The sequence below is a fragment of the Escherichia sp. MOD1-EC6300 genome (genome assembly GCF_002965045.1).
Taxonomy (GTDB): domain Bacteria; phylum Pseudomonadota; class Gammaproteobacteria; order Enterobacterales; family Enterobacteriaceae; genus Escherichia; species Escherichia coli_F.
The window spans coordinates 1-57,671 of the sequence record NZ_PTRH01000006.1; the positions used below are offsets into that span (position 1 = coordinate 1).

General features: G+C 50.0%; 56 protein-coding genes and 2 pseudogenes (1 of these 58 running past the window's edge). 25 read left to right on the plus strand and 33 right to left on the minus strand.

The genetic code is table 11. The features are described from left to right. On the plus strand, window positions 1-117 hold a 117-nt coding region (locus BGE37_RS25975; RefSeq protein ID WP_123057327.1), incomplete at its 5' end, for an autotransporter outer membrane beta-barrel domain-containing protein. Window positions 118-482: 365 nt separating this feature from the next. Here the strand turns inward: BGE37_RS25975 and minE are convergent. From minE to minC, 3 genes are read right to left on the minus strand one after another with little or no spacing between them, the layout of a single operon-like run. Then, a complete protein-coding gene (gene minE / locus BGE37_RS10910; protein WP_001185665.1) occupies window positions 483-749 on the minus strand; it encodes a cell division topological specificity factor MinE in 267 nt (88 codons plus the stop codon). 3 nt (window positions 750-752) lie between these two features. Next, window positions 753-1,565 (minus strand): septum site-determining protein MinD, encoded by an 813-nt coding sequence (minD, locus tag BGE37_RS10915; protein ID WP_000101055.1) that lies wholly within the window; start codon window positions 1,563-1,565, stop codon window positions 753-755. Window positions 1,566-1,588: 23 nt separating this feature from the next. Beyond that, on the minus strand, window positions 1,589-2,284 hold the full coding sequence (gene minC, locus BGE37_RS10920) for a septum site-determining protein MinC (RefSeq protein WP_000072536.1): 696 nt from the start codon (window positions 2,282-2,284) through the stop codon (window positions 1,589-1,591). Window positions 2,285-2,803: 519 nt separating this feature from the next. On the opposite strand from minC, the gene BGE37_RS10930 reads away from it, so the two are divergent. Further along, on the plus strand, window positions 2,804-3,172 hold the full coding sequence (locus tag BGE37_RS10930; protein ID WP_105288023.1) for a YcgJ family protein: 369 nt from the start codon (window positions 2,804-2,806) through the stop codon (window positions 3,170-3,172). Between the two features lie 119 nt (window positions 3,173-3,291). Here BGE37_RS10930 and pliG read toward each other — a convergent pair whose 3' ends face one another. Beyond that, the gene (gene pliG, locus BGE37_RS10935; RefSeq protein WP_105288024.1) at window positions 3,292-3,693 is read right to left on the minus strand and encodes a g-type lysoyme inhibitor PliG; all 402 of its coding nucleotides are present in this window, start codon (window positions 3,691-3,693) and stop codon (window positions 3,292-3,294) included. A gap of 239 nt (window positions 3,694-3,932) precedes the next feature. On the opposite strand from pliG, the gene BGE37_RS10945 reads away from it, so the two are divergent. From BGE37_RS10945 to BGE37_RS10955, 3 genes are all read left to right on the plus strand, one after another. After that, window positions 3,933-4,226 (plus strand): YcgL domain-containing protein, encoded by a 294-nt coding sequence (locus tag BGE37_RS10945; protein WP_001295992.1) that lies wholly within the window; start codon window positions 3,933-3,935, stop codon window positions 4,224-4,226. A 71-nt stretch (window positions 4,227-4,297) separates the two neighbouring features. Next, window positions 4,298-4,957, plus strand: coding sequence for a fumarylacetoacetate hydrolase family protein (locus BGE37_RS10950; protein ID WP_105288025.1), 660 nt, complete (start codon window positions 4,298-4,300; stop codon window positions 4,955-4,957). A gap of 91 nt (window positions 4,958-5,048) precedes the next feature. Then, window positions 5,049-5,495, plus strand: coding sequence for a YcgN family cysteine cluster protein (locus BGE37_RS10955; protein WP_024218650.1), 447 nt, complete (start codon window positions 5,049-5,051; stop codon window positions 5,493-5,495). A gap of 206 nt (window positions 5,496-5,701) precedes the next feature. Here BGE37_RS10955 and hlyE read toward each other — a convergent pair whose 3' ends face one another. Then, entirely contained in the window at window positions 5,702-6,613 is a 912-nt protein-coding gene (gene hlyE / locus BGE37_RS10960) for a hemolysin HlyE (RefSeq protein WP_001306826.1), read from the minus strand. Between the two features lie 371 nt (window positions 6,614-6,984). Here hlyE and BGE37_RS10965 point away from each other — a divergent pair, with 371 nt between their 5' ends. Beyond that, on the plus strand, window positions 6,985-7,404 hold the full coding sequence (locus BGE37_RS10965; RefSeq protein WP_000897378.1) for a translesion error-prone DNA polymerase V autoproteolytic subunit: 420 nt from the start codon (window positions 6,985-6,987) through the stop codon (window positions 7,402-7,404). Continuing rightward, entirely contained in the window at window positions 7,404-8,672 is a 1,269-nt protein-coding gene (gene umuC, locus BGE37_RS10970; protein ID WP_105288026.1) for a DNA polymerase V catalytic protein, read from the plus strand. Before BGE37_RS10965 ends, umuC begins: the two co-directional genes overlap by 1 nt. Before the next feature lie 44 nt (window positions 8,673-8,716). Here umuC and dsbB read toward each other — a convergent pair whose 3' ends face one another. Beyond that, a complete protein-coding gene (gene dsbB / locus BGE37_RS10975; protein WP_000943444.1) occupies window positions 8,717-9,247 on the minus strand; it encodes a disulfide bond formation protein DsbB in 531 nt (176 codons plus the stop codon). A gap of 145 nt (window positions 9,248-9,392) precedes the next feature. After that, complete coding sequence (nhaB, locus tag BGE37_RS10980; protein ID WP_000406391.1) at window positions 9,393-10,934, minus strand: Na(+)/H(+) antiporter NhaB; 1,542 nt, start codon at window positions 10,932-10,934, stop codon at window positions 9,393-9,395. A gap of 221 nt (window positions 10,935-11,155) precedes the next feature. Between nhaB and fadR the strand changes: the two genes are divergently transcribed. Beyond that, window positions 11,156-11,875, plus strand: a complete 720-nt coding sequence (gene fadR, locus BGE37_RS10985) for a fatty acid metabolism transcriptional regulator FadR (RefSeq protein ID WP_000234823.1) — start codon at window positions 11,156-11,158, stop codon at window positions 11,873-11,875. Between the two features lie 51 nt (window positions 11,876-11,926). Here fadR and BGE37_RS10990 read toward each other — a convergent pair whose 3' ends face one another. Beyond that, window positions 11,927-13,459 (minus strand): SpoVR family protein, encoded by a 1,533-nt coding sequence (locus BGE37_RS10990; RefSeq protein ID WP_000190853.1) that lies wholly within the window; start codon window positions 13,457-13,459, stop codon window positions 11,927-11,929. A gap of 329 nt (window positions 13,460-13,788) precedes the next feature. Here BGE37_RS10990 and dadA point away from each other — a divergent pair, with 329 nt between their 5' ends. Further along, window positions 13,789-15,087: a D-amino acid dehydrogenase gene (gene dadA, locus BGE37_RS10995; RefSeq protein WP_001266908.1), complete on the plus strand. Its 1,299-nt coding sequence runs from the start codon at window positions 13,789-13,791 to the stop codon at window positions 15,085-15,087. A 9-nt stretch (window positions 15,088-15,096) separates the two neighbouring features. Then, the gene (gene dadX, locus BGE37_RS11000) at window positions 15,097-16,167 is read left to right on the plus strand and encodes a catabolic alanine racemase DadX (protein WP_000197857.1); all 1,071 of its coding nucleotides are present in this window, start codon (window positions 15,097-15,099) and stop codon (window positions 16,165-16,167) included. A 167-nt stretch (window positions 16,168-16,334) separates the two neighbouring features. On the opposite strand, the gene BGE37_RS11005 is transcribed toward dadX, so the two are convergent. After that, the gene (locus BGE37_RS11005; RefSeq protein ID WP_103253918.1) at window positions 16,335-17,735 is read right to left on the minus strand and encodes a hypothetical protein; all 1,401 of its coding nucleotides are present in this window, start codon (window positions 17,733-17,735) and stop codon (window positions 16,335-16,337) included. 152 nt (window positions 17,736-17,887) lie between these two features. On the opposite strand from BGE37_RS11005, the gene BGE37_RS11010 reads away from it, so the two are divergent. Together BGE37_RS11010 and BGE37_RS25980 are read left to right on the plus strand one after the other, a co-directional pair. Further along, window positions 17,888-18,265, plus strand: a complete 378-nt coding sequence (locus BGE37_RS11010; RefSeq protein ID WP_165289471.1) for a hypothetical protein — start codon at window positions 17,888-17,890, stop codon at window positions 18,263-18,265. A gap of 138 nt (window positions 18,266-18,403) precedes the next feature. Beyond that, a complete protein-coding gene (locus tag BGE37_RS25980) occupies window positions 18,404-18,562 on the plus strand; it encodes a hypothetical protein (protein ID WP_419470900.1) in 159 nt (52 codons plus the stop codon). Here BGE37_RS25980 and BGE37_RS11015 read toward each other — a convergent pair. Both BGE37_RS11015 and ldcA read right to left on the minus strand, forming a co-directional pair. Beyond that, a pseudogene (locus BGE37_RS11015) lies at window positions 18,500-20,170 on the minus strand (potassium/proton antiporter); the annotation flags it as partial. The gene BGE37_RS25980 and the pseudogene BGE37_RS11015 overlap by 63 nt on opposite strands. A 94-nt stretch (window positions 20,171-20,264) precedes the next feature. Continuing rightward, window positions 20,265-21,179, minus strand: coding sequence for a muramoyltetrapeptide carboxypeptidase (ldcA, locus tag BGE37_RS11020; RefSeq protein WP_088542322.1), 915 nt, complete (start codon window positions 21,177-21,179; stop codon window positions 20,265-20,267). Window positions 21,180-21,278: 99 nt separating this feature from the next. Between ldcA and emtA the strand changes: the two genes are divergently transcribed. Further along, on the plus strand, window positions 21,279-21,890 hold the full coding sequence (emtA, locus tag BGE37_RS11030) for a membrane-bound lytic murein transglycosylase EmtA (RefSeq protein WP_001295616.1): 612 nt from the start codon (window positions 21,279-21,281) through the stop codon (window positions 21,888-21,890). A 1-nt stretch (window position 21,891) separates the two neighbouring features. Here emtA and ycgR read toward each other — a convergent pair whose 3' ends face one another. Next, window positions 21,892-22,626, minus strand: a complete 735-nt coding sequence (ycgR, locus tag BGE37_RS11035; protein ID WP_105288027.1) for a flagellar brake protein YcgR — start codon at window positions 22,624-22,626, stop codon at window positions 21,892-21,894. Between the two features lie 200 nt (window positions 22,627-22,826). Here ycgR and BGE37_RS11040 point away from each other — a divergent pair, with 200 nt between their 5' ends. Then, window positions 22,827-23,081 carry a GlsB/YeaQ/YmgE family stress response membrane protein gene (locus BGE37_RS11040; protein ID WP_001353273.1) on the plus strand — a complete coding sequence of 85 codons (255 nt, stop codon included), beginning with the start codon at window positions 22,827-22,829 and terminating at the stop codon, window positions 23,079-23,081. 49 nt (window positions 23,082-23,130) lie between these two features. Here BGE37_RS11040 and BGE37_RS11045 read toward each other — a convergent pair. The 10 genes and pseudogenes from BGE37_RS11045 to dhaK form a co-directional block, all read right to left on the minus strand. After that, window positions 23,131-24,104 (minus strand): annotated as a pseudogene (locus BGE37_RS11045) (TonB-dependent receptor domain-containing protein). A gap of 25 nt (window positions 24,105-24,129) precedes the next feature. Further along, window positions 24,130-24,984 (minus strand): ModD protein, encoded by an 855-nt coding sequence (modD, locus tag BGE37_RS11050; RefSeq protein ID WP_105288028.1) that lies wholly within the window; start codon window positions 24,982-24,984, stop codon window positions 24,130-24,132. Beyond that, window positions 24,981-25,793 (minus strand): class I SAM-dependent methyltransferase, encoded by an 813-nt coding sequence (locus BGE37_RS11055; RefSeq protein ID WP_105288029.1) that lies wholly within the window; start codon window positions 25,791-25,793, stop codon window positions 24,981-24,983. The genes modD and BGE37_RS11055 overlap by 4 nt, the downstream gene beginning before the upstream one ends. Window positions 25,794-25,802: 9 nt before the next feature. After that, a complete protein-coding gene (locus BGE37_RS11060; RefSeq protein WP_000173311.1) occupies window positions 25,803-26,561 on the minus strand; it encodes an ABC transporter ATP-binding protein in 759 nt (252 codons plus the stop codon). Next, a complete protein-coding gene (locus tag BGE37_RS11065) occupies window positions 26,558-27,538 on the minus strand; it encodes a FecCD family ABC transporter permease (RefSeq protein ID WP_001261252.1) in 981 nt (326 codons plus the stop codon). Before BGE37_RS11065 ends, BGE37_RS11060 begins: the two co-directional genes overlap by 4 nt. After that, window positions 27,538-28,560: an iron ABC transporter substrate-binding protein gene (locus BGE37_RS11070; protein WP_000060136.1), complete on the minus strand. Its 1,023-nt coding sequence runs from the start codon at window positions 28,558-28,560 to the stop codon at window positions 27,538-27,540. The genes BGE37_RS11065 and BGE37_RS11070 overlap by 1 nt, the downstream gene beginning before the upstream one ends. A gap of 329 nt (window positions 28,561-28,889) precedes the next feature. Continuing rightward, the gene (gene treA, locus BGE37_RS11080) at window positions 28,890-30,587 is read right to left on the minus strand and encodes an alpha,alpha-trehalase (protein WP_105288030.1); all 1,698 of its coding nucleotides are present in this window, start codon (window positions 30,585-30,587) and stop codon (window positions 28,890-28,892) included. Between the two features lie 320 nt (window positions 30,588-30,907). After that, window positions 30,908-32,326 (minus strand): dihydroxyacetone kinase phosphoryl donor subunit DhaM, encoded by a 1,419-nt coding sequence (gene dhaM, locus BGE37_RS11085; protein WP_105288031.1) that lies wholly within the window; start codon window positions 32,324-32,326, stop codon window positions 30,908-30,910. Between the two features lie 10 nt (window positions 32,327-32,336). After that, window positions 32,337-32,969, minus strand: coding sequence for a dihydroxyacetone kinase subunit DhaL (dhaL, locus tag BGE37_RS11090; RefSeq protein WP_105288032.1), 633 nt, complete (start codon window positions 32,967-32,969; stop codon window positions 32,337-32,339). Between the two features lie 10 nt (window positions 32,970-32,979). Further along, entirely contained in the window at window positions 32,980-34,050 is a 1,071-nt protein-coding gene (dhaK, locus tag BGE37_RS11095; protein ID WP_105288033.1) for a dihydroxyacetone kinase subunit DhaK, read from the minus strand. 227 nt (window positions 34,051-34,277) lie between these two features. Between dhaK and dhaR the strand changes: the two genes are divergently transcribed. Next, the gene (dhaR, locus tag BGE37_RS11100) at window positions 34,278-36,197 is read left to right on the plus strand and encodes a dihydroxyacetone kinase operon transcriptional regulator DhaR (RefSeq protein WP_105288034.1); all 1,920 of its coding nucleotides are present in this window, start codon (window positions 34,278-34,280) and stop codon (window positions 36,195-36,197) included. A 99-nt stretch (window positions 36,198-36,296) separates the two neighbouring features. Here dhaR and BGE37_RS11105 read toward each other — a convergent pair whose 3' ends face one another. The 3 genes from BGE37_RS11105 to pth all read right to left on the minus strand — a co-directional run bounded on the left by BGE37_RS11105 (window position 36,297) and on the right by pth (window position 41,801). Beyond that, the gene (locus BGE37_RS11105) at window positions 36,297-39,164 is read right to left on the minus strand and encodes an autotransporter outer membrane beta-barrel domain-containing protein (RefSeq protein WP_105288035.1); all 2,868 of its coding nucleotides are present in this window, start codon (window positions 39,162-39,164) and stop codon (window positions 36,297-36,299) included. Between the two features lie 844 nt (window positions 39,165-40,008). Next, on the minus strand, window positions 40,009-41,100 hold the full coding sequence (gene ychF / locus BGE37_RS11120; RefSeq protein ID WP_000505866.1) for a redox-regulated ATPase YchF: 1,092 nt from the start codon (window positions 41,098-41,100) through the stop codon (window positions 40,009-40,011). A 116-nt stretch (window positions 41,101-41,216) separates the two neighbouring features. After that, window positions 41,217-41,801, minus strand: a complete 585-nt coding sequence (gene pth, locus BGE37_RS11125) for an aminoacyl-tRNA hydrolase (RefSeq protein WP_001563148.1) — start codon at window positions 41,799-41,801, stop codon at window positions 41,217-41,219. A gap of 277 nt (window positions 41,802-42,078) precedes the next feature. On the opposite strand from pth, the gene ychH reads away from it, so the two are divergent. Then, complete coding sequence (gene ychH, locus BGE37_RS11130) at window positions 42,079-42,357, plus strand: stress-induced protein YchH (protein WP_000823885.1); 279 nt, start codon at window positions 42,079-42,081, stop codon at window positions 42,355-42,357. Between the two features lie 54 nt (window positions 42,358-42,411). On the opposite strand, the gene dauA is transcribed toward ychH, so the two are convergent. The 4 genes from dauA to lolB form a co-directional block, all read right to left on the minus strand. Continuing rightward, window positions 42,412-44,091 (minus strand): C4-dicarboxylic acid transporter DauA, encoded by a 1,680-nt coding sequence (dauA, locus tag BGE37_RS11135; protein WP_072039634.1) that lies wholly within the window; start codon window positions 44,089-44,091, stop codon window positions 42,412-42,414. A 124-nt stretch (window positions 44,092-44,215) separates the two neighbouring features. Next, window positions 44,216-45,163 carry a ribose-phosphate diphosphokinase gene (prs, locus tag BGE37_RS11145; RefSeq protein WP_001298109.1) on the minus strand — a complete coding sequence of 316 codons (948 nt, stop codon included), beginning with the start codon at window positions 45,161-45,163 and terminating at the stop codon, window positions 44,216-44,218. A gap of 150 nt (window positions 45,164-45,313) precedes the next feature. Continuing rightward, a complete protein-coding gene (gene ispE / locus BGE37_RS11155) occupies window positions 45,314-46,165 on the minus strand; it encodes a 4-(cytidine 5'-diphospho)-2-C-methyl-D-erythritol kinase (RefSeq protein WP_032302911.1) in 852 nt (283 codons plus the stop codon). Next, on the minus strand, window positions 46,165-46,788 hold the full coding sequence (lolB, locus tag BGE37_RS11160; RefSeq protein WP_105277384.1) for a lipoprotein insertase outer membrane protein LolB: 624 nt from the start codon (window positions 46,786-46,788) through the stop codon (window positions 46,165-46,167). The genes ispE and lolB overlap by 1 nt, the downstream gene beginning before the upstream one ends. A gap of 213 nt (window positions 46,789-47,001) precedes the next feature. Here lolB and hemA point away from each other — a divergent pair, with 213 nt between their 5' ends. The 6 genes from hemA to kdsA are packed head-to-tail and all read left to right on the plus strand — an operon-like array spanning window position 47,002 to window position 52,306. Further along, window positions 47,002-48,258, plus strand: coding sequence for a glutamyl-tRNA reductase (hemA, locus tag BGE37_RS11165; protein ID WP_001299679.1), 1,257 nt, complete (start codon window positions 47,002-47,004; stop codon window positions 48,256-48,258). 40 nt (window positions 48,259-48,298) lie between these two features. Then, window positions 48,299-49,381 carry a peptide chain release factor 1 gene (gene prfA / locus BGE37_RS11170; protein WP_000804726.1) on the plus strand — a complete coding sequence of 361 codons (1,083 nt, stop codon included), beginning with the start codon at window positions 48,299-48,301 and terminating at the stop codon, window positions 49,379-49,381. Continuing rightward, window positions 49,381-50,214: a peptide chain release factor N(5)-glutamine methyltransferase gene (gene prmC, locus BGE37_RS11175; protein ID WP_000456456.1), complete on the plus strand. Its 834-nt coding sequence runs from the start codon at window positions 49,381-49,383 to the stop codon at window positions 50,212-50,214. Before prfA ends, prmC begins: the two co-directional genes overlap by 1 nt. Continuing rightward, window positions 50,211-50,603, plus strand: coding sequence for an invasion regulator SirB2 (sirB2, locus tag BGE37_RS11180; protein WP_000200378.1), 393 nt, complete (start codon window positions 50,211-50,213; stop codon window positions 50,601-50,603). The genes prmC and sirB2 overlap by 4 nt, the downstream gene beginning before the upstream one ends. 3 nt (window positions 50,604-50,606) lie before the next feature. Beyond that, window positions 50,607-51,416 carry an invasion regulator SirB1 gene (sirB1, locus tag BGE37_RS11185; protein ID WP_001257058.1) on the plus strand — a complete coding sequence of 270 codons (810 nt, stop codon included), beginning with the start codon at window positions 50,607-50,609 and terminating at the stop codon, window positions 51,414-51,416. 35 nt (window positions 51,417-51,451) lie between these two features. Continuing rightward, window positions 51,452-52,306 (plus strand): 3-deoxy-8-phosphooctulonate synthase, encoded by an 855-nt coding sequence (gene kdsA, locus BGE37_RS11190; protein ID WP_000811058.1) that lies wholly within the window; start codon window positions 51,452-51,454, stop codon window positions 52,304-52,306. A 147-nt stretch (window positions 52,307-52,453) separates the two neighbouring features. On the opposite strand, the gene BGE37_RS11195 is transcribed toward kdsA, so the two are convergent. From BGE37_RS11195 to chaA, 3 genes are all read right to left on the minus strand, one after another. Further along, window positions 52,454-52,561, minus strand: coding sequence for a type I toxin-antitoxin system toxin Ldr family protein (locus tag BGE37_RS11195; protein WP_000170965.1), 108 nt, complete (start codon window positions 52,559-52,561; stop codon window positions 52,454-52,456). A gap of 427 nt (window positions 52,562-52,988) precedes the next feature. Beyond that, complete coding sequence (locus BGE37_RS11200) at window positions 52,989-53,096, minus strand: type I toxin-antitoxin system toxin Ldr family protein (RefSeq protein WP_123057329.1); 108 nt, start codon at window positions 53,094-53,096, stop codon at window positions 52,989-52,991. 405 nt (window positions 53,097-53,501) lie between these two features. Then, entirely contained in the window at window positions 53,502-54,602 is a 1,101-nt protein-coding gene (gene chaA, locus BGE37_RS11210) for a sodium-potassium/proton antiporter ChaA (protein WP_001306585.1), read from the minus strand. 269 nt (window positions 54,603-54,871) lie between these two features. Between chaA and chaB the strand changes: the two genes are divergently transcribed. Together chaB and chaC are read left to right on the plus strand one after the other, a co-directional pair. Next, on the plus strand, window positions 54,872-55,102 hold the full coding sequence (gene chaB, locus BGE37_RS11215; protein WP_001146444.1) for a putative cation transport regulator ChaB: 231 nt from the start codon (window positions 54,872-54,874) through the stop codon (window positions 55,100-55,102). A gap of 156 nt (window positions 55,103-55,258) precedes the next feature. Next, the gene (chaC, locus tag BGE37_RS11220; protein ID WP_001295621.1) at window positions 55,259-55,954 is read left to right on the plus strand and encodes a glutathione-specific gamma-glutamylcyclotransferase; all 696 of its coding nucleotides are present in this window, start codon (window positions 55,259-55,261) and stop codon (window positions 55,952-55,954) included. A 43-nt stretch (window positions 55,955-55,997) separates the two neighbouring features. On the opposite strand, the gene ychN is transcribed toward chaC, so the two are convergent. Beyond that, window positions 55,998-56,351, minus strand: a complete 354-nt coding sequence (ychN, locus tag BGE37_RS11225; RefSeq protein WP_001169659.1) for a DsrE/F sulfur relay family protein YchN — start codon at window positions 56,349-56,351, stop codon at window positions 55,998-56,000. 185 nt (window positions 56,352-56,536) lie between these two features. Between ychN and ychO the strand changes: the two genes are divergently transcribed. Continuing rightward, on the plus strand, window positions 56,537-57,671 hold the 5' portion of the coding sequence (ychO, locus tag BGE37_RS11230) for an inverse autotransporter invasin YchO (protein WP_105277415.1). 260 nt of this gene lie beyond the right edge of the window; 1,135 of the gene's 1,395 nt are visible here — the first part of the coding sequence; it begins with the start codon at window positions 56,537-56,539; its stop codon lies off the right edge, out of view.

Here is a 57,671-nt window from a genome sequence, read left to right on the forward strand (position 1 = left end):
GGTATTAAAGCCTCATTCAGCAGTTCGTTAAGCGGGCATCTCGGGGTGGGGTATAGCCATGGTGCCGGTGTGGAATCGCCATGGAACGCGGTGGCTGGTGCGAACTGGTCGTTCTGACCATCAACGCTTAAACTGCGCTTCGGCGCAGTTTCCGTTTACAGGATGTTAAAAGGGAAAATTCTGCGGCAAAAAAAGCCCGCCAGTTACGGCGGGAAACCTCATCCTATGGGAGAACAATGAATAATGAAATTGCGGGGTTATCATCTCCCAGCATACCAATACTAACAATAAGGTTATTTACTCAGCCAGGTATAAACAATTTGTTCTGTGTGGGGGGAACGGCATTAAGGTGTAAAGGGGGGGAAGCAATGCGTCGCATCAGCAAGAATGCTCGCCGCGCTTACTAAACGTGGATGAGAGGAATGAAAAACTCAAGGCAGAGATGACTCTGCCTTAAAGATAAATGCGCTTTTACAGCGGGCTTATTTCAGCTCTTCTGCTTCCGGTAAGGTCACGTTCAGCTCAAGAATAGAAATATCGCCATCTTTTTGCTCAAGCTGTACGGTTACCATCTCAGGATCAATTTGTACGTATTTACAAATGACCTCAAGAATATCTTTACGCAACTGCGGCAGATAATGCGGTTCTGCATCGCTGCGACGGCGTTCAGCAACAATAATCTGCAGCCGTTCTTTTGCAATGTTGGCCGTGTTTTTCTTCCGCGAGAGAAAGAAATCGAGTAATGCCATAACTTATCCTCCGAACAAGCGTTTGAGGAAGCCTTTCTTCTCTTCTTCAATGAAGCGGAAAGGACGTTCTTCTCCCAACAGACGTTCTACGGTATCTGCGTAGGCTTTACCCGCATCGGCGTTAATGTCGAGAATGACCGGTTCACCCTGGTTAGAGGCGCGCAATACTGATTGATCCTCAGGAATCACGCCGACGAGTTTGATGCGCAGGATCTCCAGCACATCTTCCATGCTCAACATGTCACCTCTGCTCACGCGGCCTGGGTTATAACGCGTTAACAGCAGATGCTCTTTAATAGGCTCTTCGCCATTTTCTGCGCGGCGTGATTTCGACGCCAGAATGCCTAAAATACGGTCAGAGTCGCGTACTGAGGAGACTTCCGGGTTGGTGGTAATAATGGCTTCGTCTGCAAAATAGAGTGCCATTAACGCACCGGTTTCAATCCCTGCCGGGGAGTCACAAACGATAAATTCAAAGTCCATCGCTTTCAGATCATCAAGAACTTTGGCGACCCCTTCACGGGTAAGGGCATCTTTATCGCGTGTTTGCGATGCCGGAAGAATATAGAGATTTTCAGTACGCTTATCTTTAATTAACGCCTGATTTAGCGTTGCATCGCCCTGAATGACGTTGACGAAATCGTAAACGACCCGGCGTTCACAACCCATAATCAGGTCGAGATTACGCAGGCCGATATCAAAATCTATCACGACAGTTTTCTTTCCCTTCTGGGCCAAACCAGTGGCGATGGCCGCGCTGGAGGTTGTCTTACCAACACCCCCTTTGCCCGAAGTAACAACAATAATGCGTGCCATAGAAATTCCTTGTTAAAAAGGGATCAATTTAACGGTTGAACGGTCAAAGCGTTTTCGACTAACTGTAGTCGCGCTGCTTTGCCATAAAATTCTGCTGGGATTTGATCACTCAGCCAGTATTCACCTGCGATGGACACCAGTTCCGCCATCAGGTTCGTACAAAATATTTGCGTTTCCCGGTCACCACTTGCCCCTGCCAGCGCACGACCGCGCATCATGCCATAAACATGAATGTTACCATCGGCAATCAATTCGGCCCCAGCGCTAACGTGGCTTGTAACAATCAGATCACATTGTGGAGCATAAATACGCTGACCGGAACGCACCGGGGTATCTATTAAACGCGTTTTTGTGACCGGCGTTGTATTTTGCGCTGGAGCCTGCGGTGCGGGAGCTGGACGCGGCGCTTTTTCCTTTCCTTCCGTCAGGATAGGCAGCCCCATCTTTTCAATTTCGGCTTTAAGTTGCGCATCTTTGCAGCCACTTACGCCAATAACCCGCAAACCGGTTGCCGAAACAGCCTTATGCATCGCTGACCAGTTTACCGGGTCTTCAAGTGCACTGACGTTGAGTACAACAGGGGCATGTTTTAAAAATGCGGGGGCCTGAGCGATTTTGTCTTCCAGCGCCTGATGAATAACCTTAGGTTCTGCCTCATGCAGATGAACCACAGATAAAGTGAAGCTACTGCCTTTAAGCTCGATTGGCGTGTTTGACATCCTGGCCTTACTCAATTAGCTATTAATCATCGCCAGCGCGCGATGATGTTCCGAAGACTATAAGGCATGTTATAGTCTGGATTATATTGAGGCAAGTCACCCTCCCATTTATTCAGAGTAAAAGTCTATTCTGTGATAAATGACGCTGATTCATAGCTTAAAAAATATCCTTGTCAATCAACCTATTGCCGTCGTACTTTTGATTGTTCTTATTTACGCTTCCTTTTTCCGCACCCTAATCGTGACAGCATCTCCAGACCTGTTTAAATATCCAGTATTGAGGAAAGTGTATTTTTTCACCACGCCAGGCTTTCTTAACTTTCCATTTTTTGCGGCATCATTAAAGAACAGATACCCGTTATCTTAATATCCGCCACAGAATTGCTCTATCATAGAAACCGCAGAAGACGTCTGATACTTCTGTCAGGTCATCGTAACTCGTCCAGGTCAGCGGTTTTGATTACGGATTGATGATGAAATGAGCATAAGTGTTGTACGGTTGGATTATCAGGATGTGCTATGAATATGATGCGTATTTTTTATATCGGATTGTCAGGTGTGGGGATGATGTTCTCATCAATGGCGTCTGGAAATGACGCTGGCGGACTTCAATCTCCGGCGTGCGGCGTTGTTTGCGACCCGTATATTTGTGTGAACTCAGATGGCATTTCCCCAGAGTTAACAAGGAAATATCTCGGCGAAAAAGCCGCTGAAAACTTACAATCATTACAAGGCTACGATCCCAGCGAATTTACATTCGCTAACGGTGTATTTTGCGATGTTAAAGAAAAATTATGTCGTGATGATCGTTATTTTGGTGTGGATGGTAAGCGGGGTGGAAAAATCAATCAAACCACCACAAAGATGTTATTTATGTGTCGTGAGTGATGCCTTGTTTACATTATGTTCTATTCGGCATTGTCTGCTATTCGTCATTAACCTCTTGAGCGACAGAGAGGAGTGGGGCGTTAACGTTTATGACGGGGAGAGTCCCCGTCGGTTGACATTTACTTAATTTGAATATTGACGTTATATTTTTTAGTTTTGTTTTTACGGGCGTCGTTTCGGGTTTGCAGCACTCGCAGCTCATATTTGCCAGAAGCAGGGAGTGAGTATTGTCCGTGACTATCGAGTTCTGGGGAATATCTGGATAAATCAACAGAATCATCGATTCCTGGCCCGAAGAGGTAAGTATCAGCGCCTTCATTAGAGATACTCACATGCACTTTCTGACCTTTTTTGGCATAGAAGATATATGTATCGTAATCGTATCCCTTTATTTCGCCGGAGTACTGAGCGCTGCTATGGCCTTTTCTGAACTCAACATTGACATTCTTACCCGCAGCAAAGCTCGTGGAGGTTAGCAGTGCAAGCAATAATACAGCCTTACTGATGCCCTTGATTTTCATAGGTAGTCTCCTGTTCAGAATGAGTACGATGAACTGTTATAATATAACAATTCATCACAGGAGAATTCCAGTGGCTTTCCTGCGTTCGGTTAAATCCCGGCGCGGCATTTTTGCCGGGGATCACTTATTAAGGGCGCATGGACTGAACAAACCGCAGAAATCTACAGCTGGCTGGCTTGTGGCGCGGGTTTCATTGATGTTAGCTTATGCCAAAACCTGGCATCTTAAAGAGTAAAAGTATGTTTTGTGTGATTTATCGAAGCAGCAAGCGTGACCAGACTTATTTATATGTCGAAAAAAAAGACGATTTTTCGCGTGTACCTGAGGAACTGATGAAAGGTTTTGGTCAGCCTCAGTTAGCGATGATTCTGCCGCTGGATGGGCGGAAGAAACTGGTCAATGCCGATATTGAAAAGGTTAAACAGGCATTAACCGAGCAAGGTTACTATTTGCAGTTACCGCCACCACCCGAAGATTTGCTGAAGCAACATCTTTCCGTCATGGGGCAGAAAACAGACGACACGAACAAATAACCGATATCCGGCGGTGGCATTATCTTTGTCGGCGCGGGTTTTCATATCCACGATAAGGTGAGGGGAACGTTATGTATCAACATCACAACTGGCAAGGTGCGCTGCTGGATTATCCGGTGAGTAAAGTAGTCTGTGTTGGTAGTAACTATGCCAAACATATTAAAGAGATGGGCAGCGCAGTGCCCGAAGAGCCAGTGCTGTTTATTAAACCAGAAACGGCACTGTGCGATCTGCGGCAGCCATTGGCGATCCCATCCGATTTCGGTTCAGTTCATCATGAAGTCGAACTGGCGGTATTGATTGGCGCGACGCTGCGTCAGGCTACGGAAGAGCATGTCTGCAAAGCCATTGCCGGTTACGGCGTGGCGCTCGATCTGACATTGCGTGATGTTCAGGGAAAAATGAAGAAAGCCGGGCAGCCGTGGGAAAAGGCCAAAGCGTTTGATAACTCTTGTCCGCTTTCCGGGTTTATTCCCGCGGCGGAATTCACCGGCGATCCGCAAAATACAACGCTGGGCCTGAGCGTAAATGGCGAACAACGCCAGCAAGGTACGACTGCGGACATGATCCATAAAATCGTTCCGCTGATCGCTTATATGAGCAAGTTTTTTACCCTCAAGGCCGGTGACGTTGTGCTGACAGGCACGCCTGATGGCGTCGGCCCGTTGCAAAGCGGTGATGAGCTGACAGTCACTTTCGATGGGCATTCTTTGACAACTCGCGTTTTGTAATACTTTTTGCCGCCTGAAAGCGGCGGCAAAACTTGCATCGCTGTGCCAGACTGGTTATAAGGTGCGTTTTAACGTAATGGCGGAACACCTGATGAGCGATGTACCTTTCTGGCAAAGTAAAACCCTGGACGAAATGAGCGATGCGGAATGGGAGTCGTTGTGTGATGGTTGCGGTCAGTGTTGCCTGCATAAACTGATGGATGAAGACACCGACGAAATCTACTTCACTAACGTCGCCTGTCGCCAGCTCAATATTAAAACCTGTCAATGTCGGAACTACGAACGTCGTTTCGAGTTTGAACCCGACTGCATTAAACTAACCCGTGAAAATCTGCCAACATTCGAATGGTTGCCAATAACCTGCGCTTATCGCTTGCTGGCGGAAGGTAAAGATTTACCTGCGTGGCATCCGCTGCTTACTGGTTCGAAAGCGGCAATGCATGGCGAACGTATCTCTGTGCGTCATATCGCAGTGAAAGAATCAGAAGTGATTGACTGGCAGGATCATATCTTAAATAAACCTGACTGGGCGCAGTGATAAATTTAATAGATGTTGATGGGGGCTTTCTTAATATACGTCTGAATGCTCGCCATTTCGTAGCCCTGTTTTTGAAAGCGCTCTGTCATAATGAGAGTTACCCGATACCTTATTATCAGCAGGTAACTCTCAATCTTTAAAAAACGGCTGTATTTTTAAATGTGATAAACTTTATACCTTGAGTACATGGAGAGAATAATCGCTTATCAGACTTCAGGTACCTCAAAGAGTGTCTTCTTACCGTGTCTTTTCTGATACTCATTACAGGTGTTAATCATTTTTTTTGCCGCTTCTTTTAGCAAAGAAAGCATTAAATCATCATAATCAACGTAGAATCTGGTTGTTTCAGTTTCCGTTTTTATCTCCCCGATGGCGGCTATTTCGGTGGTTAATTTCAATTTGGCAGCATCGATATCTTTATTCGCTTGTTTAACCGTGTTAGACAGGGTGGTAAAGAAACTCTGCACAGATTTTAACTTGTTCTTCAATTCTGGAATCAGTTTCCCTTCAACTACGCCCGCAGCAATAGAATAGGAAATGATTAATCCAAATGGACCGGCGACGACACCGGCTGCGGCACCGGCATACGCTTCCTTCCTGATTTTATCTACCTGTGACTGGAAATAGCTGCTTTTTTCTGAAAAATCATTGGTTAACTGGCTATCTAACGCCAGCAGTTTTCCAGAAGCGTTGTTGAAACTTTGTGAGCTTACCAGCAGAGATTTTTGCGCTTCATTCAGCTTCGTGATGCCGTCATCCAGTACCTTAATGAGAATGTCTTTCTGGGCGGATGCTTTCTTCTCATTGTACTCATCAAATAGCAAAATATATGCTGCGAGCAATTGCGTCGCAACACCACACCATTCATACACCGTTTGGGTTGCTTCAAAATACTTATCCTGGCTATCCATAAGTAAGGTTTTAATATCGCCAACTAAAACGGAGGCTGCCTGTGAATACTCCTGTTTAAAGCGACTTAGCTCTTTTATGGTTTCATCGAAGGTCTGCCAGGGGATGACCTGATCGAGATATTTATTATAAAGGTCTAATGCTCCATCTGCGGTTTCGATTGCGTTTTTAACTACCTCTACCGTTTTATCTGCAACGATTTCAGTCATAATCATTCGCCTCTTTAAATATATAAATTGTAATGAAACCCCTGTTTTACAACGATTAATGAATTTTACTTCATCTAATTCATAGTTAGGCGGGTGAGATGCGTCAATGTCTTTATTTCTATTAATATGATAAATATCAAACAATGTTTAATGTCATTATGGCGAATGCTTCTATTCTATTTTTAGCCGGGTGATATTTTTCATTTCTGCTGGATGAGCGTCGTCGCCAGAAGGCCGCGTGAGCACAGGATAAGAGAACGAAAAATCAGCAGTCTATGCAGCGACAAATATTGATAGCCTGAATCAGTATTGATCTGCTGGCAAGAACAGACTACTGTATATAAAAACAGTATAACTTCAGGCAGATTATTATGTTGTTTATCAAGCCTGCGGATCTCCGCGAAATTGTGACTTTTCCGCTATTTAGCGATCTTGTTCAGTGTGGCTTTCCTTCACCGGCCGCAGATTACGTTGAACAGCGCATCGATCTGAATCAACTGTTGATCCAGCATCCCAGCGCGACTTACTTCGTCAAAGCAAGTGGTGATTCTATGATTGACGGTGGGATTAGTGACGGTGATTTACTGATTGTCGATAGCGCTATTACCGCCAGCCATGGTGATATTGTCATCGCTGCTGTTGACGGCGAGTTTACGGTGAAAAAATTGCAACTACGCCCGACAGTGCAGCTTATTCCCATGAACAGTGCATATTCACCCATTACCATCAGTAGCGAAGATACGCTGGATGTCTTTGGTGTGGTGATCCACGTCGTTAAGGCGATGCGCTGATGTTTGCCCTCTGTGATGTAAACGCGTTTTATGCCAGTTGTGAGACGGTGTTTCGCCCTGATTTATGGGGTAAACCGGTGGTTGTTTTATCTAATAACGACGGTTGTGTTATTGCCCGCAACGCCGAGGCAAAAGCGCTGGGCGTTAAAATGGGCGATCCCTGGTTCAAACAAAAAGATCTGTTTCGCCGCTGTGGCGTGGTTTGCTTTAGCAGTAACTATGAGCTTTACGCCGATATGAGCAATCGGGTGATGTCGACGCTGGAAGAGCTATCGCCCCGCGTCGAGATTTACAGTATTGATGAGGCATTCTGCGATCTGACCGGTGTGCGTAATTGTCGCGATCTGACTGATTTTGGCAGAGAAATTCGCGCAAAGGTGCTACAACGTACCCATCTTACTGTTGGTGTGGGGATCGCCCAGACCAAAACGCTGGCTAAGCTTGCCAATCATGCGGCAAAAAAATGGCAGCGGCAGACGGGTGGGGTGGTGGATTTATCAAATCTGGAACGCCAGCGTAAATTAATGTCTGCTCTCCCCGTGGATGAAGTCTGGGGGATTGGACGGCGGATCAGCAAAAAACTGGACGCGATGGGGATCAAAACCGTTCTCGATTTGGCGGATACAGATATCCGGTTTATCCGTAAACATTTTAATGTCGTGCTCGAAAGAACGGTGCGTGAACTGCGCGGCGAACCCTGTTTGCAGCTGGAAGAGTTTGCACCGACGAAGCAGGAAATTATCTGTTCCCGCTCGTTTGGTGAACGCATCACGGATTATACGTCGATGCGGCAGGCCATTTGTAGTTACGCTGCCCGGGCGGCGGAAAAACTTCGCAGCGAGCATCAATATTGTCGGTTTATCTCCACATTTATAAAAACGTCGCCATTCGCGCTCAATGAACCTTATTACGGCAATAGTGCGTCGGTAAAACTACTGACGCCCACTCAGGATAGCAGGGATATTATTAACGCCGCTACGCGATCTCTGGATGCCATCTGGCAAGCGGGCCATCGCTACCAAAAAGCAGGCGTGATGCTGGGGGATTTCTTCAGTCAGGGAGTCGCGCAGCTCAATTTATTCGATGACAATGCACCGCGTCCCGGGAGTGAGCAATTGATGACGGTGATGGATACGCTGAATGCCAAAGAGGGCAGAGGAACACTCTATTTTGCCGGGCAGGGGATCCAGCAACAATGGCAGATGAAGCGTGCCATGCTTTCACCACGTTATACAACACGAAGTACGGATTTACTGCGGGTCAAATGAACATAGCGGCAGCAAAAAGCGCTCCCGCAGGAGCGCCAAATGGATTAGCGACCGAACAGGTCACGTTTTTTCGCTTTAAACGGCTGGGAAATCACCACCAGCACCGCGACAATGAGGTAAGCGATAAAAATACCGAGCAGCCACTGCGGCATTTCCAGACCTAAAAATTCCCACTGACGCTCGGCACAATCGCCAGAGGCGACAAACACTTGCGGTACCCATTTATCCAGCGGCAGCCAGTCAGGGAAACGAACCATAAAATCACAGGTCGCAAACGGCGAAGGATAGAGCTGAAGCATGGTGTGCTCGTAAGTTAACTGCACACCGCGGAACGCACTATACAACCAGATAATCATCGCTACATAACGCAGCGGAGTTTTCGGGGCGATCGCGCCAATCAGCGCAGCACCCAGAATGCCGAATAATGCGCAGCGTTCATAAATACAGAGCACGCAAGGTTTCAGTAACATCACATGCTGGAACCACAGCGCCGTCAGTTCCAGTGCCAGAGCGGTAAACGCCATCAACAGCCACGCGCCCCGACCTTGTGAACATTGATTCAAAAATCGCAACATAATCATTTCCCTGCAATATGCATAGAGTGCGCAGTTTAAACCAATTCATTCGCTGCGCCACCAGGAGGCAGCAAAAATAGGACGCAATTGGACAATTATCGGGCGAAAAGGCAAACCGGGCATTTATATGCCCGGTAAGTTGTTATCAAAGCGTTGCTATCCAGCCCATTTGCATAAACCATTCGGTTACAGGGGCAAGCGTAAACTCGACGCAGAGCAAGCCGACGAGTGTCAGGACGAGGGTGTAAGGCAGGGCCATCCACACCATGCGCCCATAAGAGAGGCGAATCAATGGCGCGAGTGCAGAGGTCAGCAGGAACAGGAACGCAGCCTGACCGTTCGGCGTAGCGACGGAGGGCAGATTGGTACCGGTATTAATGGCGACCGCCAGCAGCTCGTATTGCTTCAACGTGATAGCGCCACTTTCCATTGCCGCTTTCGCTTCGTTGATATAAATCGTCCCCACGAAGACGTTATCCGAAATGGATGACAGCAGACCGTTGAAAATATAGAACAGCGACAGCTGAGCATGTTCCGATGCCTGCAACACAAACTGAATAATCGGCGAAAACAGTTGTTGGTCGATAATCACCGCGACTACCGAGAAAAACACCGTCAACAGTGCGGTGAATGGCAGAGATTCGGTGAAGGCTTTACCGATAGCATGTTCATCAGTGACACCAGTCAATGATGTCGCCAGAATAATGACCGACAAACCAATCAGGCCAACCTCCGCCAAATGCAACGCCAGCGCGGTGACCAGCCAGACGCCGATAATCGCCTGGACAATCAGACGAATTTTATCCTGACGGGTACGCTGGTGGCGACTTTGATCGTCAAACTGTTGCAGCACTTCGCGGACTTTCTCCGGCAGCGTTTCGCCGTAGCCAAACCAACGTAGCTTCTCCACCAGCAGGCAGGTCAACAGGCCACAAATCAGAACTGGAACGGTCACCGGCGACATGCGCAGGAAGAAATCGCCAAAATGCCAGCCAGCCGCTTTAGCGATGATCAAGTTCTGTGGTTCGCCCACCATGGTCATCACGCCGCCTAATGCGGTGCCGACACCTGCATGCATCATCAGGCTGCGCAGAAAACCACGGAACTGTTCCAGAACCACTTTGTAATGCTTGTCGATATGACTATCGTCTTGCAGGTCGGTATCTTCAGTACGGGAAGAGGCTACGCGGTGATAAATACCATAAAAACCGACGGCAACGCTGATCACCACCGCCACGACGGTTAAGGCATCGAGGAACGCGGAGAGGAACGCCGCTGCCACGCAAAAAGAGAGCGACAGCAGCATTTTGGAGCGAATGCTTAACAGCAAACGGGTAAATATGAACAGCAACAGCTGTTTCATAAAATAGATACCCGCCACCATAAACATCAGTAACAGCAAGACTTCAAGATTTGCCGCCACCTCTTCACGGACGTGTTCCGCGCTGGTCATGCCGATGAATACCGCTTCGATAGCCAACAGGCCACCGGGGAGTAGCGGGTAGCATTTCAGGGCCATCGCCAGAGTGAAAATAAATTCCGCTACCAGCAACCAGCCAGCGACGAAAGGGCTGATGAGGAAAATTAACGGATTTACGATTAAGAAAATGATGAGGGCGAGTTTGTACCAGTCGGGGGACTGGCCCAAAAAATTGCGCCATAGCGCGCGGCCCCAGGAGATCTCCATGATGGTTTCCCTTACCTTACAAATAATCAATGATGTTTTTATGTTTAAACGCAAAGCTTAACGGTCAGGCAGGAGTGAGGCAAGTCTTGATAGTCAAGGGTAAAGAGATGCGGAAAATGAAGCCTTGATCCCTTTTTTCTTCTTTTTGTCTGCTATCAGCGTAGTTAGCCCTCTGGTATGATGAGTCCAACTTTGTTTTGCTGTGTTATGGAAATCTCACTATGGTCATTAAGGCGCAAAGCCCGGCGGGTTTCGCGGAAGAGTACATTATTGAAAGTATCTGGAATAACCGCTTCCCTCCCGGGACTATTTTGCCCGCAGAACGTGAACTTTCAGAATTAATTGGCGTAACGCGTACTACGTTACGTGAAGTGTTACAGCGTCTGGCACGAGATGGCTGGTTGACCATTCAACATGGCAAGCCGACGAAGGTGAATAATTTCTGGGAAACTTCCGGTTTAAATATCCTTGAAACACTGGCGCGACTGGATCACGAAAGTGTGCCGCAGCTTATTGATAATTTGCTGTCGGTGCGTACCAATATTTCCACTATTTTTATTCGCACCGCGTTTCGTCAGCATCCCGATAAAGCGCAGGAAGTGCTGGCTACCGCTAATGAAGTGGCCGATCACGCCGATGCCTTTGCCGAGCTGGATTACAACATATTCCGCGGTCTGGCGTTTGCTTCCGGCAACCCGATTTACGGTCTGATCCTTAACGGGATGAAAGGGCTGTATACGCGCATTGGTCGTCACTATTTTGCCAATCCGGAAGCGCGCAGTCTGGCGCTGGGCTTCTACCACAAACTGTCGGCGTTGTGCAGTGAAGGCGCACACGATCAGGTATACGAAACAGTGCGTCGCTATGGGCATGAGAGCGGCGAGATTTGGCACCGGATGCAGAAAAATCTGCCGGGTGATTTAGCCATTCAGGGGCGATAATCCCTTCCGTTTAAAAAGCAAACCCCTCAAACGAGGGGTTTTTTGTTGTTTTTACAGATTTCCCATTCTCGGCGGGCAGCGTTCCAGCAACTCGACGCTGCCGTCTTCGTTTTGCTGTTCCAGCATCACATCAAATCCCCACAGGCGATGCACATGCTTCAGCACTTCTTTGCGCCCCCGATCCAGCGGTGCGCGATTATGTGGAATGTAACGCAGCGTCAGCGAACGGTCGCCGCGCAAATCCACGTTCCAGATCTGAATATTCGGCTCCAGATTACTTAAATTATATTGCGACGATAACCGGTTACGGATCTCCCGATAACCTTCTTCATTATGAATAGCGGAAATCTCCAGATAATTATGCCGATCGTCGTCCAGCACGGTGAAGAAGCGGAAATCACGCATCACTTTCGGTGACAGGAACTGACTGATAAAGCTCTCATCTTTGAAATCACGCATCGCAAAATGCAATGTGTCCAGCCAGTCAGAACCGGCGATATCCGGGAACCAGTATTTGTCTTCTTCCGTTGGCGACTGACAAATCCGTTTAATATCCTGGAACATGGCGAAACCAAGCGCATACGGGTTTATTCCGCTGTACCACGGGCTGTTATAGGGCGGCTGGAAGACCACATTGGTGTGGCTGTGCAAAAACTCCAGCATAAAACGTTCCGTTACTTTCCCTTCATCATACAGATGGTTAAGGATGGTGTAGTGCCAGAAGGTCGCCCAGCCTTCGTTCATCACCTGAGTCTGTTTTTGCGGATAAAAATACTGGCTCACCTTACGCACAATACGCAGAATTTCACGCTGCCATGATTCCAGCAGTGGCGCATTTTTCTCCATAAAATAGAGCAGGTTTTCTTGTGGCTCGGACGGATAGCGGCGCGCTTCAGCAACCGTTTTCTCTTCCTCGCGCTTCGGCAGGGTACGCCAGAGCATATTGACCTGACTTTGCAGATACTCTTCGCGACTTTTCTGCCGGGCTTTCTCTTCTTGCAGCGAGATTTTTTGCGGGCGTTTGTACCGGTCCACGCCGTAGTTCATCAGCGCGTGGCACGAGTCCAGAAGCCGTTCTACTTCATCAACGCCATAACGTTCTTCGCACTCGGTAATATATTTACGGGCAAAAATCAGATAATCGACAATCGAACTGGCGTCGGTCCAGCTACGGAATAAGTAATTATTTTTGAAGAAAGAGTTATGCCCATAGCAGGCGTGTGCCATCACCAGCGCTTGCATGGTAATGGTGTTTTCTTCCATCAGGTAAGCGATACACGGGTTAGAGTTAATGACGATTTCATAGGCCAGTCCTTGCTGACCGTGCTTATACAGCCGTTCAGTCTCGATAAACTTTTTACCGAATGACCAGTGTGGATAGTTAATTGGCATGCCGACGCTGGAGTAGGCATCCATCATCTGTTCTGAGGTGATCACTTCAATCTGGTGCGGGTAGGTATCCAGCCGATAGAGTTTCGCTACCCGGTCTATCTCTGCCAGATAAACATCCAGCAGGTCAAACGTCCAGTCGGGTCCATCGCTCAAACGTGTGGTGTCCTTATTCATAGAATCGATCGTCGCCATACGCGCACCTCATTGTTGTCGGTGCTCTCTGTGTGGAACACCTCATTTCAAGCATAGAACACCTGTTAAAAACCGCGTCGCCGAAGAATTTTTTTCTTTGCGATTTCTTATTATCAGAGTGCCAGTAATTCGCTTCTGAGCGGAATTTTATGCTGGTTAAAAAGGGTGTTCAGCAGGAGATACTAAAGATGCCATATTGCTGCAGAGTCAGGGAGATGTGAGCCAGCTCACCATAAAAAAGCCGTATGTTGAATAATATTTTCAACTGAGTTATCAAGATGTAATTAGATTATTATTCTTTTACTGTATCTACCGTTATCGGAGTGGCTATGCGAGTTGTCATACTGGGAAGTGGTGTGGTAGGCGTTGCCAGCGCCTGGTACTTAAATCAGGCAGGACATGAGGTCACCGTCATTGATCGGGAGCCGGGGGCAGCCCTGGAAACCAGTGCCGCGAATGCCGGGCAAATCTCTCCCGGATATGCTGCACCGTGGGCGGCACCAGGTGTGCCTTTAAAAGCGATTAAATGGATGTTCCAGCGCCATGCGCCGCTGGCGGTTCGTCTCGACGGTACGCAGTTCCAGTTGAAATGGATGTGGCAAATGTTACGTAACTGCGACACCAGCCACTACATGGAAAACAAAGGACGGATGGTGCGTCTGGCGGAATACAGCCGTGATTGCCTGAAAGCATTGCGCGCCGAAACCAATATTCAGTATGAAGGGCGTCAGGGTGGGACGCTGCAACTGTTCCGTACCGAACAACAGTATGAAAATGCGACCCGCGATATCGCCGTGCTGGAAGATGCTGGCGTACCGTATCAACTGCTGGAATCCAGCCGCCTGGCGGAAGTGGAGCCCGCGCTGGCAGAAGTAGCGCACAAACTGACGGGTGGTCTGCAACTGCCCAATGACGAAACCGGAGACTGCCAGCTGTTTACCCAGAATCTGGCGCGGATGGCGGAGCAGGCGGGGGTTAAATTCCGCTTTAATACGCCCGTTGACCAACTGCTTTGCGACGGCGAGCAAATCTACGGCGTGAAGTGTGGCGATGAAGTGATTAAGGCCGATGCGTATGTGATGGCGTTTGGTTCTTACTCGACGGCGATGCTCAAAGGCATTGTTGATATTCCGGTGTATCCGCTGAAAGGCTACTCGCTGACTATTCCGATTGCACAGGAAGATGGTGCGCCGGTGTCTACCATCCTTGATGAAACCTACAAAATCGCCATTACCCGTTTCGATAACCGCATTCGTGTTGGTGGAATGGCGGAAATTGTTGGCTTTAACACCGAGCTGTTGCAACCGCGTCGTGAAACGCTGGAGATGGTGGTTCGCGATCTCTATCCACGCGGCGGTCATGTCGAGCAGGCCACATTCTGGACTGGTCTGCGCCCGATGACGCCAGACGGTACGCCGGTTGTGGGGCGCACACGCTTTAAAAATCTGTGGCTGAATACCGGTCACGGTACGCTCGGCTGGACGATGGCTTGCGGTTCCGGTCAGTTGTTAAGCGATCTGCTCTCTGGTCGTACGCCAGCGATCCCGTATGAGGATTTAAGCGTAGCACGCTACAGCCGTGGATTTACGCCATCACGCCCGGGCCATTTACATGGCGCGCACAGCTAAGGAAACGAGATGACCCGTCCGATACAGGCCAGCCTCGATCTGCAGGCATTAAAACAGAATCTTTCCATTGTCCGGCAGGCCGCGCCGCACGCGCGTGTCTGGTCGGTGGTAAAAGCGAATGCTTACGGGCACGGTATTGAGCGTATCTGGAGCGCGCTAGGGGCCACCGATGGCTTTGCATTACTTAATCTGGAAGAGGCAATAACGTTACGTGAGCGCGGCTGGAAAGGACCGATCCTGATGCTGGAGGGTTTTTTCCATGCACAGGATCTGGAGATTTATGACCAGTACCGCCTGACCACCTGCGTCCACAGCAACTGGCAGCTCAAAGCACTGCAAAATGCGCGGCTAAAAGCGCCGTTGGATATTTATCTTAAAGTGAACAGTGGGATGAATCGGTTGGGCTTCCAGCCCGATCGTGTGCTTACCGTCTGGCAGCAGCTGCGGGCGATGGCGAATGTTGGCGAAATGACTCTGATGTCGCATTTTGCCGAGGCGGAGCATCCTGAGGGGATTGCCGGCGCAATGGCGCGTATTGAGCAGGCGGCGGAAGGGCTGGAATGTCGGCGTTCATTGTCCAATTCGGCGGCGACTCTGTGGCATCCGGAAGCGCATTTTGACTGGGTTCGGCCTGGCATTATTTTGTATGGTGCTTCGCCGTCGGGTCAGTGGCGCGATATCGCCAATACCGGATTACGTCCGGTAATGACGCTAAGCAGTGAGATTATTGGTGTCCAGACGCTAAAAGCGGGTGAGCGTGTGGGCTATGGCGGTCGCTATACTGCGCGCGATGAGCAACGAATCGGCATTGTTGCCGCAGGATACGCCGACGGTTATCCGCGCCACGCGCCTACCGGTACACCTGTTTTAGTCGACGGCGTGCGTACCATGACGGTGGGGACAGTCTCGATGGATATGCTGGCGGTCGATTTAACGCCTTGCCCGCAGGCGGGTATTGGTACACCGGTTGAGCTGTGGGGCAAGGAGATCAAAATTGATGATGTTGCCGCCGCTGCCGGAACCGTGGGTTATGAGTTGATGTGCGCGCTGGCGTTACGGGTCCCGGTTGTGACGGTGTAACTTGTTGTAAGCCGGATCGGAGGCAGTGTCTTCTGGTTGCAAAAAAATCATCCATCCGGCTGGTCAGCAACTTTCGCTGTTAATGTGACAGAGCCATTTTCCATGATAGTGCCCATTAAAATGATGGACACTATTTCCCCGGAACCTGAGCTCACCGCACAGGCGTTCTACATAAAACGCTTACGCTTCATTGTTGACTCGAACTCGACTTCAGATAAATCTCGCTTTACCCTTAATGCAGATTCGGGTTCATGTTCAGAATGTTGATTAACAGGCTGCGAGTCCTGTTGTCTTTCCAGACTCAACAGGCCCAACTGCTGATCCAGGAGCTCCAGGTCCTCCTGTACTTTCACGCGCTCCAGGAGTACCGGATCCTCCAGGTGCTCCAGAGCCATCAGGTCCTCCAGCTCCTCGAGTCCCTCCAGGTCAAACTGGCCTTCCTTGCGCAAAAAGTCTAAAAGGTCCGACAGGCCTTCCTGTTTTTTCAGGCCCTCAACGGCTTTGAGCAGCGTCGGCAAATTGTCTGTGTCCCAAGGGTTACTGTTACAGTCAAACAACTTCAGGCTACGGGGCTGCGGCACCGGTATCGTTTTAAACTGGTTGTGACCACAGTAGTATATTATTAGCTTGGGCGGCAGCCGTGGTGCAGAGATCAAATCGTTACTAGAACAGTCAAATACTTTCAGGCGAGTCAGGCTCTCCAGCATCTCATCAGGTATGAAGCTAATACAGTTGTCAGCACAGCGCAGTGTATACAGGTACTGAGGCATCGACGGCGGTAAAAATTGCAATGAGTTCTCAGAACAGTCAATCACTCTCAGGTTAGGCGACAGCTCAGGTAGCCAGATAATATAGTTTTCACAGCACTTCAGTATCATCAGTTTCGGGGGCTGCACCTTTGGTAACAAGATCAAAACGTTATCCATACACTCAAGCACCCTCAGTTCCTTCGGCAACATCTTCGGTAACGCGGACAACACGTTATTATTGCAGTAAAATTTCATCAGAAGTGGAGGCAAATTTTCAGGGAGTGAGGTCAATCCAAGGTCGCTAAGATTGAGCATAATTTGTCTATTTATGAGACATTCCTTCATTCTGCGCAATGCCTCTGCCCGGTTTTCAGTTCGGTTTGCTGGCAGGTTTTCTTCCAGGATATTTTTCAGGATTTCTTTCACGTCTTCTTGTGATATTTCTGGCACTTTTTTTTGCAGGATTTCTTGCTGGGTTTCTTTCAGAGTTTCGTGCAGGTTTTCTTGCAGACCATCTTGCTGTATAGCCCATGTGCACCATTCGGCGACCAACCTGAACTCGTTATATTGCGGATCCGGAGGGGCCTCCAACGTGATGGTAATATTGTTTTCCATCTGTATTTTCACTTTGTCCGCGTTACTGAGGTCAATGATCCTCTGGGGGGCATCACCCCAGCGAAATTTTTGCGGGCCGAGATACTGCATGTTCCGCAAAAGATGATTCTTGAATTCCACCGTCAGTAAGCGCCGCCCTGACGGGTGTACGCCTGTGTTATAGGAAGATGGGGCGAATAGGCGTATGTCTTTAATGCTGGCCATAATGCTATGCATCCTTGAAATAAATATCCTCTGGCAGCGCCGAAGACGTGAATGTGGTCACCGCAACGGTGCCACAAAACGTCATTTGCGCTGATATAACGACTCATCGTTGACTTTTTCCCGGGTCAGAAATGCCGTGTCGGGTCTGGTACATGCGTAACAGATCTGAACAAGTTTTATTACGGCCCAGGCAGCGTAGACGTATTAAAGAAAATACGAGAGCGAACGACCCGGAAATAATCGTTATTAAGCAAAAGAATAACTATAAGAAATCGCTCATTTATCCGGTGTTACAGGCGGATGAAACGCCACTACATATACAGGGCAGTCTGATACGCGTATTGGTTCTCTATGGGCTATTTCAGCGCGGCAGGATGTGTGGGGGAATATTTTCGGGCGATGCCAGGCCGGAACCCCTGGTGGTTGACGGGAATGCCGGTAATGCGGGACTAGTTTTTCATCACCTGTTGCTGTCAGAAGAAGTCATTACACTGACTTTTTTGAGCTGGCCGAGATTTTTAGTGTTTTGAGTTTATTGGCTAGTTCATTAGCCAGAGCCTGCATGGTTTGTCGTCCATAATTTAACTTTCTTCCGATGTTGGAATGAGCATATTAAAGTCAGGAAATGACAAGGTTATGTACAGGCTCAGGCTGCGTTCAGCAAAGCATTGTATCCGGTGATAGATGCAGCATTATATTTAAGATTCAGTGTCCTCTTCTGCTACCCGTACACCAATCTTCAACACTTCATTATCTTCTTTCTCGGCCACCGTCCAGATCATCCCGGCAAACTCTACCTGGTCACCGACAACCGGTGCCGCGCCTAACAACTGCTGGACAATTTCACCCAGCGTTTGCTGCTTATCACGATATTCTCGCCCGTCTTCCAGGCCATATATCAGCGCCACATCAGCATATTTAGCGCTGGCTTCGAGAATGAAGTCACCAAAGAAGCGTTGATCCAGCGCGACAGGTGGCGACTGGCTGAACAGTTTACCGAGCGCCGGGAGATCGCGTTCCCGACCAATTACACACAACACATCGCCTTCGCGCAGTCGGGTGCTGCCGGTAGGATGAAGCAACTGGTTATCACGAAACAGTGCCGCAATACGCGTCTCTTTTGGCATATGCAGATCGCGCAGTGCCGCGCCCACGCACCATTTATCGGCACTCAATTGATAAACAAACTGCTCCCATGGATTTTCCGGATGAATATCCAGGCCAACGCGTGACACCGGACGCCCCACTGGTGGAACGACCACTTTAGCTTTTTTCGCCGCCCACGAGAGTGATGTTCCCTGCAAGAGCAGTGAAACCAGAACCACAAAGAAGGCGACATTAAAGAACAGTCGCGCATTCTCCAGCCCTGCCATCATCGGGAATACGGCCAGGATGATTGGCACTGCGCCGCGTAATCCCACCCAACTGATAAACACGCGCTCACGTAGATTAAAACCGCGGAACGGTAGCAATCCGGCAAATACCGAAAGGGGACGGGCGAAGAAAATCATCCATGCGGACAAAATGAGCGCCGGAATGGCAATAGGCAGTAGATCGCTTGGGTTAACCAACAGCCCCAGCACCAGGAACATGGCGATTTGTGCCAGCCAGGCAAGGCCGTCGAAATTTTGCAGAATGCCGTAGCGGTTGCGAATTGGCCGATTACCCAGCAGAAAACCGCACAGATAAACAGCCAGAATACCGCTGCCTTCCAGCGCCGTGGTTAAAGCAAAAATTAAAATACCGCCGCTTAATGCCAGCAATGGATATAAACCGGCGGGCAGGGCGATGCGATTAATCATTTGCAGCAGTAAATAACCACCGCCAAGACCGATGACAATCCCGAGGCCAAATTGTTGCAGAATATCGACCACGAACATCCAGCTGACACTGCTTTCATGCTGCTGGATCATCGCAATCAGGGTAATCGTCAGAAAGACCGCCATTGGATCATTACTGCCGGATTCAATTTCCAGCGTCGAGCCAACGCGTTCGTTAAGCCCCTTACCACCCAGCAGAGAAAATACCGCCGCAGCATCGGTGGAGCCGACGATAGCGCCGATTAATAAGCCTTCAATCAAATCAAGATTAAACAGCCACGCCGCCATCATGCCGGTTAAACCAGAGGTGATAAGCACGCCCAGCGTCGCCAGTGACAGCGCCGGTCCTAGCGCTACGCGAAAGGAGCTGGCCTGAGTGCGCATCCCGCCGTCGAGCAAAATAATCGCCAGCGCCAGGTTACTTACCATGTAGGCGAAGGGGTAATTATCAAACGGGATACCGCCGATGCCATCGACTCCCGCCAGCATGCCGATCGCCAGAAAAATAACCAGAATAGGAATGCCAAGACGGGAAGAAAATGAACTAAGTAAAATACTGCTGGTGACAAGGATGGATCCTAAGATGAAAAGGCTAATTATTGTTGTGGCATCCAACGGTCGGTTACTCCTGATTACGCTGTCTCTTATATAAACCCTACCATATTAGCGGCAGAGACAGCGTTTTACTTAGCCCTGAAGCGTGATTTTTTTACATTTTAAGAACAGGATGACCGCTAATCGTCAACTGAGTGCCTTCCTGGGTGTTATTAAGAATGGCATGTGCGCCCAACGGCAGCGTAACCGTACGTTGTTCATGACCAAAATCGAGGCCGGTAATGAGTGGAATCGACAGGCGGGAACGCAAAAACGCGTACACTGACTCCAGGTTGTAACCTGCGTCATAATCATTGGGCGTGCTGCCGCTAAAGCTACCGAGAATAATCGCCTTCTGACGTGGCAAAATTCCAGCATGATAGAGCTGCAACAGCATACGTTCGACGCGGAAAGGATGCTCGTTAATATCTTCCAGCACCAGAATACCGTTTTCGATTTGCGGCATCCACGGTGTACCAATCAGTGAAATCAGCATCGCGAGATTGCCTCCCCATAACGTGCCTTCGGTCTGACATGTCGGGCCTTCCCCTTGCCATTCAATGGTGAAGGTTTCATTGCGTAACGCCAGCCAGAAGTGGTGTTCGGTAAAGGCGTTCAGCTCATCCGCGCCAAAGTTTGCCACCAGCATCGGGCCGCTAAAGGTGATGACATTGCCTTGTGCCAGTAGACCGCACTGAATGGCCGTAAAATCGCTATGACCGCAAATGAGCAACGGGTCATGTTGTTGGCGAGCCGCCAGTGCCTGCCAGTCAATATCTGCCAGTAAACGACTGGCACCGTAACCGCCACGTACTGCCAGCACGATGGTGTTGGGGGTAGTGAGTTTGGCAAGGGAATTGATATCTTCCAGACGCTCCGTTTCCGTACCCGCAAAACGCTCACAACGACGGGCAATAACCTCGACGTTATTGACCTGATGCCCCGCGTCGGTAAGGCGCTGGATACCACGCAGCGCATCGTGTTGTTTTATGCAGTAACCCGATGGGGCTATTAAGTGAAACAGAGACATGGCAATTCCTTGCTGACAACAGAAACGAAATGTATATCATGCCGCTTAGGTGTGCCGTTGTCACCTCAACGGCGATTCCAGGCTATAAGGATAGAAGAAGTGAAATTAAGATGGTTTGCCTTTTTGATTGTGTTATTAGCGGGTTGTTCATCAAAGCATGACTACACGAACCCGCCGTGGAACGCGAAAGTTCCGGTGCAACGTGCGATGCAGTGGATGCCCATAAGCCAGAAAGCCGGTGCAGCCTGGGGCGTCGATCCACAATTGATCACGGCGATTATCGCTATCGAATCGGGTGGTAATCCGAACGCGGTGAGTAAATCGAATGCCATTGGTTTGATGCAGTTAAAAGCTTCAACCTCCGGACGTGATGTTTATCGCCGTATGGGCTGGAGCGGTGAGCCGACGACCAGCGAGCTGAAAAATCCAGAACGTAATATTTCAATGGGCGCGGCTTACCTGAATATTCTGGAAACCGGCCCGCTGGCAGGCATTGAAGATCCGAAGGTACTGCAATATGCGCTGGTGGTGTCATATGCTAACGGGGCAGGTGCGCTGCTACGGACTTTCTCGTCAGATCGGAAAAAGGCGATCAGCAAAATCAACGATCTGGATGCTGACGAGTTCCTCGACCATGTAGCACGAAATCATCCTGCGCCGCAGGCACCGCGCTATATCTACAAACTTGAGCAGGCACTGGACGCGATGTAAATCAGTCGCGCACTTTGGCCGCTTTCTCCCGGGCTTCCCGCTCGAGAGAGAAAATAATCCGCTGTAATTGCCGCTCCACCGTCGGGCTGACGTTAAGAAAACGGAAGCTCAGACGGGGAGTGGTGATGGTTTCATTCTTGCCATCAATCACTTTGCGCTCGCTGATGGAGATTAATTGGGCGTCAAAGTGAAAAACACCCCATTGCCCCATGTTGACTTCAATCTGAGTGAAGCGCATGCCTTCGTGCAATCCGGCAGGCTTTGCCGTTTCCAGTAATGCGCCCATGCCGCCTAACGACAAATCATACAGGCGGAAACGTAACGTACTGTTATCCGCCAGTTTGGTCTGGCAAAAATAAGGCGGATGGAGTGGGGCGGAGATGCGGAAATATCGGCGTCGTTGTACAAACCACAAGGTGGGAGGCGGTACGGTAATAAATGCCGGAAGCTGCAAGTATTCACTCTGCTGTAGTTGTTCAACAGTAAATTCGACTTTCGCGCCTTGGGTTTCGGCGGTAATGGTAATGTGTTGCGCCTTTAACACAGCGTTGTTATCTTCGGCTTGACTGCCGAAATCCAGCACCAGTTTATCCGGGGTTATTGCCAGTATTTTGCTGATCAGCTGCCCGCCATTCCAACTGATACGCAAAGGAATTGCGGCTTTGTGCAAATCGCGTAACACGCCCAGGACGGCTAACGGATTTTGTTTCAGGAACTGCTCATGGTAATGACTCACGCGGAAAAACTCCTGACTGACAAACTGTCTTTGGTTTATCGGTCACAGTTAACAAAACTTAATACAAATGCGTGAATATTTTTTACATGTTGTTCTTAAATCAGCCGACAAACGCCCAGCATCGATCCCGCCCTTGCCTATACTTAGAGCGTTGACGTAAGCATTTCTTGCGTCCGATTCATCGAAACGAGGGCCTGAACATGGGAATTATTGCCTGGATTATTTTTGGCCTGATAGCCGGCATTATCGCCAAGCTAATCATGCCGGGGCGTGATGGTGGTGGATTTTTCCTGACCTGTATTCTCGGGATAATCGGTGCGGTGGTTGGCGGCTGGCTGGCGACCATGTTTGGCATTGGCGGCTCCATCAGTGGTTTTAATCTGCACAGCTTCCTGGTGGCGGTAGTGGGCGCTATCCTGGTGCTGGGTGTTTTCCGCCTCCTGCGAAGAGAATAAGATTTTCATAAGGCGGATAGCGATACAGATGTTGCTATCCGCTTTCACATCAGAACGTATATTCGACACCTGCCCAGAAATTGCGACCTTCTTCAATAAACCCTTCACTGTAGGCATATTTGGTATCAAACAGGTTATTGACCGACGCATTAACGCTGAAGCCATGACCTAAGGTGTAATCGGCTCGAATGTGGGTCACCGCAAAACCGGCGGCTTTTTGTGAACCGTCACTGTTGCTGTAGCTGGAGGAACGCGCCTCTTCCGACAGCGTTACGCTTAACGGCTCCCACGGTTTGAGAGTCATCCATGCGGTCATTGTCTGCGTTGGCAGATCGGTTATCTTGCCGATGTCTTTACGTTTGGTATCAGCGTGGATCAGGGCGTAGCTCAATCCTACATCCAGTATATTGCTGATTTTCCCCTTAATACCGGCATCCAGACCGCTGTAATCCACCGTGCCGCTGTTCTGATTTTGAATGGTATCGGCATCGATATTGTGCCAGAAGCATGCATATCGTAGGCATTGTCCTGGCTACGGCTCCATCCCTGGCGATATCCCAGACTTGCTTCCAGAGGTTTTGTTGGCTTCTGGGTGGTGATATTAATGGCTCCGCCCATCTGATTAGGCCCCTGAAGCAGCGACGAATACCCTTTGGAAACTTCAACTGCCCCCAAATTGTTGGTCAGAATCCGCGCCAGATCGAGGTTGCCGTCATAGGGAACATAAATGGGCACACCGTCGAAATAGACCGGCACCTGACGACTATCAAAGCCACGAACTTTGACCTGTTCTTCGTTGCGGCTACCTGACTTTTGCAGTACCACGCCGGGGACGACACTTAATGCCTGAGCGACATTCTGTTTATCCAGGGCCTTCATGGTGGGTTGATCGAGAACGGTGGTCGTCGTCGATGATACCGGACTGGACCATACGGTCAGCGTGTCACTCTCCTGAGCCGCTACGGCCTGCTGGGTAAAGGCAAGTGATAATGCTGTGCAGAGATAACGTTTTTTGAGTCTCATAGAATAAATTCCGTTTAACAAAGAATTAAATAGAGGCTGCGGGTTGCAGACTGACTTTAATGTCAGCTGGTGTCGCGTAATAAGGCGCGGAGGTAATAAAAAGGCGAATGCCGCAGTCGAGGTAATTTTTGAGTGTTGTTAGATTAATTCCGCCGGTCAGAGCCAGCGTGCAGTGAGGAGCCAGCGACGGTGCTATTTGCGCAATTTCAGTTGCCTGTTGCGGATTAAATTTGTCGAGCTGAAGTACGTCTGGTTGCGCGCGTAACGCGGCGATTGCCTCTTTCGGCGTGTCGGCTTCAACAACTATTTTCTTCTCGGGTGCGTGGCGACGTAACTGATTGATTGCGCCTGACCAGTCCTGATTGTCATGAAGAAAATGACGGTGGTTGGCAAACAATAATATGGTTTCCGCACATCCGGCACGATGAATCAGTCCTCCGGCAGCCAGAATTGCCTGCGAGGCCAGTAAGCGGGTGCCCGGAATTGCTTTTCGGGTGCAGGCGATATTGCCATCAGGGTAACGTTCACGAAGTAACGCCAGCATTTGAGCGAGATAATCAGAAACACCGCAACTCCACTCCAGCACATTCTGGACTGCCTTCCATCTCTGATGAAGTGCTGCGGCATTACCTTGCGCACGGATTAGCCGCTGACCCGCGTTCGCTTGAGAACCGTCGCTGACCGCGTCATCAATAGTTAATCCCAGCGTAGTTAACATCTTACACGCGACAGAAATTCCGCTGACGCAGCCGCCCTGACGGAGAAAAAACTCTATATAGCCATGCTGGTGTCCAATATTTAATGCTCGCGTGGTCAGGTCACCGCCCTGGATATCTTCCAGAAGTAACGCATCGATTTGTGCCTGAGAAAGGAAAATCATCGCAGTGCCTCTTGCGGTACGCTATCCCACCAGATGAGCGCCCAGTCGCGGCTGGCAGGGGCGAGGGCACGAGCATCTTGTTGTTGATACCAGCGATATAACCGCTCACGCTCATCGTCGTTAAGCGCGCCCAGACTCCAGCTGACGTTCTGCTCAAAACGTTCCCAGGTGCTGTTATCCTGTTGGCAATTTTGTCCACGGATAAAATCAACGTGAGCATAAATTCCCATCTGATACAGGACGTTGAGCGCAAAGATATAGTTGGGTAATTCGATCACTTCCCGACCAGCCGCCCGCTGAATGGCTGGAGAGACGAACGAGGTGCTGACCAGATGAGTCGTATAGACGCGAAGCCGTGCCTGATTATTCAGTTTGCTCATTGCCTGGCGCATATCAGCCACCAGAGTGGAGCGGGAAGCCACGGCAATATCGCAGCGTGGCAGGTCACTCCAGTCCTCTTCCCAGGCGCGCTGGATCCAGTGGACATTGTCTGCCTTTAGCGCGGCGGCGCGACGGGCGGCAACCTTCAGCATCCCCTGACTGTAATCAACGCCATAAATCGTCGTGAGTTTGTCAGCCAGCGCCAGCGATACGGTACCCGGTCCGCAGCCCATATCGAATAAGGTCTGCGCGCCTTGCAGATCAATTTTAGCGGTCAGTTGTTGCAGGTAGCTGTCCGTAGGCGAGGAGCAATTTTCCGCCATTTTTTCCGCCCGTTGATCCCAGTGATCCGGCGTTTTTTCTGTGCGGTGGGCCAGCTTGAGTTGCTGCAGGTAAAGGTCCGCAAAATCAATCTCATCAATGAGCATGATTGTTCCTTAGTGGCTAATTGCAGAGAGGTGATGATGAATCTGGTCGGCAGAAACCCGATACAGGGCAGCCAGTTTGTTCGTTGTTAACTGTTCGGTCGGTAAGCCTTGTGTTACTCGTCCATCTGGCTCTACCTGGATAATGCTGTCGGCAATGGCGTTGGCATGGAGCGGATGATGAGTCGACATTAGCATTGTCATGCCGTTATTTTTGAGCTGCGCCAGCGTGTCCAGTAGTTGGATCTGATGACCGAAATCGAGGCTGGAGGCAGGCTCATCCAGTAATAACAAGCGCGGTTGCTGGACGAGTGCACGGGCGATTAAAGCCAGCTGACGTTCACCGCCGCTAAGTGTATTCCAGCGTCGTGTCGCCAGATGCAAAATGCCCAGCTTTTCCAGTTGCTCCGTTGCTTTCAGGCGTTCTTGCTTACCGGGAACGGAAAAAGCGCCTATGGTGGGGGCCAGGCCCATCAACACCATATCCAGCACACTAAAAGCAAAAATGCCGTCGTGCGCCTGCGGCACCCAGGCAATAGCCTGCGCGCGCTGGCGATGGCTGAGTGTCTGCACAGGGAGGCTATCCAGTAAGATCTCGCCTTTTAATAACGGTATAACACCAAGAATGGAGCGCATGAGTGTGGTTTTGCCGCAACCATTGGCTCCTAACAGACAACAAATTGTTCCTTGCGACAGGGTGAAGGACACGTCGCGTAGCACCGGATGGCGGGAGTAACCCAGAGACGCATGACGGACGGCAAGCAAAGTCACTGGCGACCTCCGCGTAACAACAAAAACAGGAAAAACGGTGCACCAACAAAAGCGGTCAGAATGCCAAGTGGGATTTCTGTTGTTCCAATGCTGCGTGCCAGCGTATCGGTAAGCAGGAGCAGAATCGCGCCAGTACACATTGCCATGGGCAACAGCTGCTGATGGTTATGACCGGTCAACAAGCGGGCAATGTGCGGAACGACCAGGCCGACCCAACCAATTATGCCCGCTATTGCTACCGTGCTGGCGGTGATGAGTGTGGCGCAGACAATTAATCCAAAGCGCAGACGTGTCACGTTCAGTCCCAGCGAATGGGCTTCGTCGTCGGAAAGCGTGAGTAAATTCATGCGCCAGCGGAGAAAAAACAGGGGCAAGGAGCCTATGAGAATGATCGGTGCAGCATAGCAGAGATCGCGTAAGGTCACGGTGGACAGCCCCCCCAGCAACCAGAAGGTAATTGACGGTAACTGGGTGTAAGGATCGGCCAGCGTTTTTATTAGCGATATCCCCGCTCCGCACAACGTTCCTAACGCAATGCCTACCAGCACCAGGGTTAAGATCGGATCGTGGCGGGTCACCCGACGCGTAATCAACCAGACGCCCGCGACCACCATCAGCCCGCCGCAAAATGCGTACAGCTGGATGTAAACAATGGATAATCCCCACAGGATTGCCGCGCAGGCACCAAGTCCGGCACCGGCGGAGACGCCTAAAATATCCGGTGACACTAAGGGATTACGGAACATTCCCTGATAGGTGGTTCCGGCCCCTGCCAGCGCCGCGCCCAGAAACAGCGCAGCAAGAATACGCGGCACGCGGATTTGCCAGAAGACAATTTGTTCCTGCACAGGAACATTTTCTTGACGAAGAATGAGCGCCAGCAGTTGCTGTATATCGAGATGATAAGCCCCACTTACGGCGGCAAAAGTGATACTGATAGCTGCCAGCAGCAAAATACATCCGTTTACGGTTCTCATTAGCTCGCCACCAATTTTTGATAGTCGGCGTCACTGAGTGAACAATGCCAGAACAGTTGGGCGTAATGCTGCATGTCACTTTTAAACTGGCGATTGATGGCGGGATCCAGCCAGGCGTGAAGTCTGCGTAATCCCAGAAGACGGTTGATTCCCGGCGGGGCATCCAGCCAGCCAAAGGGCAGGCCACTTAAAAATAAGATGCGTTGTTCCGCAACCGCTTTCACGCCCTGCCAGAGAGGATCACGACGAATAAAATCTGCAGTAACGGCCTCCTGAACCAGAATAATATCCGGCTGCCAGCGCAGGAGATTTTCCATGGAAACCTGTGTCAGACCGTGGCGATCGGCTATTTGCGCGACGTTGTGCAAACCTAATAATTCCGCCGCCTCGGTATGCAACGAACCCTGTAAGCCCGTTTCCAGCCCTCGAGGACCGCGCGCAGCATAAAAGCTGAGGTTAGCGGCGGGTGAGGTGGCGAATGCCTGAGCTTCACCAACGAAGCGGCTGGCGAGATTGGCTTGTTCTGCGGCGCGGTGCTCTTCGCCTAACGTTTTGCCAAGCGTTGTTAACTGTTCTGCTGATTGTTCCAGTTTCCCGTTAAGCAATAACCAGGGTATTTGTGTCTGTTCGCTAACCTGCCGTGCCTGGGAGATCCAGGTTTCATCCGTATTGCCGCAATCAACGACCAAATCGGGATGTAATGCCATAAGCCCTTCCAGCGAGAGTGTGCTGGCGCGCCCGGCGAGTCGTCCCAGCCTGGGGAACTGGCGAATGTGCTCTGGCAATGGAATTAATGCCTGACGGGCAAAATCAAAAGAGGAAAAACCGACCATTTTTTCTGGCGCGACAGCCAGCAATAGTAAATCGGCGGGCGCGCCTGCGCTGACGATGCGTGTAATGTTTTGGGCTTCGGGAAGCGTCAGTGAGGCCCAGAATTTGACTGATTGTGCAAAGGACGGCAGATGATGCAGGAACAATGTCGACGCAAGAATCTGTGTAAACCTCCGTCTGGTTAGTGACATAAGTAATATCCTGATAATTAAAACCGCTATATACTTACACATATAGCGAAAAAGATCATGTTTGATGTCAAAATTTGTCTAAAGAGACAGAATGATTTGCTTGTTTCTTAAATAACACTTTGTTCCACAAGAAAATTGTCAGGGAGAATGGGGAGTGGGGGAAAATATAAATAGAGGTGTAATGATTAACAAGTTGATAAAATAAAATTAAAATCTTCCCTAATAAAAGAAAATAAAGGCATAGACTGTAGAAAGAGTGGTATTTCGTGATGAAGAAAGAGCAATGCCAATTTTATGCACGTAATGGCATTGCTCGATATACAGTAAAGTTAAGGCGTAGGTTCCGCCTCTTTTTGTTTTACCGGCTGTGTTGTTGATTCACTGAGTGGACGCGTCGCCGGAACATTGTCACATGGTTGCTCTTTCGGGCAGATCAAATCCAGCATTTTTAGCGTCACACCATTGGTCCAGCCAAAGCCATCCTGTAATGGATATTCGCCACCGCCGCCCCCTGTTCCGGTGGTGCTGACATCATATTTTTCCACCAGCTTTTTCTCCCGGTCATAGGTGTGCTGAACATTGGTAAGGAAGTGCCAGCTAATGTCCATCGCCACCTCTTTTTGCCCGTAGTTTTGTAATCCTTCTGTCGCGACCCACTGCAACGGTGCCCAGCCGTTTGGCGCATCCCATTGTTGCCCACTTTTCACCGACGTGGTGTTCAGGCCGCCTGGTTGCAGCAGATGTGTTTTCGTCGCCGTCGCCATTTTGCTGGCGCGATCTTTCGCTGCCGCATTGACGTACAGCGGGAACAGGGCGGCCGCGGTTAACTGATTGCGCACTTTATGACTTTTCAGGTCGTAATCGGCATACCAGCCTTGTTGATCGTTCCACAGATATTTTTCGATCCCTTTTTGACGGGCATTCGCCAGCGTTTCGTACTGGTTTGCCATCGCGTTATCTCCGGCAGCTTTGCTGGCGCGGGCAAGGATTTTTTCCATTTTGAACATCAGGCTATTCAGATCGACCGGTACGATGCTGGTGGTGCGTAAGGTATTTAACTGCTGCGGATTGTCCATCCAGCGCGAGCTGAAATCCCAGCCAGACGCAGCGGCAGAGCGCAGGTCGCGGTAAATTTCAGTGGCAGGTCGATTCGGATTGCTTTTGGCAGTGGCAATATCTTCCACCCATGACTCTGGCCGTGGCGTATCGCGATCGTCCCAGTAGCGGTTGAGAAGGGTACCATCCTGAAGTTTTACAACGCGTTTTTCCTGTTTTCCGGCTTGCAGGTTTTCAACACCGTCCATCCAGTAAGCATATTCTTTTTGCATTTGCGGCAGGTATTGCTTCAATGCGACATCACCGTCATGCTGCGCCAGTAACTCTACCATCAGGGCAAAGAAGGGCGGTTGCGAGCGGCTTAAATAGTAACTGCGGTTGCCGTTGGGAATATGACCGTAAGTGTCTATTTCATGAGCAAAATTGGCCACCATATCCGCAACTTTATCCCAGTGGCCGCTTTCGGCAAGCCCTAACATGGTGAAGTAACTGTCCCAGTAATATACCTCGCGAAAACGTCCGCCCGGCACGACATAAGGTTCCGGCAGCGGTAACAGAGAATCCCATTTTTCGGTGTTTTCGGTAGAACGCGTTAATACAGGCCAAAGTCCGTCAATATGTTCGCGCAGCGACTGCCCTTCTGGCGGAACATATTTCTCTCCCTCTTTCGGCAGAGTGAAATTGACGTTAACGAAATGGCGCAGATCAAAGCCGCTCTGGTTTTGCTGCATTCGATAATCTGCAAGGATCATTAGCGGATCGCTGTTCGGCACGGCATCAGCAAAGGTCTTTTGGTCCGGAAAAAGTTTGGCGTTTTGCACATCGTTAAACAGCGGCCCTAACAAAATATCAGGCGGCTGTGGCGTTACTGGCGTTTCTTCTGCCTGCACCGCTAGCGCAGCGAAACACAACAAAACGCAGGCGGGAATTAACGCTATTTTTTGCGGGCGAGGAGGGGCGGTGGCTTTCATCAATCATTCTCCTTGGGCGAAACCGAACAAAACGGTATTCAAGTATCAGAAAACCTTAGTTCAGGATCGCACTAACTGCATGATCGAAATCTCATTCTGCGAACTGTCAGGCATTTTGGAAAAGGAGATTAAAGGGATAAATAAGGGTGAAATAGAGTAATTAAATAAAGTCTGTTTATTAGCCAGCCAGCGACGTTTGGTTTGCGATTAGCGCAGAAAAAATCATCATGATTTGGTAAAAAATATAACAGGTAGTTAAAAAATATCAGAGCAGAGTAAATTGCCGAATGGCATCAGAACGATGCCATCCGAACGGTGGTTTATCCCTGATGGCTGAAACGTTGCGTTTTAACGTCCAGCGTTAACGTTTCTTCAGGTTGTATCGCATACAGTTTCTCACCCTGCTGGCAAATCCAGCCAATCCCCAGTTCGTGGGCGATTAGGGCACTGTGGGATACCAGACTTCCGGCGCTAAGGCAGATCCCTTTTACAACCGCCGGATCCAGTTGCAGAACCGTGGACGGATAAATGTTCTCCGCCAGTAAAATGGTTGGCGAGTTAAATTGCGGGAGTTCTTCTTTCGTTTGCGTCAGGTGGATTAGGGTGCGATGTAGAAGATCGTCCACATCGATATAGCGAGCCTGTAAATATTCATCATCCAGTTGTTGGTATTGCTGACTTAGTTCTTTAAGAACGTGCTGCCAGGCATATTCTGCTGTGCAATACTCATGCTGAAGAAATTCGTTTGCCGCCGCCAGCAGTTCTGGATCATCTAACAGTGTATGGTGACCAGAAAAGATTGCGGCAATATCATCAAGCCCGCTCGCTTCTGCTTTCGCTGTTAACGTCATCAGATCTAATAACGTGAAGTCAATGGCCTGGCGTAATCGTTCTTGTTCTTCATCCACGGTCAGGGTTGATTTTGCCTGTACCGTACATAAAACCGGTTGATAATAAAAGGCTTTACCCGAAACAGGCGGAATGGGCCGCTGAGTAGGCGGAGCAACTTCTTCCGTTTCACCAAAGTTATCTTCAGCCAGCTGACGGAAAGCAACCAGCGCCTTTTCAGCTTCTGGCCCTTTCGCAATCAGGCGCAGCGTATCGTTATAGCGGACTTGTAGTAGCGCGATCTGGTTAATACTCTCCGGCGTGACGCATTTACCGTTTTTCTCCAGCAACATATCGGCATTAAATGTCGATAAGGTATAAACCAGCCGGGAGGCCGGACGTACATGAAGGCCGTTACGGTTTTTAATGACCACGGCCAGAGAATGGGCTTCTTCATCGTACGGAGGACATGTGTCAGCGATTTCGGTGTCGGAGGACGGTAAACCCAGTTGTTCACGTTTGGCTTCCAGCGCATGCATGGCGTCATAGATAACTTTGTCGATATCTGCTCCCGAGGCCGCGCTGACTGTTGCTGCCAGTGTACCTTCGACTAACGGTGCCGCACACAAACGTACTTTTGCGGCGATCTCGGGGGCCAGCAACTCCAGTGCAGTTTCAGCACTTAATAATGCGCTACCCATATCCATCATCACCAGCACATGGTCGGCATCGGCAACGGACTCGATGGCCTCCATCACTTTGACGGCATCGGTACCAATGGGATTTTGGGGATCGTCAATTCCCGCGGCAATGGCGATTTTACAGCTATCACTCATTAACATCTGACGGGCTAATTCACCGACACCTTCTCCCAGTCGGCTGCTATGTGAAACTATGACCAGGTTTACCATCACCATTTCCTTACTCTTTTGCGGCTAACGCCAGCATTTGCATCATAAACATCACCGAGGTCGCGCCGGGATCCTGGTGACCAATACTGCGTTCACCGAGATAACTGGCACGGCCTTTGCGGGCTTGCATCGTAATCGTACTTTGTGCAGCGGATTCGGCGACGCTACCGGCAGCTTCGAGCGCCGCCGGAATAGAGAGATTTTGCTCGCTGGACTGACGTAACGATTCCACCACCGGCACCCACACATCACACATGGTTTTATCGCCAGGTTCGGCTTTCCCGCGACTGATTACGCCGTCTACACCATCGCGGAACATCTGATACAGTTCTTCCAGCGTCAGGCTTTGCCGTGCCTGTGTCGCCTGTGCGGCGCGGATAAAGAAAGTACCGAACAGCGGACCACTGGCACCACCGACGCTGGAAAGCAGCGTCATGCCGGTATTCTTGAGAATGAAACCGATATCTTTATCTGCGATAGCAGGGAGTTTTTCTACCACCTTGCTAAAGCCACGGTTCATATTTAGCCCGTGGTCAGCGTCGCCAATTTCGCGATCCAGTCCGGTAAGATACTCGCTCTCGGTGCTGAAAATTTCTCCACAGCGAGTGAGCCAGTTAACAATTTGAGTTCTGCTCAGTGACATGGTTATCTCCTTATTTACCCCAGTTAAGCGCCGGGGTGTGGACTGGGGCGTCCCAGAGTGCCAGCGTTTCGTCATCAACTTTCAGTAAGGTGATTGAGAAACCGGTCATATCCAGTGAGGTGCAGTACGCGCCAATTAAATTACGCTCGATAGTCAATCCCGCTTGCTGGCAACGTGTGGTCAGGCGGTTATAGACGCCGTACAGCTCAGAAAGCGGAGTTGCGCCAAGATTGTTAACCAGCGCAATCACCCGATCGCCAGACTGGAGCGGTTGTTTGGTTTGTGATTCTTCCTGCCAGCTGCCTTGTTGATAATCCCAGAAACGCAAAGTGCGATGGTATGAGCCATTTTCCAGCAGGGTGTCGAACATTTGATCAACTGTTTGGTCAAGGGAGGAGAAGGGGCGGCGGTCAATACCCGGCTCACCATGAATGCCGACGCCAAACTCCATCTCATTATCTGCCAGGGTAAAAGAAGGTTTTCCCGCGGCAGGAACGGTACAGGCATTGAGGGCGATACCAATAGAATGGCCCTGATTGTTCAACTTACGCCCTAGTTGTGCACAAGCCTCCAGCGAGTCGCCACGTTCTGCCGCTGCGCCTACGATTTTTTCGATTAATACGGTGTTGGCAACGCCGCGCCGCCCAGCGGTATAAAGACTGTCTTTTACTGCAACGTCGTCATCAATGACCACGGTGGTCACTTTTACGCCGCTATCGTGCAGTAATTCTGTTGCTGTTTCGAAGTTAAGAATATCGCCGGTGTAATTTTTGATAATCAGCAGTACACCTTCGCCGCCATCAATTTGCATGGCGCATTCAAAAATTTTATCGGGCGTCGGTGAGGTGAATATTTCGCCCGGACAGGCTCCCGAAAGCATCCCTTGACCGATATAACCGCAGTGCATCGGTTCGTGTCCGCTGCCGCCGCCCGACAGCAGGGCGACTTTTCCTGCAACGGGGGCATCAGCTCGGGTGACATACACCGGATCCTGATGCAGTGTCAGCGATGAATGCGCTTTCGCCAGACCCGCCAGTTGTTCGTCCAGAACGTCTTGCACATCATTGATCAATTTTTTCATTATCTTGCTCCAGCAATTACGGTAGGGCATGGATGATGTTCAACGACACGGCGACCACTGACTGCCGATAAATCCATTGTGCATCAGGTAAGGGAAAAGAAAATTAGCCCAAATTATGTTTCATGGTGAAACATATGTTTTAATGAATGTTCCATATTGAAACTTTTACGCGTTTTAATACTAAAAATTGCGAGCCGGAACACCTTTTGTCACAAAGGATGCGGGATATGAGTGGCGCTTTTAACAACGATGAACGGGGCATATCTCCCTTAATTGCAGCCTCCTGGGAGCGATGCAATAAACTGATGAAACGGGAGACATGGAGCGTACCGCACCAGGCCCAGGGCGTGACATTTGCTTCTATCTATCGGCGTAAGAAAGCGATGCTGACGCTCGGGCAGGCTGCGCTGGAAGATGCCTGGGAATATATGGAATCGCGGGCGTGCGGACTGTTCATCCTTGATGAAACCGCCTGCATCCTTAGTCGTTTTGGTGATCCACAAACGCTGCACCAGCTTAGTGTCCTGGGATTCAATGACGGCACGTATTGCGCAGAGGGAATTATTGGTACCTGTGCGCTATCGTTAGCGGCTATTTCTGGTCAGGCAGTGAAAACGATGGCCGATCAACATTTCAAACAGGCACTCTGGAACTGGGCCTTTTGTGCAACACCGTTGTTTGACAGCAAGGGCCGATTGACGGGAACAATAGCGCTGGCGTGTCCGGTTGAGCAAACTACCGCAGCTGATTTGCCGTTGACGCTGGCAATCGCACGCGAGGTCGGAAATTTACTGCTGACGGACAGTTTGCTCGCTGAAACTAACCGTCATTTAAATCAACTTAATGCCCTGTTAGAAAGTATGGATGATGGCGTGATTAGCTGGGACGAGCAGGGTAATTTGCAATTTATCAATGCCCAGGCGGCGCGGGTCTTGCGCCTTGACGCGACGGCAAGTCAGGGAAGGGCGATCACTGAACTCTTAACGTTACCCGCCGTATTACAACAAGCAATAAAACAGGCACATCCGCTCAAACACGTAGAAGCAACCTTTGAAAGTCAGCACCAGTTTATTGATGCGGTGATAACCCTTAAACCGATAATAGAAACGCAGGGAACCAGCTTTATTTTGTTGCTCCATCCTGTGGAACAGATGCGGCAGTTAATGACCAGTCAATTAGGAAAAGTCAGCCATACTTTCGCTCATATGCCACAGGACGATCCGCAAACCCGCCGCTTGATTCATTTTGGTCGCCAGGCGGCGCGCAGTAGCTTTCCTGTCCTGCTTTGTGGAGAAGAGGGCGTGGGCAAGGCACTGCTTAGCCAGGCAATTCATAATGAAAGTGAGCGTGCAGCGGGGCCTTATATCGCCGTCAATTGTGAGTTATATGGTGATGCGGCGCTGGCGGAAGAATTTATTGGCGGCGATCGCACGGACAATGAAAATGGTCGTCTGAGTCGACTGGAACTGGCGCACGGCGGCACGCTGTTTCTTGAAAAGATTGAATATCTGGCGGTGGAGTTACAGTCTGCTTTGCTTCAGGTTATCAAGCAGGGTGTTATCACGCGACTGGATGCGCGGCGTTTAATACCGATTGATGTCAAAGTGATTGCCACAACGACTGCTGACCTGGCAATGCTGGTGGAACAAAATCGGTTTAGTCGCCAGCTGTATTACGCGCTGCATGCATTTGAAATTACCATCCCGCCTCTGCGTATGCGGCGTGGCAGCATTCCGGCGCTGGTGAATAACAAATTACGCAGTCTTGAAAAACGCTTCTCTACGCGTCTGAAAATTGATGACGATGCCCTCGCTCGCCTGGTTTCTTGTGCATGGCCAGGCAACGATTTTGAACTTTACAGCGTCATCGAGAATCTTGCTCTGAGTAGTGATAACGGGCGCATTCGCGTCAGTGATTTGCCTGAACATCTGTTTACCGAGCAGGCGACAGATGATGTCAGCGCCACTCGCCTTTCCACCAGTCTGTCATTTGCGGAAGTTGAAAAAGAGGCAATTATTAACGCAGCCCAGGTCACAGGCGGTCGCATTCAGGAAATGTCGGCTTTACTTGGAATCGGCCGCACTACGCTGTGGCGGAAAATGAAGCAACATGGCATTGATGCAGGGCAGTTTAAGCGCCGGGTATGAAAGACAGAGACGATTTCTGATACATCTGAGTGATCTGTATTTCATTCCGGCGCACGCTAACAATTTTCAGCATCGTTTAAGGGCTTGTCTATCCCGCACTTAAAAGCTGAAGCGATATCCTCCGTTGACTTGCTTCTGATCAAAGAGGTTACCCTGCGTGTAATCCGCTTCGAGATAGAATGTGTGCTGTTTGTTATACTGTGCACTGACTCCCACGCCGTTATTCCAGCCATTACCTTTGAAACTGTACTTCTCCCGGGAGTTGTTCAACAGATATTCGGTATCCCCTGAAAACTCGCGGATAGCGCCAGTCTTCACATAGACATTCAGCTGGCTGTTGCCTGCGGTGATGTCATATCCCAGTATCATGCTGGCACGCCCCAGCAGCGATTCGTAGTGATTCAGATGTATATTGAGACCATTACTCGCCTTCATAGCCATCCCATTCTGGTGGCTGTATGTGAGCTGGGTTTGCGGCTCTAAATAGAACCCATAACCAGTAGGGGTCAGGTTGAACCTCTGCCCGGCTTCCAGGGAGATGCTCAATCCATTCGCAGTGCCGTTGGCGTTAACGCCGTTGTTCTGACTGTCCAGTACGTGGAAACTATTTTTCTGGTGCGATGCTTTTACAACGAGATCGCTGTAAAAACCGTTGTGTGCCATGTAACTGGCGTACATTCCCATGTAGTCTGAACGTGCGGTACCGTCGCCTCCGCTATAGTCCGGCGATGCATGTGTTGAGCCAATATACAGACCGACATACAACGGCATTTCATCAGAGAGACGTTTATCCCCACCAAACTGGATACCGCTGTAACCCATGTCAAAGCCGCTCAGTTTGCCACTGGCAAAGGAGTCCAGGCTTCCCCCATAACTGCGCAACCAGATATTACCGTCTTTACCCTGATTTCGCAGGTCACCCATCCGTTGCATCAGCGTACGGTTTTCAACATAGTTCAATAAGTAACCGACATTGAGATAATTGCCGCCAGCATCTGCGGTCGTGGTGGGGTTAGGCGTGGGAGCGGGGGCAGGCGTAGGATCGGGGTTGACTATGGGGGGCTGAGCGGGAGCTGGTGTGGGCTCTGGATTAGGAGTCGGCTCCGGAATTGTCCCGGAAGCATAAAGCTCCCAGTTAGTGCCATTTTTACGCACATCATACAGATATCCCCCCAACTCAACCTGAGAAGACGCGCTGAACGAGGCCGCGCCGTCAGTGGTTTTTACCACTGTCAGAACTTCATTTCCCGTTGTGGCCTCGCTGCCCTGGTTACGGATAGCCAATACGTGATTACCAGCACTACTCCCGCAGATATTCAATAAATCTCCTTTATTATTAACGCCATTACCCTCGCCAACAACATCAGCACGCATAATAAAGGTACTGTTACCGCTCAGGTTCTCTACGTTTAATGTGGTAAATGTGCCGGCAGTTGACGCGTGGCTGGCAAAATCGACAGTTGAATGGCTCAGCGCCAGCGTGTCGAGATTAGAATTACTTGTTACGTTCCAGACGCTGTTATTCATTGCAACGTCCAGTTTCCCGCCATTGACATTATCGCTGAGGGAAGAACCTGTCCAAACCGACCCAGGGTGCATATCCAGATTGATTAGCCCACCTTTAGAAAGAACGCTACCGTTGATAAGCATACGACCCGAGGCGTTGATGCGGCTGGCGGCATAACCATCGTCATGTTGCGTTGCGATGGCCATCTGGTCGGGTGTACTCATATCAATGACCAGATCGCTCGTGAGATCGATCTGACTGTTGGTCATGGCATAAATCCCCCTGGCTCCTGCCGCGCCGGTGATAGCCAAACTGTCTCCGGTTATTCTACCGCCGCTGAGCGCCCACAAACCCAGCGCCAGACTGCCATTACGATCAACCGTAATATCGGTATTTTGCATGTTGATAACAGCCGTTGCCGTCTGGGCTGAGGCACCATAAGAACCGCTGGAAAAGATGCTGTTTCGTTGCGCTGCCGTGCCAGAAAAATTGATTGTCGCGTCTGAACCACTGGTTACGAGGCCACCGCCCTGCGCGGAAGAAATATGGCTATCAGCACCGATAGTGGTTGTACCACCACGAACTTCGACGCCATTGGCAGCGGCTCCAGTTACATCAACAGTGAGTGCATTCGTGCTCACCTGGCCAAAGCTCCAGAGGCCGTGTGCATTATCGCCATTGGTTTTAATGGAACTGTTTGTTCCGAGATCGACAACAGAGTTTTTCTGTACGTTTATCCCCATGGCGCTGTAGCCCTGAACATCGATTGTCAGGTCTGTCGCCGTAAAACGCGCAGCACCATTGGCGTTATTGCCGTTGAGACCACCGATATAAACACCTGTACTTCCATCGGTCTTGATTTTACTACCGCTTCCAAGATCGACACTGGTGCCATAGTCATTGATGGTTAGGCCTATACCGTTCGAGTTTTCAATGGTGAATTGAGAGGCTGTTAGTGTTGAGCTATGCCCAATAATGATGCCGTCATCGTTACTCTTAATGGTGCTGCCTGTGCCTAAGTCAGCATGTGTATAGTCACCAATTAAATTAATGCCGATGGCAGAGGTTTGACCAACAACATCTACTGTAAGTCGGTTAGCTGTCAGAGAGCTGTTCTTGCCCTGAATAATGATTCCCTTTGCATATCCAGAGGCGTCGTTGACATTGACGGAGACATCATCACCCAGGTTGATATTGCCAGGCGTGTTTCCTGCTGGGGTCATTACACCATAGAGGTTTCCTGATGGATCGGCGGTATCTCCTGTAATTCTGTCACCATCATTAATAGTAATATTGGTGCCATTTTGACTTCCTAAATCAGCAGCTATCAGCAGGGGGGAAAAGATAATTGCATTCAAACCAATAGCGCCATATTTTATCAGTTGAATGGAGGGCGAACGGATTTTTAATTCAGCGAGACGATCGGCTTTGGTATTCCCATTGTGTTGTTTGATGCCCATACCACTCCTATATAGTACCCAGGCTATGGGTCTATGGATTTTGTCATTTTGTTTAAGTCAATGAATAATATCCTCTTATCATCATGATATTTGTATGGTGCAATCATGATGAGCTGCTCTGAGAATAATTCGCTATTACCGGGAAAAATCAGGAACACAGGAATTAATATATATTTAACATCCCCCTTACAAAGGTGAGTTTAGATCGAGTTATTCCCTAAGTTGTCGTTACTTATTCCAATTCGTTACTATGAATATGACAAAAAAATTACAACAAATAGCGGTTAAATAATTTGGTGAATATTTTTGGTAATAATCCTAATTAGTTATGGGATTTTCGCTTGATGTATCTGCATAACAAAAACAATATGAGCCATTTTTGCATTACTAATAAGAAAAAGCAAAAAACATCGATATTCATTTTTGATCAATGGATTTTCTGGCATATCGTTATTATCGTGATACTGGTTATCATTTTCATCTTGCCAGGATCGCACGTAATCACGTTATTCGGGGGCTTTATCTGCTGGATATTGCCCTTCAGGCAAGTCCTTTTCTCGCCAGCATATTGGAGCGTGATCAATATTGATCAGCTGTAAAAGGTGTCTGATGTGCAGTGGAACAGAAACTTACGTGATCTCATTGCTAATGAGATATCCCTCATCTGAACACTTATGTCTTTAATTATTCTCGTGGTTCACTATAGGCAATAAGCACAAAAGTGTAGGATGTTATAAGAATGGTTAGGACTCGGTGAAATGAAAAATCCACGCAATTGCGTGGATTTTATATACTTTTGCGCTCTTCATGAGATTTAGCGAAACCTCATGAGACAACAAATTAATTAGACATTGAACAGGAAGTTCATTACATCGCCATCTTTAACGATGTAATCTTTACCTTCTGCACGCATTTTGCCTGCTTCTTTCGCGCCTTGTTCACCTTTGTAAGTGATGAAATCTTCGAACGAAATAGTTTGTGCGCGGATAAAGCCTTTTTCAAAATCAGTATGGATTTTGCCAGCGGCCTGCGGCGCGGTTGCACCAACCGGAATGGTCCATGCACGCACTTCTTTCACCCCAGCGGTGAAGTAAGTTTGCAGGTTCAGCAGCTTATAACCGGCACGGATCACGCGGTTCAGACCCGGCTCTTCCAGCCCAAGCTCCTGCATAAACTCGTCACGTTCTTCGTCGTCCAGTTCGGCAATGTCTGCTTCAACAGCAGCACAAACCGGAACCACAACAGAACCTTCTTTCGCCGCGATTTCACGCACCTGGTCAAGATACGGGTTGTTTTCAAAACCGTCTTCGTTGACGTTGGCGATGTACATTGTTGGTTTCAGCGTCAGGAAGCTCAGGTAACGAATAGCCGCTTTCTCTTCAGCGCTTAAATCCAGCGCGCGCAGCATACCTGCGTTTTCCAGCTGTGGCAGGCATTTTTCCAGTACCGCCAGCTCGGCTTTCGCGTCTTTATCGCCGCCTTTGGCTTTCTTCTGTACGCGATGAATCGCACGTTCGCAGGTGTCGAGGTCTGCGAGCGCCAGTTCGGTGTTGATAACTTCAATATCATCAGCCGGGTTAACTTTGCCGGAAACGTGAATGATGTTGTCATTTTCAAAGCAGCGAACAACGTGACCGATCGCTTCGGTTTCACGGATATTGGTCAGGAACTGGTTACCCAGACCTTCGCCTTTCGATGCGCCTTTTACCAGACCGGCGATATCGACAAATTCCATGGTCGTGGGAAGCGTACGCTGCGGTTTTACGATTTCAGCCAGTTGATCCAGGCGAGGGTCAGGCATTGGTACGACGCCTGTGTTCGGCTCAATGGTACAGAATGGAAAGTTGGCCGCTTCAATACCGGCTTTGGTCAGCGCGTTGAACAGGGTAGATTTCCCGACGTTGGGCAAACCGACGATACCGCATTTGAATCCCATGATTTAAATCACCTTAATATCTTAATAATCAACCTGTTATTGCTAACAGATTGCAGAAATGGAAATAACTTTGTCTATTATACACGGCACTCGGCAAAAATGCCGCAGACAACGACTTATTGCGCTTTAAAGGCGTGCAATCGGTTCGTTGCTTTGGTCAAGCCATCTGTAAACCATATTTCAGTACAACGTGCCGCTTCGTCGATGGCTTCATCAATTAACTTCTGTTCACTAACAGGTGGTTTGCCTAACACAAAACCGACAACTTTATTTTTATCGCCTGGATGACCAATTCCGATGCGTAAACGGTGAAAGTTAGGGTTATTACCCAATTTACTGATGATGTCTTTCAGTCCATTGTGACCACCATGGCCACCGCCCAACTTAAATTTGGCGACGCCAGGTGGCAGATCCAGTTCGTCGTGGGCAACCAGAATTTCGTCCGGATTAATGCGGAAAAAACTGGCCATCGCCGCAACGGCTTTGCCGCTGAGATTCATAAATGTAGTCGGGACTAACAGGCGGACATCTTCGCCTCCAAGGGTGACTCGCGAAGTATAACCAAAGAATTTAGCCTCTTCGCGCAGCGGAGCGCGCAAACGCTCTGCCAGTAAGTCAACGAACCAGGCACCAGCATTATGTCGCGTTGCGGCGTATTCAGCGCCGGGGTTCGCCAGGCCGACAATCAATTTAATCGTCACGTTTTTTTGTCCTGAGTGTGTACATAACTGGCGCGTAGTTTACTGGTTGCGGCCCCGCTTGACAAAAAACTGCGTATCAAATGCAGATAACGCAATAATTGCCTAAGTGGACTATTAGAAAGTCAAGGTGTTCAGGCGTTTATTTGTAAAGTTTTGTTGAAATAAGGGTTGTAATTGTGATCACGCCCGCACATAACCCACAGGGTGTTGTCTATACTTTACACATAAGGAAGAGGGGTATTCCCTGTTACAACCCAGAAAGTTCCGGAGGTGACATATGAAACGCAAAAACGCTTCGTTACTCGGTAACGTGCTCATGGGGTTGGGTCTGGTGGTAATGGTGGTCGGCGTGGGGTATTCAATCCTCAACCAGTTACCACAGTTTAATATGCCCCAGTATTTCGCACATGGTGCAGTGCTAAGTATTTTCGTCGGTGCCATTCTCTGGCTGGCGGGTGCCCGTGTTGGCGGGCATGAACAGGTGTGCGACCGTTACTGGTGGGTTCGCCACTATGACAAACGTTGCCGCCGTAGCGATAATCGCCGTCATAGCTAACAAATAATGCCGTTTGCTGACCAGTCAGTTTGCGCTGACTGGTCAATCGCGTACTTATAAATCCGCCATCGCCGCGCGACGATTCGGGAAGAAAGCAAGGCGGCCCGGGATCGGTTGAATGCCTGCGCGAGCCATAGTGCGCAGTGGCTGGAATTCCACGTTGCACACGCGCAGTTCACATCCTTCGGGTAGACGCTTCACAAAACGCTGGAACGCATCAAGACCACCAGCATCAAGTACCGGAACGGCATCCCACTTCAGAATCACAATCCGTTTGCCTTCAAGACGTGACTCGAGGTCCGTGAACAAGCCTTCAGCGGCAGCAAAGAACAGCGGGCCAATAACGCGCAGAACCAGAACATCGTCTGGAACGTCTACGACTACCGGTGCCAGGCGAGTCATACGTGCGATACGACGCATAAACAGTAGCGATGCCAGCACGATCCCCACGCTGATGGCAATAACCATATCAAATAGCACGGTCAGCGACATGCACAGCAGCATGACGATGATGTCATCTTTCGGCGCATGACGCAGCAAGTCGACCACTTTGTGCGCTTCACTCATGTTCCACGCCACCATCAACAACAGGGCAGCCATGGCGGAAAGCGGCAGCCAGGAGAGCAGCGGTGCCAGTACCAGCAGGGCAAGAATAACCAGAATAGAGTGGATCACCGCCGAGATAGGGGAAGTAGCCCCGGCACGGACGTTAGCGGCAGAACGCGCGATGGCAGCTGTAGCGGTAATACCACCAAAGAACGGAGCGATAATATTCCCCAGCCCCTGTCCAACCAGTTCACTGTTCGCTTTGTGCTTAGTCCCGGTCATGCCATCCAGCACCACGGCACAGAGCAGAGATTCGATTGCGCCGAGCATTGCCATTGAGAATGCCGCAGGCAGCAGTGTGCGAATAGAATCCCAGGTTAGCGTGAATTCTGAATTAGGCAGGTCCCACGGCAGTACCAGCTGTGGCAGCAGTTGCGGAATACCGTTACCCTGAGTACCATCGGCCAGGACGTAGTGGAATTGCGAACCGATGGTAGCAACATGTCCGCCGAGCAGGTTAACAATTCCCATCACCGCGCAACCAGCCAGCAAGGCCGGAAGGTGACCGGGTAAACGAATGCCCAGACGCGGCCAGAAAACCAGAATGCCAAGCGTCACAATGCCAATGGCAGCATCACCCACATTAATGGTCGGCAGCGCCATAAATAATGCGCCGACTTTTTGTAGATAATGCTCCGGGACATGGGCCATTTGCAGACCGAGAAAATCTTTAATCTGCATGGTACCGATGGTGATCCCGATACCCGAGGTGAAACCTAAGGTGACGGAAACCGGAATATACTCAATCAGGCGACCAAAGCGTGCCAGCCCCATCAGGATCAAAAAGACACCTGACATGAGTGTCGCGACCAGCAGTCCTGCCAGTCCAAACTGTTGCGAAACGGGATAGAGAATTACCACAAATGCCGCAGTCGGACCGGAAACGCTAAAGCGTGACCCCCCCGTCAGAGCAATGACAATCCCCGCAACAGCTGCGGTATATAAACCGTACTGGGGTGCCACACCACTACCAATAGCCAACGCCATCGCCAGCGGGATAGCAATAATCCCGACGGTTATCCCGGCAATCAGGTCACGGGTAAACCGTGCGGCAGTATATTTTTCTTTCCAGCAAGCGTCGATCAGAGCGCGGAAAGGCATCACATGTGAGGAAAATATTTTGTTCACAATAATGTTTCATCCGTGAGCGCATCATCTGTCAACTAAATGGCAGGTGAAGGAGGCATAGGTCATACAAATGGATATTACAGACAAAAAAACCCGCCGCAGCGGGTCTTTGAGCCGGGTTCGATTAGTGTTCGAACATGGCAGAGATCGATTCTTCGTTGCTGATACGACGAATCGCTTCGGCCAGCATACCTGACAGGGTCAGAGTACGCACGTTCGGCAGTGATTTGATTTCATCGCTCAGCGGAATGGTATCGCAGACAACGACTTCATCAATTACAGAGTTACGCAGGTTGTTCGCCGCGTTGCCAGAGAAGATCGGGTGAGTCGCGTACGCAAATACACGTTTAGCACCACGTTCTTTCAGCGCTTCAGCAGCTTTACACAGCGTACCGCCAGTGTCGATCATATCATCGACCAGTACGCAGTCACGACCTGCAACGTCACCGATGATATGCATCACCTGGGAAACGTTCGCACGCGGACGACGTTTGTCGATGATTGCCATATCGGTATCGTTCAGCAGCTTAGCGATAGCGCGGGCACGCACAACGCCGCCGATGTCCGGAGAAACCACAATTGGGTTATCCAGATTCAGCTGCAGCATGTCTTCCAGCAGGATCGGGCTACCAAATACGTTATCAACCGGAACGTCGAAGAAACCCTGAATCTGTTCAGCGTGCAGATCCACTGTCAGCACACGGTCAACACCGACGCTGGAGAGGAAGTCTGCAACCACTTTCGCAGTGATTGGTACACGAGCGGAACGGACGCGACGGTCCTGGCGCGCATAGCCAAAGTAGGGGATAACAGCGGTGATACGACCTGCGGAAGCACGACGCAGGGCATCAACCATAACGACTAATTCCATCAGGTTGTCGTTAGTAGGGGCACAAGTGGACTGGATGATGAAAATATCACCACCGCGTACATTTTCGTTGATTTGTACACTGACTTCGCCGTCGCTAAAGCGACCTACAGCGGCGTCGCCGAGTGAAGTGTACAGGCGGTTGGCAATACGTTGTGCTAGTTCCGGGGTGGCGTTACCAGCAAAAAGCTTCATATCAGGCACGAGAAGAACCTCAGGCATGCGTCCATTGGTGGAAAGAATCTGCCGAAAACTGTGCGGGCCAGGCATGATTCTTTCCAGGCGGTGTATTAAAGAGCGCGATGCAACGTCTGGAACAAGGTGACGTTGTCACCGAAACTCAGCTTGCCCGGCTTAAAGCATGGCTCTGTGCAATGGGGAAAGATTAACGCCTTTCGCCACAAAGCCATTGAGCCATTCCGGGGCTTGCTCTAGCACCTGGCGGGCTTCAGACTCTGTATCAAATTCAGCAAAGACACAGGCCCCTGTCCCAGTCAGGCGCGACGGGGCGTATTCTAACAGCCAGGAAAGCACCGCATCAACCTCGCGAAAACGTTTTCTTGCGATAACCTCGCAATCATTGCTGAATTCACATTTTAGCAACGTTTCTATTGACCTTTTTGGCGTATTGCGCGGGAGTTCAGGATCTTTAAAAATCACCGGAGTCGGAATACTTACACCAGGGTGCGCCACCAAGTACCACTTCTCTGGCGGATCCACCGGCGTTAGTATTTCACCAACGCCTTCGGCAAACGCGGCATGCCCCCGAACAAAGACAGGAACATCTGCGCCCAGCGTCAGCCCCATTTCCGCCAGTTCATCAATGCTTAGCCCGCATTGCCAGAGATGGTTTAATGCCACCAGCACCGTCGCGGCATTGGATGAACCACCACCCAGACCGCCGCCCATCGGCAAACGCTTGTCAATACTGATTTCTGCACCGCTTCCCGTAGGAAGACGCCCGCTGGCGGCTGCTGTTTTCATCAGCAACCGTGCTGCGCGAACGATCAGGTTATCTTCATGTTCCACGCCTTCAACGGGTGTTAACAGACGAATATCCCCATCGTCACGAAGCTCAATGCTGATGGTGTCGCCGTAATCCAGGAACTGAAACAGCGTTTGCAGCGTGTGGTAACCGTCCGCACGCTGACCGGTAATGTATAAAAACAGATTAAGTTTTGCCGGAGAGGGCCACTGTGTCCGCATTATTTCACTATCCAGTTATCCATTTTTAACTTGATGCGCTGACCACCATCGGTGAGTTCCATATTGGCTGGCATCGCAGGTTGCGTTTTGGTGTCATAACCACCGTAAACAACTTTCCAGTTTTTGCCGTTTTGGCTGTAGGTGATTTCGCTGAGGCGATATTGATCGTCCAGTTTGTAGTCGGTTGCATCACCCGGTAAACCTAAAATCCACTGACGCAAACTGTTGAGCGGAATCGGCATTCCGGTCAATTTGCCAATCATCTCTTCAGCGTCATCGGCGGTATAACGCTGACCTTTATTGTCGACTAACTGCACGTTACCCGGTTGAGCATTCAGCTCCAGTTCCGTGCTGCCCAATGGGTTAGTCAGCAGCAGACGGTAGCGCTCCTGGCCAGTTTGCTGCCAGAAGAAACGGGCGTACACTTTTTGTTGGTCAGAAATATAAGCGAACGCGCCGCGAGTTTGATACTGATTAAGATTGCGCACGTCTTGCTGATGCTGACGCCATTGTGGCGAATCCGGGCTTTTGCCAGGACCTTTGGGCGTGGTAACGGAACAGGCAGTGAGCACAAGAGCAGCCAGCGGTAGCAGGCGGATAAGACGAAAATCGGGCAGGGGCATAGTGATGACAAGTCCTTGAGATACGTTGCAGTTATAACCCTTAATGCTAGCGTTACCGCCCGCTATCGTCTATGTTCAAGTTGTCTTAATTGCCAGAATCTAACGGCTTTCGGCAATTACTCCAAAAGGGGGCGCTCTCTTTTATTGATCTTACGCATCCTGTATGATGCAAGCAGACTAACCCTATCAACGTTGGTATTATTTCCCGCAGACATGACCCTTTTAGCACTCGGTATCAACCATAAAACGGCACCTGTATCGCTGCGAGAACGTGTATCGTTTTCGCCGGATAAGCTCGATCAGGCGCTTGACAGCCTGCTTGCGCAGCCGATGGTGCAGGGCGGCGTGGTGCTGTCGACGTGCAATCGCACGGAACTTTATCTTAGCGTTGAAGAGCAGGATAACCTGCAAGAGGCGTTAATCCGCTGGCTTTGCGATTATCACAATCTTAATGAAGAAGACCTGCGTAAAAGCCTCTACTGGCATCAGGATAACGACGCGGTTAGCCATTTAATGCGTGTTGCCAGCGGCCTGGATTCACTGGTTCTGGGGGAGCCGCAGATCCTCGGTCAGGTAAAAAAAGCCTTTGCTGATTCGCAAAAAGGTCATATGAAGGCCAGCGAACTGGAACGCATGTTCCAGAAATCTTTCTCTGTAGCGAAACGCGTTCGCACTGAAACCGATATCGGTGCCAGCGCTGTGTCTGTCGCTTTTGCGGCTTGCACGCTGGCGCGGCAGATCTTTGAATCGCTCTCTACGGTAACAGTATTGCTGGTTGGCGCGGGGGAGACTATCGAGCTGGTGGCGCGTCATCTACGTGAACACAAAGTACAGAAGATGATTATCGCCAACCGTACTCGCGAACGCGCCCAAATTCTGGCAGATGAAGTCGGCGCAGAAGTGATTGCCTTGAGCGATATTGACGAACGTCTGCGCGAAGCCGATATCATCATTAGTTCTACCGCCAGTCCGTTGCCGATTATCGGTAAAGGCATGGTGGAGCGCGCATTAAAAAGCCGTCGCAACCAACCGATGCTGTTGGTAGATATTGCCGTTCCGCGCGATGTTGAGCCGGAAGTTGGCAAACTGGCGAATGCTTACCTTTATAGTGTTGACGATCTACAAAGCATTATTTCGCACAACCTGGCGCAACGTAAAGCTGCCGCAGTTGAGGCGGAGACTATCGTCGCTCAGGAAACCAGCGAATTTATGGCCTGGCTGCGTGCACAAAGTGCCAGCGAAACCATTCGCGAGTATCGCAGCCAGGCAGAGCAAGTTCGCGATGAGTTAACCGCCAAAGCGTTAGCAGCCCTTGAGCAGGGCGGCGACGCGCAAGCCATTATGCAGGATCTGGCATGGAAACTGACTAACCGCCTGATCCATGCGCCAACGAAATCACTTCAACAGGCTGCCCGTGACGGGGATAACGAACGCCTGAATATTCTGCGCGACAGCCTCGGGCTGGAGTAGCAGTACATCATTTTCTTTTTTACAGGGTGCATTTACGCCTATGAAGCCTTCTATCGTTGCCAAACTGGAAGCCCTGCATGAACGCCATGAAGAAGTTCAGGCGTTGCTGGGTGACGCGCAAACTATCGCCGACCAGGAACGTTTTCGCGCATTATCACGCGAATATGCGCAGTTAAGTGATGTTTCGCGCTGTTTTACCGACTGGCAACAGGTTCAGGAAGATATCGAAACCGCACAGATGATGCTCGACGATCCTGAAATGCGTGAGATGGCGCAGGATGAACTGCGCGAAGCTAAAGAAAAAAGCGAGCAACTGGAACAGCAATTACAGGTTCTGTTACTACCAAAAGATCCTGATGACGAACGTAACGCCTTCCTCGAAGTCCGTGCCGGAACCGGCGGCGACGAAGCGGCGCTCTTCGCTGGCGATCTGTTCCGTATGTACAGCCGTTACGCCGAAGCCCGCCGCTGGCGTGTAGAAATCATGAGCGCCAGCGAGGGTGAACATGGTGGCTATAAAGAGATCATCGCCAAAATTAGCGGTGATGGTGTATATGGTCGTTTGAAATTCGAATCTGGCGGTCATCGCGTGCAGCGTGTGCCTGCTACGGAATCGCAGGGTCGAATTCATACTTCTGCTTGTACCGTTGCGGTAATGCCAGAACTGCCTGACGCAGAACTGCCGGACATCAACCCAGCAGATTTGCGCATTGATACTTTCCGCTCGTCAGGGGCGGGTGGTCAGCACGTTAACACCACCGATTCGGCAATTCGTATTACTCACTTGCCGACCGGGATTGTTGTTGAATGTCAGGACGAACGTTCGCAGCATAAAAACAAAGCTAAAGCACTTTCAGTACTCGGTGCTCGCATCCACGCAGCAGAAATGGCAAAACGCCAACAGGCCGAAGCGTCTACTCGCCGTAACCTGCTGGGGAGTGGCGATCGCAGCGACCGTAACCGTACTTACAACTTCCCGCAGGGGCGCGTTACCGATCACCGCATCAACCTGACGCTCTACCGTCTGGATGAAGTGATGGAAGGTAAGCTGGATATGCTGATTGAACCGATTATCCAGGAACATCAGGCCGACCAACTGGCGGCGTTGTCCGAGCAGGAATAATGGAATATCAACACTGGTTACGTGAAGCAATAAGCCAACTTCAGGCGAGCGAAAGCCCGCGGCGTGATGCTGAAATCCTGCTGGAGCATGTTACCGGCAAAGGGCGTACTTTTATTCTCGCCTTTGGTGAAACGCAGCTGACTGACGAACAATGTCAGCAACTTGATGCGCTACTGACGCGTCGTCGCGATGGTGAACCTATTGCTCATTTAACCGGGGTGCGAGAATTCTGGTCGCTGCCGTTATTTGTTTCGCCAGCGACCTTAATTCCGCGCCCGGATACGGAGTGTCTGGTGGAGCAGGCACTGGCGCGGTTGCCTGAACAGCCTTGCCGTATTCTCGATCTCGGGACGGGTACCGGGGCGATTGCGCTGGCGCTGGCTAGCGAGCGCCCGGACTGTGAAATTACCGCTGTAGATCGTATGCCAGATGCTGTCTCTCTGGCACAACGTAATGCCCAGCATCTGGCGATCAAAAATATCCATATTCTGCAAAGCGACTGGTTTAGCGCGCTAGCCGGGCAGCAGTTTGCGATGATTGTCAGTAACCCACCGTATATCGACGAGCAGGACCCGCATCTTCAACAAGGCGATGTCCGCTTTGAGCCGCTCACTGCGCTGGTTGCGGCAGACAGTGGAATGGCAGACATCGTGCATATCATCGAACAGTCGCGTAACGCGCTGGTATCCGGCGGCTTTCTGCTTCTGGAACATGGCTGGCAGCAGGGCGAAGCGGTGCGACAGGCATTTATCCACGCGGGATATCATGACGTCGAAACCTGTCGGGACTATGGTGATAACGAGCGCGTAACGCTCGGCCGCTATTATCAATGACAAGTTTTTCTACACTGCTTAGCGTTCATCTCATTAGCATTGCGCTTTCTGTAGGGCTATTAACCTTACGTTTCTGGCTACGTTATCAGAAGCATCCACAGGCATTTGCTCGTTGGACGCGCATTGTGCCGCCGGTTGTCGATACGGTGTTATTGTTAAGCGGCATTGCGTTGATGGCTAAAGCGCACATCCTGCCATTTTCCGGGCAGGCACAGTGGCTGACTGAAAAGCTGTTTGGAGTTATCATTTATATCGTTTTGGGTTTTATTGCACTCGATTATCGTCGTATGCACAGTCAGCAGGCGCGCATTATTGCCTTCCCGCTGGCGTTGGTGGTGCTGTACATCATCATTAAACTCGCCACCACAAAAGTACCGTTACTGGGGTAAGTCATGAGATCGTTAGCTGATTTCGAATTTAATAAAGCGCCATTGTGCGAAGGCATGATCCTGGCTTGCGAAGCAATCCGTCGCGATTTTCCCTCGCAAGATGTTTACGACGAACTGGAGCGTCTCGTTACTCTGGCGAAGGAAGAAATCAGCCAGCTTCTGCCTTTAGAAGAGCAGCTGGAAAAACTGATCGCGCTGTTTTACGGCGACTGGGGATTTAAAGCCTCACGCGGCGTTTATCGTCTTTCCGATGCATTATGGCTGGACCAGGTATTAAAGAATCGGCAGGGCAGTGCGGTATCATTAGGCGCCGTTTTATTGTGGGTCGCTAATCGTCTTGATTTGCCGCTGCTGCCGGTGATTTTCCCTACGCAGCTGATACTGCGCATTGAATGTCCGGATGGCGAAATTTGGCTGATTAATCCTTTTAACGGTGAATCGTTAAGCGAACATATGCTGGACGTTTGGTTAAAGGGAAATATCAGCCCGTCGGCGGAGCTGTTTTATGAAGATCTTGATGAAGCTGATAACATTGAGGTAATCCGCAAATTGCTGGACACACTCAAAGCCTCGTTGATGGAAGAAAATCAGATGGAGCTGGCATTACGCACCAGCGAAGCTTTATTACAATTTAACCCGGAAGATCCCTATGAAATTCGCGATCGCGGGTTGATTTATGCGCAACTGGATTGCGAACACGTTGCGTTGAACGATTTAAGTTATTTCGTTGAACAGTGTCCGGAAGACCCGATCAGCGAAATGATCCGTGCGCAAATAAATAACATCGCGCATAAACATATTGTGCTGCATTAATTAATCGACATTTTACTCAAGATTAAGGCGATCCTATGAAACAAAAAGTGGTTAGCATTGGCGACATCAACGTAGCAAATGATCTGCCGTTCGTGCTGTTTGGCGGTATGAACGTGCTGGAATCTCGCGATCTGGCGATGCGCATTTGCGAGCACTACGTAACCGTGACCCAGAAACTGGGTATCCCTTACGTGTTCAAAGCCTCTTTTGACAAAGCCAACCGCTCCTCCATCCACTCTTATCGTGGACCAGGTCTGGAAGAAGGGATGAAAATCTTCCAGGAACTGAAACAGACATTTGGCGTAAAAATTATCACTGACGTTCACGAGCCAAGCCAGGCACAGCCCGTTGCTGATGTTGTGGATGTGATTCAGTTGCCGGCGTTTCTTGCTCGCCAGACTGACCTGGTGGAGGCAATGGCGAAAACCGGTGCGGTAATTAACGTCAAGAAACCACAGTTCGTCAGCCCAGGCCAAATGGGTAATATCGTTGATAAATTCAAAGAAGGCGGCAACGATAAAGTGATTCTTTGCGATCGCGGTGCTAACTTCGGCTATGACAACCTGGTTGTTGATATGCTGGGCTTCAGCATCATGAAGAAAGTGTCTGGTAATTCACCGGTGATTTTCGACGTGACCCACGCACTGCAATGCCGCGATCCGTTTGGCGCAGCTTCCGGCGGTCGTCGTGCTCAGGTGGCTGAGCTGGCACGTGCCGGTATGGCGGTAGGTCTGGCGGGGCTGTTTATTGAAGCGCATCCGGATCCGGAACATGCGAAATGTGATGGTCCATCCGCGCTGCCGCTGGCTAAACTGGAACCGTTCCTCAAGCAGATGAAAGCGATTGATGACCTGGTGAAAGGTTTCGAAGAACTGGATACCAGCAAGTAATCTTTTTTGCCTGAAAACTAAAGCCTTAGCGTTCTGCGTTAAGGCTTTTTTCATGGGGCCGGATACAAAAAAGGCCGCAGGCTGTTACCCCTGCGGCCGGTTTCGGGCGCATATTGCCATCACGGCAGCCTGACGCCCGTTTTCACCTTACTTCCGGTTACGCCACCAGCTGACAATCGCTGCGGTAATAATTCCCGCCAGGATCGGTGCTGCCAGGTCGTGCCAGAAAGTCATGGCAAACTGCGCGAGCGTCATATAGCCGCCTTGTTGTAATTACAACATTTTGCGGCTATTCTTGAAGTGTCTGGTTTCAAGATTAGCCCCCGTTCTGTTGTCAGGTTGTACCTCTCAACGTGCGGGGGTTTTCTCTTTCCAGCAACCAATGCCACCAGGGATAGAGCCCCCGCAACATTGCGCCTCACCGGATAACTCCGGCTTGGTGTGGATACTACGTCTCAATTCATCTTCACTTCATCCCTGAAATGTTTGCAATGAAGAGTGCATTCCGGTTTTTCAACAGTTGTTACAGTCGTTTCATGAGTGCTCTGGATGATGCTTCCAGCTCGGGTTGCCAATATTTACTTGCAGAAGAGATAAAGACAAAAAGGGCCGCAGGCTGTTACCCCTGCGGCCGGTTTCGGGCGCATATTGCCATCACGGCAGCCTGACGCCCGTTTTCACCTTACTTCCGGTTACGCCACCAGCTGACAATCACTGCGGTAATAATCCCCGCCAGGAACGGTGCCGCCAGGTCGTGCCAGAAAATCATGGCAAACTGCGCGAGCGTCATATAGCCGCCTTGTTGTAATGACAACATTTTGCGGCTATTCTTGAATTGTTGATGGTTCAAGATTAGCCCCCGTTCTGTTGTCAGGTTTTACCTCTCAACGTGCGGGGGTTTTCTCTTTCCAGCAACCAATGCCACCAGGGATAAAGCCCCCGCAACATTGCGCCTCACCGGATAACGCCGGCTTGGTGTGGATATTACGTCTCAATTCATCTTCACTTCATCCCTGAAATGTTTGCAATAAAGAGTACATTCCGGCTTTTCAACAGCTGTTGCAGTGGTTTCGTGCAGGTTGTGGTACAGGCTCGCAATTCTGATTAACGACCTGTTCAGGTAGTATGAAGAAATACAATAAGCAGGAATTTATATTATCTCCCCCGATTTCTGTCATCGGAGGAGATATAACTGTCAGGCAAATATCGTCATCAAATAGGCGGCAAACAGTGCCAGATGCGCTGCGCCATTGAGCACGTTAGTACGTCCGGTGGAGAAGGAGATATGGCACAGCACTAAAGAGGCCACCATCACCACCATTTCTGGCGCACCAAGTGCAAACTGCAATTCGTTACCCGTCATAAAGGCAATTAGCGTGACGACAGGTACGGTAAGCGAAATGGTTGCTAACACTGAACCAAAGAACAGATTCATCGCGCGCTGGACCTGGTTGTTCAACACTGCTTTTAACGCACCTAAACCTTCCGGCGACAGAATCAACAGAGCCACCAGGAAGCCAGTAAAGGCGACAGGGGCATTCATGCTGTCGAGCAATGTCTCCAGCGGGCTGGCGTTCATTTTGGTGACTGCAATAACGGCAATCAGATGGACAATCAACCAGATAGCATGCCACAGGCTGCTATGGGCAGACGGTTTACCGTGGTGCGGGTCGTCATCATCACTGTCATCTTCGTGCTCGTAGACAAATAAACTTTGATGCGTTTTGGTCTGGATCAGCAAAAATACGCCATACATTGCCGCAGAAATTAATGCTACCAGTAACGCCTGACCGGTTGAAAAATTCGCCACAGGCAGAGCCATTGGAAATACCAGTACGATTATCGCCAGGGGGAACAGCGCAATTAAATACTGCTTGATACCAAACAGATTCATATATTGGGTGGCAAACTTGCGTCCGCCCAACAATAATGAAAAGCCAACCAGTCCACCGGTAACAATCATAATGATTGAATAGAGCGTATCACGCATTAGCGTCGGTGCGGCGTCGCCAGTTGCCATTAGAGCTGAAATCAAACTGACTTCAAGAATAACCACTGAAAGGCTAAGAATAAGCGAACCGTAAGGTTCTCCCAGGCGATGGGCTAATACGTCCGCATGACGGACAACACTAAAGGCGCTACTTAAAATACCAATAAGTGCAAGAAGATTGATGGCAATGACCACTGGTAGTGTCTGACTGCTTCCCCACAGGAACAGCACTACCAGCGCCAGAACCGGGAAAATAAGCGAAGTCTCCTTGTGGCGGGTTTTTACCGCCTCTTGAGCATTTGACATTATGGTTATCCCTTTGCAGATGAATTTATCGAAAATGTAAAAAATAGGTAGGAAAAATAACAGAAAGTGTCTGGGTATCGGCAACATTTTACGAATTTTTACCCCGCTGTCGATTTTTTACTCATCGGGCCATAAAAATAAGCAATGCGTTTAGACAATGTTTGTTTTAGCGTTTCTTAAGAAGAGTCTGACATGAAAATTCTTATGTTTTGGCAAGAGTGGATATTGTTGACCACACTTAATGTTTAACTTTGTAAAAGGAGTCAACGATGCCGTATAAAACGAAAAGCGATCTGCCGGAAAGCGTAAAGCACGTGCTACCGTCTCATGCTCAGGATATCTATAAAGAAGCGTTCAACAGCGCATGGGATCAATATAAAGATAAAGAAGATCGGCGTGATGACGCCAGTCGCGAAGAAACCGCGCATAAAGTGGCCTGGGCTGCTGTGAAGCATGAATATGCCAAAGGGGATGATGATAAATGGCATAAAAAATCGTAAAACCGGTAGCTTAGTTAAAGCTATTCGTGCGGTGTTGTCTTGCAAGTGGTCCGTGGATTGCATATTGTCCCGTTAATGGTTTCAAAATGAGCAGTAAAATGTCCGGAAGACACCAAAAAGTTGTCGCAGGGAAGTATGCAGTGGCGGAGGTGTAAGGTGATAACGCGTGATTTCTTGATGAATGCCGATTGTAAAACGGCATTTGGTGCCATTGAAGAATCACTCTTATGGTCAGCAGAGCAACGGGCGGCTTCGCTGGCGGCGACGCTGGCTTGTCGACCTGATGAGGGACCGGTGTGGATCTTCGGTTATGGATCGTTGATGTGGAATCCGGCACTGGAGTTTACCGAGTCGTGCACCGGTACACTGGTTGGATGGCATCGCGCGTTTTGCCTGCGCCTGACCGCCGGGCGCGGGACTGCGCACCAGCCGGGACGGATGCTTGCACTGAAAGAGGGCGGACGCACCACAGGCGTCGCCTATCGACTGCCAGAAGAGACGCTGGAGCAGGAACTAACCCTGTTGTGGAAGCGCGAGATGATTACCGGCTGTTATCTGCCAACCTGGTGTCAGCTTGATCTTGATGATGGACGCACAGTAAACGCCATTGTGTTTATTATGGACCCGCGACATCCAGAATATGAATCTGACACTCGCGCTCAGGTCATCGCGCCGTTGATTGCGGCGGCGAGCGGTCCACTGGGAACCAACGCACAATACCTGTTTTCACTGGAACAGGAGCTTATCAAACTGGGAATGCAGGACGATGGGCTGAATGATTTGCTGGTTTCGGTAAAAAAACTGCTGGCGGAGAATTATCCGGATGGTGTGTTACGGCCGGGATTCGCCTGAGTAAACTTCCCTCATAGTGGGGCGTCAGACGCCCCCTCAAACATTAAAATGTGAGCACTTTATCGGCTGACAGCGTCCATTGCGCCAGTTCCACAAGAGTACCGATTTCCACCCCATCAATCAGAGGAAGTGTACTAATCCCGCGCCCGTCGGTACAGGTTTTGCACAATTTCACCGGTACATTCTGAGCGGTAAGGATCTCCAGCATTTGCTGAATGTTGTAGCCTTCCCCTGGTTTTTGCCCGCGCAACCCGGCTGTGACCGCATCAGACATCAGGAACAGACGCAGATCCAGATTGTTCTCCTGCTCTCGTAACGCAATGGCCAGCCGCAAGCTGTTAAACAAGGATTCGCTCCCGTAAGGTGCGCCATTGGCAACGATCACGATTTTTTGCATTATTTACTCCTGTATTCAGGGAATTAGACACTTATCTTCTATCTTACTGCTTCTGCAGCGTCTGACCAATCGGTCACATTTTTAAGGATTTTCCTGAAAGCGCGAGAAAATACGACAAAAGTTGCCAGTAATCGTTATTCTTTAAGGCTATGGTTTTTCATTTTTTACCGGAAGTTACCGACGTTTTGAGCCGTTTCGTTCCTCGCATTATTCCGTTTTATTTACTCTTGCTGGCGGCAGGCGGTACAGCTAACGCACAATCTACCTTCGAGCAAAAAGCGGCAAATCCCTTTGATAATAACAATGATGGTCTGCCGGATTTAGGCATGGCTCCCGAAAATCATGATGGGGAAAAACACTTTGCTGAAATTGTGAAAGATTTCGGCGAAACCAGTATGAATGATAACGGGCTGGATACTGGCGAGCAGGCAAAAGCTTTCGCATTGGGAAAAGTCCGCGACGCGCTTAGTCAACAGGTTAATCAGCACGTAGAGTCCTGGCTATCACCGTGGGGAAATGCCAGTGTTGACGTCAAAGTGGATAACGAAGGACATCTCACAGGCAGTCGCGGAAGCTGGTTTGTGCCTTTACAGGATAATGAGCGTTATCTCACCTGGAGCCAGCTGGGTCTTACTCAGCAGGATGATGGGCTGGTGAGCAATGTGGGCGTTGGGCAACGCTGGGCGCGCGGCAGCTGGCTGGTGGGTTATAATACTTTTTATGACAACTTGCTGGACGAAAATCTTCAGCGAGCGGGCTTTGGTGCCGAAGCGTGGGGCGAATATTTGCGACTATCGGCAAACTTTTACCAGCCGTTTGCTGCATGGCATGAACAGACAGCCACGCAGGAACAACGGATGGCGCGCGGGTACGACCTGACAGCCCGGATGCGCATGCCGTTCTATCAACACCTCAATACCAGTGTCAGCGTAGAACAGTATTTTGGTGATCGTGTTGATTTGTTTAACTCTGGTACGGGTTATCACAATCCCGTCGCATTGAGTCTGGGATTAAATTACACCCCTGTGCCCTTAGTCACGGTGACGGCCCAGCATAAACAGGGTGAAAGTGGCGAGAATCAAAATAACCTCGGGCTGAATCTTAACTACCGCTTTGGTGTCCCGCTCAAAAAACAACTTTCTGCGGGCGAGGTTGCCGAAAGTCAGTCGTTACGTGGTAGTCGCTATGATAATCCGCAGCGAAATAATCTACCGACTCTTGAGTACCGACAGCGAAAAACGTTAACGGTGTTTCTGGCAACACCGCCGTGGGATCTAAAACCTGGCGAAACAGTGCCGCTGAAATTACAAATCCGCAGTC

Bases quoted from the DNA above. Each gene is read 5' to 3' on its own strand.
- minE (WP_001185665.1), bottom strand. From the start codon at position 749: ATGGCATTACTCGATTTCTTTCTCTCGCGGAAGAAAAACACGGCCAAC.
- minD (WP_000101055.1), bottom strand. From the start codon at position 1,565: ATGGCACGCATTATTGTTGTTACTTCGGGCAAAGGGGGTGTTGGTAAG.
- minC (WP_000072536.1), bottom strand. From the start codon at position 2,284: ATGTCAAACACGCCAATCGAGCTTAAAGGCAGTAGCTTCACTTTATCT.
- BGE37_RS10930 (WP_105288023.1), top strand. From the start codon at position 2,804: ATGAATATGATGCGTATTTTTTATATCGGATTGTCAGGTGTGGGGATG.
- pliG (WP_105288024.1), bottom strand. From the start codon at position 3,693: ATGAAAATCAAGGGCATCAGTAAGGCTGTATTATTGCTTGCACTGCTA.
- BGE37_RS10945 (WP_001295992.1), top strand. From the start codon at position 3,933: ATGTTTTGTGTGATTTATCGAAGCAGCAAGCGTGACCAGACTTATTTA.
- BGE37_RS10950 (WP_105288025.1), top strand. From the start codon at position 4,298: ATGTATCAACATCACAACTGGCAAGGTGCGCTGCTGGATTATCCGGTG.
- BGE37_RS10955 (WP_024218650.1), top strand. From the start codon at position 5,049: ATGAGCGATGTACCTTTCTGGCAAAGTAAAACCCTGGACGAAATGAGC.
- hlyE (WP_001306826.1), bottom strand. From the start codon at position 6,613: ATGACTGAAATCGTTGCAGATAAAACGGTAGAGGTAGTTAAAAACGCA.
- BGE37_RS10965 (WP_000897378.1), top strand. From the start codon at position 6,985: ATGTTGTTTATCAAGCCTGCGGATCTCCGCGAAATTGTGACTTTTCCG.
- umuC (WP_105288026.1), top strand. From the start codon at position 7,404: ATGTTTGCCCTCTGTGATGTAAACGCGTTTTATGCCAGTTGTGAGACG.
- dsbB (WP_000943444.1), bottom strand. From the start codon at position 9,247: ATGTTGCGATTTTTGAATCAATGTTCACAAGGTCGGGGCGCGTGGCTG.
- nhaB (WP_000406391.1), bottom strand. From the start codon at position 10,934: ATGGAGATCTCCTGGGGCCGCGCGCTATGGCGCAATTTTTTGGGCCAG.
- fadR (WP_000234823.1), top strand. From the start codon at position 11,156: ATGGTCATTAAGGCGCAAAGCCCGGCGGGTTTCGCGGAAGAGTACATT.
- BGE37_RS10990 (WP_000190853.1), bottom strand. From the start codon at position 13,459: ATGGCGACGATCGATTCTATGAATAAGGACACCACACGTTTGAGCGAT.
- dadA (WP_001266908.1), top strand. From the start codon at position 13,789: ATGCGAGTTGTCATACTGGGAAGTGGTGTGGTAGGCGTTGCCAGCGCC.
- dadX (WP_000197857.1), top strand. From the start codon at position 15,097: ATGACCCGTCCGATACAGGCCAGCCTCGATCTGCAGGCATTAAAACAG.
- BGE37_RS11005 (WP_103253918.1), bottom strand. From the start codon at position 17,735: ATGGCCAGCATTAAAGACATACGCCTATTCGCCCCATCTTCCTATAAC.
- BGE37_RS11010 (WP_165289471.1), top strand. From the start codon at position 17,888: ATGCGTAACAGATCTGAACAAGTTTTATTACGGCCCAGGCAGCGTAGA.
- ldcA (WP_088542322.1), bottom strand. From the start codon at position 21,179: ATGTCTCTGTTTCACTTAATAGCCCCATCGGGTTACTGCATAAAACAA.
- BGE37_RS11040 (WP_001353273.1), top strand. From the start codon at position 22,827: ATGGGAATTATTGCCTGGATTATTTTTGGCCTGATAGCCGGCATTATC.
- modD (WP_105288028.1), bottom strand. From the start codon at position 24,984: ATGATTTTCCTTTCTCAGGCACAAATCGATGCGTTACTTCTGGAAGAT.
- BGE37_RS11055 (WP_105288029.1), bottom strand. From the start codon at position 25,793: ATGCTCATTGATGAGATTGATTTTGCGGACCTTTACCTGCAGCAACTC.
- BGE37_RS11065 (WP_001261252.1), bottom strand. From the start codon at position 27,538: ATGAGAACCGTAAACGGATGTATTTTGCTGCTGGCAGCTATCAGTATC.
- BGE37_RS11070 (WP_000060136.1), bottom strand. From the start codon at position 28,560: ATGTCACTAACCAGACGGAGGTTTACACAGATTCTTGCGTCGACATTG.
- treA (WP_105288030.1), bottom strand. From the start codon at position 30,587: ATGAAAGCCACCGCCCCTCCTCGCCCGCAAAAAATAGCGTTAATTCCC.
- dhaM (WP_105288031.1), bottom strand. From the start codon at position 32,326: ATGGTAAACCTGGTCATAGTTTCACATAGCAGCCGACTGGGAGAAGGT.
- dhaL (WP_105288032.1), bottom strand. From the start codon at position 32,969: ATGTCACTGAGCAGAACTCAAATTGTTAACTGGCTCACTCGCTGTGGA.
- dhaK (WP_105288033.1), bottom strand. From the start codon at position 34,050: ATGAAAAAATTGATCAATGATGTGCAAGACGTTCTGGACGAACAACTG.
- dhaR (WP_105288034.1), top strand. From the start codon at position 34,278: ATGAGTGGCGCTTTTAACAACGATGAACGGGGCATATCTCCCTTAATT.
- BGE37_RS11105 (WP_105288035.1), bottom strand. From the start codon at position 39,164: ATGGGCATCAAACAACACAATGGGAATACCAAAGCCGATCGTCTCGCT.
- ychF (WP_000505866.1), bottom strand. From the start codon at position 41,100: ATGGGATTCAAATGCGGTATCGTCGGTTTGCCCAACGTCGGGAAATCT.
- ychH (WP_000823885.1), top strand. From the start codon at position 42,079: ATGAAACGCAAAAACGCTTCGTTACTCGGTAACGTGCTCATGGGGTTG.
- ispE (WP_032302911.1), bottom strand. From the start codon at position 46,165: ATGCGGACACAGTGGCCCTCTCCGGCAAAACTTAATCTGTTTTTATAC.
- lolB (WP_105277384.1), bottom strand. From the start codon at position 46,788: ATGCCCCTGCCCGATTTTCGTCTTATCCGCCTGCTACCGCTGGCTGCT.
- hemA (WP_001299679.1), top strand. From the start codon at position 47,002: ATGACCCTTTTAGCACTCGGTATCAACCATAAAACGGCACCTGTATCG.
- prfA (WP_000804726.1), top strand. From the start codon at position 48,299: ATGAAGCCTTCTATCGTTGCCAAACTGGAAGCCCTGCATGAACGCCAT.
- prmC (WP_000456456.1), top strand. From the start codon at position 49,381: ATGGAATATCAACACTGGTTACGTGAAGCAATAAGCCAACTTCAGGCG.
- sirB2 (WP_000200378.1), top strand. From the start codon at position 50,211: ATGACAAGTTTTTCTACACTGCTTAGCGTTCATCTCATTAGCATTGCG.
- sirB1 (WP_001257058.1), top strand. From the start codon at position 50,607: ATGAGATCGTTAGCTGATTTCGAATTTAATAAAGCGCCATTGTGCGAA.
- kdsA (WP_000811058.1), top strand. From the start codon at position 51,452: ATGAAACAAAAAGTGGTTAGCATTGGCGACATCAACGTAGCAAATGAT.
- BGE37_RS11195 (WP_000170965.1), bottom strand. From the start codon at position 52,561: ATGACGCTCGCGCAGTTTGCCATGACTTTCTGGCACGACCTGGCAGCA.
- BGE37_RS11200 (WP_123057329.1), bottom strand. From the start codon at position 53,096: ATGACGCTCGCGCAGTTTGCCATGATTTTCTGGCACGACCTGGCGGCA.
- chaA (WP_001306585.1), bottom strand. From the start codon at position 54,602: ATGTCAAATGCTCAAGAGGCGGTAAAAACCCGCCACAAGGAGACTTCG.
- chaB (WP_001146444.1), top strand. From the start codon at position 54,872: ATGCCGTATAAAACGAAAAGCGATCTGCCGGAAAGCGTAAAGCACGTG.
- ychN (WP_001169659.1), bottom strand. From the start codon at position 56,351: ATGCAAAAAATCGTGATCGTTGCCAATGGCGCACCTTACGGGAGCGAA.